General features: G+C 29.6%; 44 protein-coding genes, 3 tRNA genes, 1 pseudogene and 2 other annotated features. Of the genes and pseudogenes, 34 read left to right on the top strand and 14 right to left on the bottom strand.

The window, feature by feature from the left end; all coding sequences use genetic code 11:
• The 7 genes from BN350_RS19225 to BN350_RS13210 form a co-directional block, all read left to right on the top strand.
• On the top strand, positions 1 to 2,990 hold a 2,990-nt coding region (locus tag BN350_RS19225), incomplete at its 5' end, for a CDP-glycerol glycerophosphotransferase family protein (RefSeq protein ID WP_081652918.1).
• Positions 2,991 to 3,010: 20 nt separating this feature from the next.
• A complete protein-coding gene (locus tag BN350_RS13235; RefSeq protein ID WP_028044038.1) occupies positions 3,011 to 4,213 on the top strand; it encodes a CDP-glycerol glycerophosphotransferase family protein in 1,203 nt (400 codons plus the stop codon).
• A 143-nt stretch (positions 4,214 to 4,356) separates the two neighbouring features.
• Positions 4,357 to 5,382 carry an acyltransferase family protein gene (locus tag BN350_RS21870; RefSeq protein ID WP_028044037.1) on the top strand — a complete coding sequence of 342 codons (1,026 nt, stop codon included), beginning with the start codon at positions 4,357 to 4,359 and terminating at the stop codon, positions 5,380 to 5,382.
• Positions 5,383 to 5,549: 167 nt separating this feature from the next.
• Complete coding sequence (locus tag BN350_RS13225) at positions 5,550 to 6,656, top strand: CDP-glycerol glycerophosphotransferase family protein (protein WP_028044036.1); 1,107 nt, start codon at positions 5,550 to 5,552, stop codon at positions 6,654 to 6,656.
• Positions 6,657 to 6,777: 121 nt separating this feature from the next.
• Positions 6,778 to 7,110 carry a type II toxin-antitoxin system PemK/MazF family toxin gene (locus tag BN350_RS13220; protein ID WP_028044035.1) on the top strand — a complete coding sequence of 111 codons (333 nt, stop codon included), beginning with the start codon at positions 6,778 to 6,780 and terminating at the stop codon, positions 7,108 to 7,110.
• 38 nt (positions 7,111 to 7,148) lie between these two features.
• Complete coding sequence (locus tag BN350_RS13215) at positions 7,149 to 8,030, top strand: DUF975 family protein (protein ID WP_028044034.1); 882 nt, start codon at positions 7,149 to 7,151, stop codon at positions 8,028 to 8,030.
• Positions 8,023 to 8,748: a CPBP family intramembrane glutamic endopeptidase gene (locus BN350_RS13210; protein ID WP_028044033.1), complete on the top strand. Its 726-nt coding sequence runs from the start codon at positions 8,023 to 8,025 to the stop codon at positions 8,746 to 8,748. The genes BN350_RS13215 and BN350_RS13210 overlap by 8 nt, the downstream gene beginning before the upstream one ends.
• A 21-nt stretch (positions 8,749 to 8,769) precedes the next feature.
• On the opposite strand, the gene BN350_RS13205 is transcribed toward BN350_RS13210, so the two are convergent.
• Together BN350_RS13205 and BN350_RS13200 are read right to left on the bottom strand one after the other, a co-directional pair.
• The gene (locus BN350_RS13205) at positions 8,770 to 9,291 is read right to left on the bottom strand and encodes a phosphatase PAP2 family protein (RefSeq protein ID WP_028044032.1); all 522 of its coding nucleotides are present in this window, start codon (positions 9,289 to 9,291) and stop codon (positions 8,770 to 8,772) included.
• Positions 9,272 to 10,843, bottom strand: a complete 1,572-nt coding sequence (locus BN350_RS13200; protein WP_028044031.1) for an HAD family hydrolase — start codon at positions 10,841 to 10,843, stop codon at positions 9,272 to 9,274. Before BN350_RS13200 ends, BN350_RS13205 begins: the two co-directional genes overlap by 20 nt.
• Positions 10,844 to 10,949: 106 nt before the next feature.
• Here BN350_RS13200 and BN350_RS13195 point away from each other — a divergent pair.
• Positions 10,950 to 11,025: transfer RNA gene (locus BN350_RS13195), tRNA-Lys, on the top strand.
• A 45-nt stretch (positions 11,026 to 11,070) separates the two neighbouring features.
• Here the strand turns inward: BN350_RS13195 and BN350_RS13190 are convergent.
• Positions 11,071 to 12,432: an aminotransferase-like domain-containing protein gene (locus BN350_RS13190; protein WP_028044030.1), complete on the bottom strand. Its 1,362-nt coding sequence runs from the start codon at positions 12,430 to 12,432 to the stop codon at positions 11,071 to 11,073.
• A gap of 139 nt (positions 12,433 to 12,571) precedes the next feature.
• On the opposite strand from BN350_RS13190, the gene BN350_RS13185 reads away from it, so the two are divergent.
• From BN350_RS13185 to BN350_RS13175, 3 genes are all read left to right on the top strand, one after another.
• A complete protein-coding gene (locus BN350_RS13185; RefSeq protein WP_028044029.1) occupies positions 12,572 to 13,897 on the top strand; it encodes a 6-phospho-beta-glucosidase in 1,326 nt (441 codons plus the stop codon).
• Positions 13,898 to 13,996: 99 nt separating this feature from the next.
• Positions 13,997 to 14,087 (top strand) — tRNA-Ser (locus tag BN350_RS13180).
• Between the two features lie 29 nt (positions 14,088 to 14,116).
• Positions 14,117 to 14,193, top strand: a tRNA-Asp gene (locus BN350_RS13175).
• Between the two features lie 62 nt (positions 14,194 to 14,255).
• On the opposite strand, the gene BN350_RS13170 is transcribed toward BN350_RS13175, so the two are convergent.
• Complete coding sequence (locus BN350_RS13170) at positions 14,256 to 14,783, bottom strand: NUDIX hydrolase (RefSeq protein ID WP_028044028.1); 528 nt, start codon at positions 14,781 to 14,783, stop codon at positions 14,256 to 14,258.
• A 234-nt stretch (positions 14,784 to 15,017) separates the two neighbouring features.
• On the opposite strand from BN350_RS13170, the gene BN350_RS13165 reads away from it, so the two are divergent.
• The 12 genes from BN350_RS13165 (at position 15,018) to BN350_RS13105 (ending at position 28,303) form a co-directional block, all read left to right on the top strand.
• Positions 15,018 to 15,986, top strand: a complete 969-nt coding sequence (locus BN350_RS13165) for an RluA family pseudouridine synthase (RefSeq protein ID WP_028044027.1) — start codon at positions 15,018 to 15,020, stop codon at positions 15,984 to 15,986.
• 66 nt (positions 15,987 to 16,052) lie between these two features.
• A complete protein-coding gene (locus BN350_RS13160) occupies positions 16,053 to 16,973 on the top strand; it encodes an ROK family protein (protein ID WP_028044026.1) in 921 nt (306 codons plus the stop codon).
• A gap of 101 nt (positions 16,974 to 17,074) precedes the next feature.
• Entirely contained in the window at positions 17,075 to 18,208 is a 1,134-nt protein-coding gene (gene mnmA, locus BN350_RS13155; protein WP_028044025.1) for a tRNA 2-thiouridine(34) synthase MnmA, read from the top strand.
• Positions 18,208 to 20,403: an SF1B family DNA helicase RecD2 gene (gene recD2 / locus BN350_RS13150; protein WP_028044024.1), complete on the top strand. Its 2,196-nt coding sequence runs from the start codon at positions 18,208 to 18,210 to the stop codon at positions 20,401 to 20,403. The genes mnmA and recD2 overlap by 1 nt, the downstream gene beginning before the upstream one ends.
• Positions 20,404 to 20,442: 39 nt before the next feature.
• On the top strand, positions 20,443 to 20,580 hold the full coding sequence (locus BN350_RS20680; protein WP_155849107.1) for a hypothetical protein: 138 nt from the start codon (positions 20,443 to 20,445) through the stop codon (positions 20,578 to 20,580).
• A 49-nt stretch (positions 20,581 to 20,629) separates the two neighbouring features.
• Positions 20,630 to 21,661: an AI-2E family transporter gene (locus BN350_RS13140; protein ID WP_028044023.1), complete on the top strand. Its 1,032-nt coding sequence runs from the start codon at positions 20,630 to 20,632 to the stop codon at positions 21,659 to 21,661.
• A 96-nt stretch (positions 21,662 to 21,757) separates the two neighbouring features.
• Positions 21,758 to 22,714 carry a Na/Pi cotransporter family protein gene (locus BN350_RS19220; protein WP_044600339.1) on the top strand — a complete coding sequence of 319 codons (957 nt, stop codon included), beginning with the start codon at positions 21,758 to 21,760 and terminating at the stop codon, positions 22,712 to 22,714.
• A gap of 447 nt (positions 22,715 to 23,161) precedes the next feature.
• Positions 23,162 to 23,360, top strand: a binding site (T-box leader).
• Positions 23,361 to 23,397: 37 nt separating this feature from the next.
• Entirely contained in the window at positions 23,398 to 26,007 is a 2,610-nt protein-coding gene (gene alaS, locus BN350_RS13125; RefSeq protein WP_028044022.1) for an alanine--tRNA ligase, read from the top strand.
• 66 nt (positions 26,008 to 26,073) lie between these two features.
• Positions 26,074 to 26,331: an IreB family regulatory phosphoprotein gene (locus BN350_RS13120; RefSeq protein ID WP_028044021.1), complete on the top strand. Its 258-nt coding sequence runs from the start codon at positions 26,074 to 26,076 to the stop codon at positions 26,329 to 26,331.
• Entirely contained in the window at positions 26,331 to 26,753 is a 423-nt protein-coding gene (gene ruvX / locus BN350_RS13115) for a Holliday junction resolvase RuvX (RefSeq protein WP_028044020.1), read from the top strand. Before BN350_RS13120 ends, ruvX begins: the two co-directional genes overlap by 1 nt.
• 1 nt (position 26,754) lies before the next feature.
• A complete protein-coding gene (locus BN350_RS13110) occupies positions 26,755 to 27,138 on the top strand; it encodes a DUF1292 domain-containing protein (protein ID WP_028044019.1) in 384 nt (127 codons plus the stop codon).
• A 79-nt stretch (positions 27,139 to 27,217) separates the two neighbouring features.
• Entirely contained in the window at positions 27,218 to 28,303 is a 1,086-nt protein-coding gene (locus tag BN350_RS13105) for a lactonase family protein (RefSeq protein WP_028044018.1), read from the top strand.
• Positions 28,304 to 28,322: 19 nt separating this feature from the next.
• Here the strand turns inward: BN350_RS13105 and BN350_RS13100 are convergent, their stop codons facing one another.
• Entirely contained in the window at positions 28,323 to 29,504 is a 1,182-nt protein-coding gene (locus BN350_RS13100; RefSeq protein WP_028044017.1) for a glycoside hydrolase family 3 protein, read from the bottom strand.
• A gap of 112 nt (positions 29,505 to 29,616) precedes the next feature.
• Between BN350_RS13100 and mltG the strand changes: the two genes are divergently transcribed.
• The 7 genes from mltG to BN350_RS13065 all read left to right on the top strand — a co-directional run bounded on the left by mltG (position 29,617) and on the right by BN350_RS13065 (position 35,324).
• Positions 29,617 to 30,696, top strand: coding sequence for an endolytic transglycosylase MltG (mltG, locus tag BN350_RS13095; protein ID WP_028044016.1), 1,080 nt, complete (start codon positions 29,617 to 29,619; stop codon positions 30,694 to 30,696).
• Positions 30,684 to 31,292 carry an O-methyltransferase gene (locus tag BN350_RS13090; protein ID WP_028044015.1) on the top strand — a complete coding sequence of 203 codons (609 nt, stop codon included), beginning with the start codon at positions 30,684 to 30,686 and terminating at the stop codon, positions 31,290 to 31,292. Before mltG ends, BN350_RS13090 begins: the two co-directional genes overlap by 13 nt.
• The gene (locus BN350_RS13085) at positions 31,289 to 32,221 is read left to right on the top strand and encodes a peptidase U32 family protein (RefSeq protein ID WP_028044014.1); all 933 of its coding nucleotides are present in this window, start codon (positions 31,289 to 31,291) and stop codon (positions 32,219 to 32,221) included. The genes BN350_RS13090 and BN350_RS13085 overlap by 4 nt, the downstream gene beginning before the upstream one ends.
• The gene (locus BN350_RS13080; protein WP_028044013.1) at positions 32,196 to 33,443 is read left to right on the top strand and encodes a peptidase U32 family protein; all 1,248 of its coding nucleotides are present in this window, start codon (positions 32,196 to 32,198) and stop codon (positions 33,441 to 33,443) included. The genes BN350_RS13085 and BN350_RS13080 overlap by 26 nt, the downstream gene beginning before the upstream one ends.
• The gene (gene udk / locus BN350_RS13075; RefSeq protein WP_028044012.1) at positions 33,443 to 34,063 is read left to right on the top strand and encodes a uridine kinase; all 621 of its coding nucleotides are present in this window, start codon (positions 33,443 to 33,445) and stop codon (positions 34,061 to 34,063) included. The genes BN350_RS13080 and udk overlap by 1 nt, the downstream gene beginning before the upstream one ends.
• 71 nt (positions 34,064 to 34,134) lie before the next feature.
• Complete coding sequence (gene greA / locus BN350_RS13070; protein WP_028044011.1) at positions 34,135 to 34,620, top strand: transcription elongation factor GreA; 486 nt, start codon at positions 34,135 to 34,137, stop codon at positions 34,618 to 34,620.
• 41 nt (positions 34,621 to 34,661) lie between these two features.
• The gene (locus tag BN350_RS13065; RefSeq protein ID WP_028044010.1) at positions 34,662 to 35,324 is read left to right on the top strand and encodes a YoaK family protein; all 663 of its coding nucleotides are present in this window, start codon (positions 34,662 to 34,664) and stop codon (positions 35,322 to 35,324) included.
• Positions 35,325 to 35,335: 11 nt separating this feature from the next.
• Here BN350_RS13065 and BN350_RS13060 read toward each other — a convergent pair whose 3' ends face one another.
• Positions 35,336 to 35,689 carry a DUF3792 family protein gene (locus BN350_RS13060; RefSeq protein ID WP_028044009.1) on the bottom strand — a complete coding sequence of 118 codons (354 nt, stop codon included), beginning with the start codon at positions 35,687 to 35,689 and terminating at the stop codon, positions 35,336 to 35,338.
• Positions 35,690 to 35,729: 40 nt separating this feature from the next.
• Between BN350_RS13060 and BN350_RS13055 the strand changes: the two genes are divergently transcribed.
• Complete coding sequence (locus tag BN350_RS13055; RefSeq protein WP_028044008.1) at positions 35,730 to 36,362, top strand: DUF421 domain-containing protein; 633 nt, start codon at positions 35,730 to 35,732, stop codon at positions 36,360 to 36,362.
• A 13-nt stretch (positions 36,363 to 36,375) separates the two neighbouring features.
• On the opposite strand, the gene BN350_RS13050 is transcribed toward BN350_RS13055, so the two are convergent.
• From BN350_RS13050 to BN350_RS13025, 6 genes are all read right to left on the bottom strand, one after another.
• Positions 36,376 to 37,170: an ABC transporter ATP-binding protein gene (locus BN350_RS13050; protein ID WP_028044007.1), complete on the bottom strand. Its 795-nt coding sequence runs from the start codon at positions 37,168 to 37,170 to the stop codon at positions 36,376 to 36,378.
• The gene (locus BN350_RS13045; protein ID WP_028044006.1) at positions 37,163 to 38,089 is read right to left on the bottom strand and encodes an ABC transporter permease; all 927 of its coding nucleotides are present in this window, start codon (positions 38,087 to 38,089) and stop codon (positions 37,163 to 37,165) included. Before BN350_RS13045 ends, BN350_RS13050 begins: the two co-directional genes overlap by 8 nt.
• 10 nt (positions 38,090 to 38,099) lie before the next feature.
• Positions 38,100 to 39,083: an ABC transporter substrate-binding protein gene (locus tag BN350_RS13040; protein ID WP_028044005.1), complete on the bottom strand. Its 984-nt coding sequence runs from the start codon at positions 39,081 to 39,083 to the stop codon at positions 38,100 to 38,102.
• 42 nt (positions 39,084 to 39,125) lie between these two features.
• Positions 39,126 to 39,347: a binding site (T-box leader), on the bottom strand.
• A 145-nt stretch (positions 39,348 to 39,492) separates the two neighbouring features.
• The gene (locus BN350_RS13035; protein ID WP_028044004.1) at positions 39,493 to 40,281 is read right to left on the bottom strand and encodes a ZIP family metal transporter; all 789 of its coding nucleotides are present in this window, start codon (positions 40,279 to 40,281) and stop codon (positions 39,493 to 39,495) included.
• A 75-nt stretch (positions 40,282 to 40,356) separates the two neighbouring features.
• Complete coding sequence (locus BN350_RS13030; protein ID WP_028044003.1) at positions 40,357 to 41,604, bottom strand: hypothetical protein; 1,248 nt, start codon at positions 41,602 to 41,604, stop codon at positions 40,357 to 40,359.
• Positions 41,605 to 41,708: 104 nt separating this feature from the next.
• Complete coding sequence (locus BN350_RS13025; RefSeq protein WP_028044002.1) at positions 41,709 to 42,692, bottom strand: AraC family transcriptional regulator; 984 nt, start codon at positions 42,690 to 42,692, stop codon at positions 41,709 to 41,711.
• 174 nt (positions 42,693 to 42,866) lie between these two features.
• On the opposite strand from BN350_RS13025, the gene BN350_RS13020 reads away from it, so the two are divergent.
• The 3 genes from BN350_RS13020 (at position 42,867) to BN350_RS13010 (ending at position 47,556) form a co-directional block, all read left to right on the top strand.
• Complete coding sequence (locus BN350_RS13020; protein WP_028044001.1) at positions 42,867 to 44,210, top strand: PTS sugar transporter subunit IIC; 1,344 nt, start codon at positions 42,867 to 42,869, stop codon at positions 44,208 to 44,210.
• 42 nt (positions 44,211 to 44,252) lie between these two features.
• Positions 44,253 to 46,499, top strand: a complete 2,247-nt coding sequence (locus BN350_RS13015) for a family 78 glycoside hydrolase catalytic domain (protein ID WP_028044000.1) — start codon at positions 44,253 to 44,255, stop codon at positions 46,497 to 46,499.
• Between the two features lie 82 nt (positions 46,500 to 46,581).
• A complete protein-coding gene (locus BN350_RS13010) occupies positions 46,582 to 47,556 on the top strand; it encodes an AraC family transcriptional regulator (RefSeq protein WP_028043999.1) in 975 nt (324 codons plus the stop codon).
• Between the two features lie 362 nt (positions 47,557 to 47,918).
• On the opposite strand, the gene BN350_RS20025 is transcribed toward BN350_RS13010, so the two are convergent.
• A complete protein-coding gene (locus BN350_RS20025; protein ID WP_049945572.1) occupies positions 47,919 to 48,098 on the bottom strand; it encodes a hypothetical protein in 180 nt (59 codons plus the stop codon).
• Between the two features lie 12 nt (positions 48,099 to 48,110).
• Positions 48,111 to 48,520: pseudogene (locus tag BN350_RS19215) on the bottom strand (PD-(D/E)XK nuclease family transposase); the annotation flags it as partial.

The raw sequence follows: 48,520 nt of genomic DNA, 5'->3' as shown, positions 1-48,520 counted from the left end.
ATATTTGGTTAATTCATGGAATAATGACAAGAAATGAATCTACTTGGACGAATAAATATGTATTAAATGCTAAACTTTTTGCTACATGTAGCATTAGAGAGTATCAGTCTGTATTGAATGAGGATAATGGATATGGATATAGTGATTCTGAAGTATCTCTAACAGGATTGCCACGACATGATGCATTAGATGCTCACAAGCAAAAAAAGATTCTTTTTTTGCCAACATGGAGAAAACATCTAGCAGGAGATCTTATCCCTGGGACAAGTGATCGTAGTTATGTTGATGATTTTAAGTCAAATGATTATTATAAATTCTATAATACGCTTATTAATGATGAGAGATTACTTAAAGTCATGCGTGAAAATGGTTATTCTGGAGATTTTTATCTCCATCCATCTTTTATGAAACAATGCCATGATTTTGTTGAGAATGATGTGATAAGAGTTGGAAAAGAACCTGCTGATACGAATCAGCTTATTGGAGAATGTTCGTTATTGTTGACAGATTATTCAAGTGCTCAGTTTGAAGGGGCATATCTTGATACACCAGTTATTTATACACAATATGATGCAGATACATTTAGTGATAACCATACAGGCAATGAAGGATATTTTGTATATGAAAAAGATGGATTTGGACCTGTATGTTATGATTTGGATGAAACTGTTGAAGCAATTATTCAATATATTCTTGATGATTGTCATAATGTCGAACCTTACCAAACAAGAGCTAGAGAATTTTTTAAATATCATGATAAATGTAATAGCCAACGTGTTTTTGAAAGAATACTGGAAATAGATGGCTCAGGATCAAAAGATGATAATTATAGCGTAATTGAAGATCAAAATAATGTTTATTTATATCAGAATGACAATATAAAGATGATTGAGACTATTCAGGATAAACAGAAAATTTATAATGGTGTGATTGATATTATTAGTTATATTCATCATATTTATATGAAAGAAAATGGATTTGTTATTAAGGCATGTTTTAAGATTGATCAGAGTAAATTTAAATTGAGTCATTTTCATTTTGAAATTGGTGCTGGCAATTTTTTCACTACCATTCAATTTTCTGAACATTATTTTAGAAAAGGATATGATTTTTGTGAATTTACTGTTGAAATTCCATATAAAGAAATCCTATTATGTAAAAAAAGTACACCTATTATGATAAGGTGGCTAGATGAGAAAGGCTATGGTTACTATAATAATCTTAAATGTCAATATTTAGCACATGCTGATACATGGGCTAGTAAAAAAAATAGAAAATTGCATTATTCTAAAGTTAAAATCTTAGAAGATATAAAAACATCTATTTTTATTAGAGAAACAATTGGGAATAATGCTTATTTATGTATTAGAGATATTAATAAAACTGATTATCCTGAAGAACAAAAGAAATTAAGAAAAGCATATTTATTATCTCGTTTTCTAATTTTTAGCAAAGCAAGAAAGAGTGTTCTATGTTTTGAAAAATTTGCTAGTAAATATGAGGAAAGTGCTAGTGTGTTATTTGAAAAAATTGTTGATAGAGGTGAAAGAAATACTTATTTTGTCATCGATCAATCAAGTTTACATTATCAAAACATACCTGATAAATATAAGAAATATATTATTCCTAAATATTCATTTAAACATTATTTTTATTTTTTCTGTGCCAAAGGATTTATAGCAACAGAAAGTATGAATCATATTATTGAATTAAATATAAGTGATCCTAATGTGACTATGAGAATAACTAAAGGAGCATATGATTATATTTTCTTGCAACATGGTGTTATGTATATGTATTGTCTTGAGAATAGAAGCGATTTTATAAAAGGACAAGGGTTCACAAATTATTCAAAGGTTGTTGTATCTTCACAAACTGAAGCAGATCACTTTATTGAATATGGTCAATTTGATCAGGATGATTTGATTATAAGTGGATTACCAAAATTTGATAAAAGTTATCAAAATCCAAATGCTGATAAAATTCTAATTATGCCAACAAGCCGTGATTTTGAGTATAACGTTATTCGGTTAACACCAACAGATTCAAGCTATTACAAATTTACAAAAAATATTATAGATGCTGTTCCAGATGAATTAAAAGATAAAATTGTTGTTGTTGGACACCCTTTGTTAAAACAACAACTTCATGCTACAGATTTACGTAAATATATACCAAACGAATATATTTATGACGAGTTATTAAGAGATACAAAATTATTAATAACTGATTATTCTTCTATTAGTTATGATGCTTTTTATCGTGGCTGTAATGTTATTTTTTGTTGGGAAGATAAAGAGATGTGTTTAAACGCAATGAATTATAAATTAATGCTTAATGATTCAAATGTCTTTGCTGATGTAAGTAAAAGTTTTGATGATTTGCCAGCACTTATTAAAAAAAATTATTATCATGCACAAACAGATGAACAAATAGAAAAGTATAGAAAAATTGTAACATATCATGATGGTAATAATACAGAACGTTGTTATGAATATTTATTAAAACATGGATATTATGGTAAAAACAGTTTAAGAAACATTGCAAAATGCAAGGCAAAGAAAGTTACAAAAAAAGTTTATACTGGATATAAACGAACTCAAACAAAAGTTGAATTATTCGATGGAAATAAAATTCTTGTTAAAGGTAGAGATTATAAAATATTCTATATAAATAATAAACGGAAAACAAAGTTAGCTTTAGTTATATTTGTTGGGCGTAGACACTATTTTGGAATTAAAATAAGACGTTTTAAAATATGTGAGAGTATTTCTTCATTTGATACTATAGGAATACATTTTGAGAATAATCAATTGAATCTTGAAAATTTAGCTGTATTTAATCCGAAAAAAGGCAAGTATTTGAAAAGAGATAAACAATTTACAGTAGAAATTCTAGATGGTCCAGTAAAAAATAGTATTTCTTTAGTTATTACTGGTAAGAAACAGTATGCAGGCAAGATTATACGCTTGTATATGATGGAAGATTAATAACATTTGAGGTGAACAAGATGATTATTTTAAGATTAATGAAGAAGATAGTAGCTAAGATAATTAGAATTTCTTATCGTCTAGCATATAGATTTATTCCGATAGATGAAAAGTTAGTTATTTTTATTTCTTTCCACGGAAGAGGATACTCTGATAATCCAAGAGCCATCTATGAACAAATGAAAAAAGATCCAAGATTTAGTGATTATCGTTTTATCTGGTTTATTAAAAATTATAAGAAAAAGAATATAGTCATACCTGGAGCAGAAGTGAAAGAATATTTTAGTTTTCCATACTTTTACTATATGTCAAAAGCAAAGTATTGGATTATTAATTGTAAAATGCCTACATATATTTGTAAAAAAACACAACAAGTTTATTTACAGACCTGGCATGGAACACCATTAAAACGTTTAGCCCATGACATCATTGCACCAGAAGATGCAACATTTTATAGATCAGGTGTATCATTTGATAAAATGTGTGAATCATATGATATAGATGTTGCACGTTATAATTATATGATTTCACCAAATAAATTTTGTACTGAAGTTTTTCAAACATCGTTTCAAATTAATAGAGAAAGACTTATTGAGACAGGATATCCAAGAAATGATTTTATAACAAATGCGACTGCTGAAGATGTTATAGAACTAAAGAAAAAATTTCATTTACCATTAGATAAAAAGGTTGTTTTATATGCGCCTACTTGGAGAGATAATTCTTATGTGGCTGCAGGATATACTTTTGATCTAAAGGCTGATTTTAAAAAATGGAAAGATATTCTAGGCGAAGAATATATTATTGTGTTTAAACCTCATTATTTAATTATTAATAAATATGAAAATGATCATTCATTAGATGGTTTTCTTTATTCCATTCCTGCTGATGCAGAAATTAATGAATTATACGTACTGAGTGATATTCTCATTACAGATTACTCTAGTGTATTTTTTGATTATGCTGTATTAAATAGACCAATTTATTTCTATATGTATGATATTGATGAATATAAAGGTGAATTAAGGGGATTCTATTTAGATATCTATAAGGAGTTACCAGGAAAAATATATGAAGATGAAAAAGAAATGCTAGAAGATGTCAGAACTAATGTATATGATTATTCTTATTTAAATGTATTTAATGATCGATTTAATTCTGAACAAACTGGTAATTGTGCTCAGAAAGTAATAGATATAGTTTTTAAAGATGTTATGAGTTAGAAGCATGGGTATTTTCCTATGCTTTTATAATATATCTTATGTTATGGAAGTTCTTCTCAATTAAAGTTAAAAGTGTTAGAATTAATATAAGTAGTGAACAGAATAAAATGAATTAATATGATTTAATGTAGAAGGAGAAAATTATGATTATTATTTTTATTCTAATATGTGTATGTTTATTAAATTCAATGAATATTTCTTGGAAGGGGATAAATGAACAATATCTATCAAAAGAAAATACTTCAGTTATTAAAGGGGTTTTTATTCTCTTTGTTTTTATGAGTCATATCAGAGGGTATGCTGATTTCACTAATAAAATTGATAATAATGTTCTTTTGATTTTAGATTATTTTGGACAGCTTATGGTTGCATTATTTTTGTTTTATTCGGGTTACGGAGTTTTTGAATCGATTAAAAGAAAACCATATCAATATATAAATTCTTTTCCTACTCATCGAATTGTAAAAACATTTCTTGATTTTTCATTTGCAATAATGTTATTTTGGCTTTTATCAGTATGTATAGGCGTTCGTTATTCAATTTATGATGTGATATTATCATTGACTGGTTGGAGAAGTGTAGGAAATAGTAATTGGTATATGTTTGCAATATTTACTCTTTATATAATGACATATTTCGTTTTTCGATTAATGCATCATAATAATTTTAAATCTTTATGTATGATTAGTATAGGATCAATCATTTATGTTTTAATACTATCAGAAATTCAACCAACAAGATTTAGTAATACATATCTATGCTATATAGTTGGTATGTGGTATTCATATTTCAAGGAAAATATAGATATAATCCTAAAAAAGAACAATATAAATTATTATATAATAACATGTTTAATTTTGATTCTGTATTTATCTTTTTATTCCAATAGAGGTATCAATATATTTGTTTATAATATAACTGCTATATTATTTTCATTACTTATTGTATCCATAACATTAAAATTTAATTTTTCAAGTCAAGTATTATCATGGTTTGGAAAACATTTATTTTGGATTTATATTATTCAAAGAATTCCAATGATTTTTTTCAATTATTTAGGACTTAGTTCATATCCATATGTATTTCTTTTACTTTCCTTTATCTTTACGGTCTTATTTGCAAACTATCTACAAATATTTACTTCTTATCTTAAAAATAGGATTTTGTAATAATTACTAAAATTTATTTTCTATGGTTTCCTTATATAAGGAAACTCTTTTTATTACAGTATTACTATAATAAATTTACAAAAATATACTATATAAATATAAAATATTTGGTGTTTTATTTAATCAAAAAAAGTGTTAGAATAATAACAGTTGTCAAGGAGAAGATTATGGGAGTTCAAAAGATTATATTAAATTTTATATTAACAATTGAATCGTTTATTGTTTCATTATTTCCAATCAAATCAAATAAAGTCACATTTGTTTCTCTAGAGTCAGATCACTTAACATCAGATTTAAAATTGATTTATGATCAGTTGAATTCAAATGAATTTGATATTCATTTATGTTTAATTAAATATCATAAAGATTTGTGGGGACAATTTTTGTATTTCATCAATTGTATGAAGCAACTTTATTTCATTAATACTTCTAAGATTGTTTTACTACATGATAATAATTATGTGGTTTCTCATTTTAAAAGAAAAGGAGTGACTGTCATACAAGTATGGCATGCTTGTGGAGCCATTAAAAAATTTGGTAATGTTATTAAAAGAGAGTATCCAATTGCCAATTATGATTATGCGCTTGCAACTTCATCTTTTTGGCAAAATGCCTATAGTCAAGCCTTTAGTATTCCTGCAGCACATGTTCTTCCAATAGGATTACCAAGAACTGATGAGTTATTTGCTAATGATTGGCTTGAGGACAGAAAAAATGAGTTATACCACAAGTATCCGATTTTAAAAGATAAACAAATTATATTATATGCTCCAACATTTAGAGGAAATATTTATAAAGGTTTTTCTGCTATTCCATTTGATGTATTGAAGATTATGAAGAGATTACCTGAAAATTATGTATTATTATATAAATTTCACCCTTTAATGGGTAATTATCAACTTGCTGAACATGAGCGTGTATTCAATATGAACCATGAAGATACTCATGCTTTGTTTAGTATAAGTGATTACTTGATTTCTGATTATTCATCAATTGTATTTGATTATATGATATTAGAAAAGAATTTACTTTTCTTTGTACCTGATTTGGCTGAGTACAGTCGCACTTTAGGCGTGTTTGTAGATCTTAACGATTTAAAGTGTCCAATATGTCAAAATGAAGATGAGTTGCTTAATCATATCTTAAGTAATGCATATGATAATAATCATCATATGCATGAGTTAAAAAATATATTCTTTAATCAACAGGATGGAAAGAGTACAGAAAGAGTTGTAGAATTTATGAAAGAGATTGTAAATGATAAAGGTAATTAGGTACATTTTATATATAAGAAAAAAAGAAAACTATTCAAGAATAGTCAGTCAAAAGACTGACTATTTATCATATTTATCGTTTTTTTGCATATGCTTTATTAAAAAGTATAGGAGGAAAACTATGAATAGGGGAGAAATATATTATGCAGACCTATCTCCTGTTGTAGGGAGCGAGCAAGGAGGATATAGACCTGTATTGATATTGCAAAACAATAAGGGAAATAAATATTCAACAACAGTGATAGTAGCACCTATCTCATCACGTATGACAAAGAATGATTTACCAACACATGTGATTATTGAACCGGATTTTTTAGAAAAAAAGTCAGTTATATTATTAGAACAAATTAGAACAATTGATAAAAAAAGAATTGATGAAAGGCTAGGAAGTCTATCATATTGTATTATGGAGAAGGTTGATCAAGCGATTAAAACAAGTTTAGACATCAGGTAAGAGATATGCTATAATAAAAAGTATTAAGGAGTGATATAATGAATATTTCAAGTATAAAAAATAGGGCAAGTGAGGTTTTAATGACAAATAAACCTCAATATATAAGGAATTTAACAATTCTTATGTTAGTTGGATTAATTCCATCATTATTTAATGGTAGTGGTACATTTGTACGTTTTATTTCATTAGCAGTAACAATTCTTTTTTTAACATTTCAGCATGGATATATAGTGAGTTCTTTAAAAATGGTTAGAAATAATGCACAGTCATTAAATGATGATGATTCTTTTGTTGGATTTAGAAGATTTTCAGAACTATTTCCTACATATTTACTGATATCTATTACAATATGGGCAATCATGATTGCATTAGTGTTTATTTTTACAATGATTTTCACAATTGTTTTTGGTTCAGCTTTAACGAATATTGGAAGAATGATTTCTAGTGTGGCTGTTGGAGGGCTTACTGGATATGATCTTTTAGCATACATTTTATCAAATGCTCCATATATTATTTTTTCATTTTTAATTATCTTTATTTTATTAATAGTTGCAGCTATTGTTGTCTCAGCATTTTTATTTGCTGTCCCATATTTATTAGAACAATATAAAATGACAACAACAGTTGCTATTAAAGAATCGTTTCAGTTAATGAAAAATCATATTTGGGATTTTATCAAATTACAACTATCATTTATTGGTTGGATAATTATGGTTGTTGTTATTCAGTCATTACTTACAGAATTATTATCTTTTATTCCAATTATTGGATCATTAATTGCAGCAATAGCAGGCGGATTTATAGGTATTTACACATACTTACCTCAGCTTTACTTATCACAGGCAGTATTCTTTGAAGAATTGGCTTATCATCGATATGAAAAGATAAATCAAACTTATGGAGAAAATACACATGTTTAATAAGAACTTTACAAGGAGAATTTCAACTCAGACAAAATGGATGTTTGTATTGATTATTTTGCCCCTTTATATGTTTTGTGCTTCTCTAATAGGAAGTGCAATATTAAAATTTTTTATTGTTACTTTTTCATGGAATATCGATTATAATTCTATGAATACGTATTTGAATTTCGGTGTTGATTTGTGTAGTGCTATTCTTGTTGGATATATATTAAAGGATACAATGATTCAACAGTGGAAAGATTTTAGAAAGAATGTTAAAGATCATTTATTATATGGCTTGTTTGTTGGAACATGTTTGATTTATATTGTTGGTATCATAGGAGGATTGATTACACTTGCTTTAGGTGGCAGTGCTTCAAGTGAGAATCAAACTATGATACAAACTTTAACAATTGCACATCCTATTATGATGTTTGTAACGACAGTAATTTTTGCTCCAATTCTAGAAGAAATGATTTTTAGGGGTATTGTTTTTAGTTGGGCATATGAATTGAATCCAATATTTGCTCATTTCTTGTCAGCTTTTATTTTTGGTTTTGTTCATATTATGATATCAGTTTTATCTGGTAATTTGTTTGAATGGGTTCAAATATTTTCTTATTTCTTTATGGGATTTGTATTAAGTTATCTCTTTGAGAAAAAGAATAATATTTATGTACCAATATTAACACATGCAACAAATAATCTTATATCAATGATTATGATTCTATTTTAAAAGGTCCTTTTTGGGGACCTTTTAAAATAGACAAACAACAATTCCAATAATTATTCCTAAAAATATTCCAAAAAGAACATCACTGAGATAATGGACAAATAAATATAATCTAGAAATAGCTGTTAAAAAAGCATATATATATCCAATAATTCCTAACCATGGATTAAAAAATAACATAACAGTACTACAAGCAAAAGAAGATGATGTATGACCAGAAGGAAAAGAAAGATCGCTTGGAATAGGTATGAGGATATCTACATCTTGATAAGTATGACAAGGACGTTTTCTTTTGACAATAGATTTGATTGTTACTTGTCCTATAATGGTTGCAGCAATTAAAGCAATAAGCATGTGAATAGACATAGCGCGTGTACTGTCTATCATATTGCTTATTAAGATAATAATTAACCAGCTCATGCCAAAGTCACCACATGAACTAATGAATTTCATTATTTCATTAAGCACATGATAATCATAAAATTGTGTCATATAAAAAGCAAAACGAACATCAATAGTTTTGATTTTATTTATCAATGTTCTCATCAGCATAACCTCTCTTTACATAATACATTATTATTTTAAATATTCCAATTATTACACTTTGAAATAGAAAAAGATTAAATAAGACAATACCATCATTAGAAAATAGATTGTTTTGATGGATATATACTTCATATGATGGGATAAAAGATAAAAATGAATGTAAACCATCAAAGATGAAACGATAAATCATTTCAATAAAAGAATAATAATACTCAAAACAAGTATTTAAAATCAAAAATGGTCCTTGATTATTTTCAAATTGATGAATAAATGCAATATAAATAATTAAACCTAAAAATAATACTAGAAAAGAAATAGCAAGAGTATAAATGAAATTAAAACAGAAATTTAATATGAAAGATGAATCTGAATCATCTTCAATATCATCATCATTTAACTCTTCTTGAGCACTTTCTACAATATCCTTAATTTCATTAAAATCTGTTACTTTTTTTATAGGAATATCATTTTCTTTTTTTCGATTAATTTGTTGTAATAATGTTGTTAATTCTTCCTCTTCATGTTTGTCTAATGGATTTATATGAAGTGATTCAGAAATTTTTTCTTCCTCATGTATAATCTCTTTTTCCTCTTCAATAATTTCCTTAGCAGGTTCAGTTGTGTCTTGAAATGCTTGAGAGTCAGAAGATTCATCATCAAAATGAAACCTTTTCTGAGAATTTGTTTTTTTAATTAAAATACTACCATCTTTAATCGTTTGTTCCTGTAATTGAGATAAATGATAAGCATATGTCTTATCAATTAAACTCATAATCTGTTCATCATCCTGATATGTATTTTCTAGTTTTTGTTTTACATGATTTAATTCATCTTTACTCATGCCTTTTTTCATGCCAAGTATAGGAGAATACATTTCTATTTCTTCATAACGATCAAATAATAGAGTATTTAAAACTTCATATAGATTATGAACAGTTTTATAAGAAGATTCTTTTTCAGGGCTACCTGCTTGAATTAAATCTTCACAATATATGACATTTAATTTTAATTGATTAGCTGCTTTGTTTAGTGCCATAAATGAAGAAATAACAAGCGTTTCATAATTCTGTACATGAAAGTGTTGCATAATTGTTTCTAACATTTGTGTTGAAGGAAGTGGCATACTAGAAGTATCACTACCTATAATAAAATGAACTTTATGATAAAGATTAGCCATTTTTAAATATTGAACAGCATCTTTTGTACGATGTGTAGACATAACAGCAACTTGAATATTTTTTTGATGTAAATATTCAAGTAATTCCAAAAATCCTTCTTTAGGTTCTATTCCTTTATAAGTTAAATATTGAAGCATTTCTCTTTCAATGCGTGAATTTAATGGACCTACATCTAATTTTAGGCTTAATGGAAGTTCTTTATACATATCATACATATTGGATAACTGAAGATAAAACGTATGAATTGATATTGGTTTCTTGTGTTTTTCACACATATGATGATAATAATTATATCTATATCTATTTAAATCAAAAATTGTACCATCTAATGGAATAATAACAACTTTTGTATGATTAATAGATTGTTTGTACATGCTCCCACCACCTGTCTTTCCTATTATAGCAAATTTTCTTATAATATTCCATTTAAAATATCTTGATTTTTGATAAGCTTTAGTGTATTATATATTCGTTGACAATCTCTCCTTAGCTCAGTTGGTAGAGCATCTGACTCTTAATCAGAGGGTCCACGGTTCGAGCCCGTGAGGGGAGACCATAAACAATTTACTGTAAATCCTTATACGTGAGGGTTTACAGTTTTTTATATAATATGAATCTTGTTTTGATCTATATAATCTAGAATTGTTTGATAGAAGAGATTAAGTGCAATACTTAAGTCATCAGATTGAATTCTAGCAAGACTTAAACGAATTGTATGATTGAAATGCTGTGGATGATAGAAACATCTTTCATTTCTAGCAATTTTCATATGATGGGCAAGGAGATTTGTCTGTAAAATATCAAGTTGAATAGATTTATGGATTTTTACACTGATATAATATCCCGATTGTCCATAAATAGGTTTGGCTATAAGAGAATTCCAATCTTTTGTTATTTGTGTGATGATTTGATAATCTGTGTTTAATTGCTCTTGTAAAACTTGAACTTGTTTTTGATAAAGTGAACTGCGAAGATATGATTCCAATGTTGCTTGAGAGATAAGTGATGGTAACTGATAAGAATAATAATAAGATTGATGTATGAGTTTTTCAAAAGTATCTTTAAAATTGGGATGAATGACACATATTCCAATACGTATATAGGGAATTGTTTTACTAAAACTTGTTAAGTAAATACAATTTCGACCTTCCATATAATAAAATATAGGCATATAACGAGGTGAATGTGAACAATGACCAAAATAATCATCTTCAATAATATAAATATCATATTTTAATGCAAGTTCAGCAATCCTCTGACGAGTATATGTGTTTAAAGTCGTTCCTAAAGGATTATGGTTTCTAGGAATAGTATAGAAAAATTTAATATCGTATTCATTAAATAATCTTTGTAGTTCTTTTAAATCAATCCCGTTTTCATTCCTTTGGATTGTCAGTACAGGAAAGTGCATGGATTGTAAAAATTGAACGTAATAGCTATATGTTGGTTCTTCTATGAGTATATATTGTTTATGATTTTGAAACTCTAATGAAGATAAAAATGATAGCATTTGTGTAACACCCTGAATTAAATAAATAGAATCTTGTTTTGCATATATACCTATGTGTGATAAAAAAGATGGTAGAATTTCACGTAATGATAAAACACCTTGTAATGAGATGTTTAAAGATGATTCAGAATACTGTTCAATGGCAATCGACAAACAATGTTTTGCATCAATAAGTGAAGTAGCAGAAACAATAGGATTTCCAGTATTTAATGCAAAACGATTATGAGTAGCTGACATTTTTAATAGTCCATCAGCAACATAATAACCACTTTGGGGCTTAACATAAATAAGATGCTTATCAAGTAATGTTTCATAACATTTAATAATTGTTGATTTACTACAATGATATTGTTTTGCTAAAAACTGAATAGAAGGGAGTCTTTCTCCCTGTTTATAGTGATGTTCTAAAATCATATTCTCAATTTGTTGAGCTATTTTTTGATATTTTTTCATTTATAAAATCTCCTAACTTATTTATTATAGCATAATTGCAATAGCAATTGTACCGGTACAATTGCTATTTAATGAAGTTGATTTTAGATAAGAATATTTTATAATAATCTTGTCAATATAAAAGAAAGAGGTGGCTTATATGGAAAAGAAAGCAGTTAAAATTGTAACAATTGGTGGAGGTAGCAGTTATACTCCAGAACTTGTAGAGGGATTTATCAAGAGATATAATCAATTACCAGTTAAAGAATTATGGCTTGTAGACATTGAAGAAGGTAGAGAAAAACTTGAAACAGTTGGTGCTTTAGCAAAGAGAATGGTTAAAAAAGCCGGATTACCAATGAAAGTTATTTTAAGTTATGATCGTAGAATAGCATTAAAAGATGCTGACTTTGTTACAACACAAATGAGAATTGGGCGTTTACCTGCACGTGTCGCTGATGAAAGAATACCACTTAGTCATGGAATGATTGGTCAAGAAACAAATGGAGCAGGTGGTATGTTTAAAGCATTTCGTACTATTCCTGTTATTTTAGACATTGTTAAAGATATGGAAGAATTATGCCCAAAAGCATGGTTAATCAATTTTACCAATCCAGCTGGAATTGTTACAGAAGCAGTCGTAAGACATACGAGTTTTAAGAAAGTTATTGGATTGTGTAATGTTCCAGTCAATATGGTTGCAGGAATTGCTAAAATTTTAGGTGTAGATGAGAGTCGTATCACATTAGAACTACAAGGAGTTAATCACTTTATTTTTGCTACTGATGTCTTTTTAGATGGAAAATCTGTTATGGATGAAGTAGTAGAAAAATATGCAAATATTTCTGCTGAAGATACAATTGCCATGAAGAACTTTGTTTCATTACCATATTCTCCTGCTTTTATAAGGGGATTACATGCAATTCCATGTCCATATCATAATTACTATTTCTTTACAAAAGAACAATTAAAAGATGAATTAGAAGAATTTGCTGAAGGACGTGTACGTGGAGAAGTTGTTAGCAAAGTAGAAAAAGAATTATTTGAACTTTATGCAGATGAAGATCTAGAAATCAAACCAAAACAATTAGAACAACGTGGTGGAGCCAAATATTCTGATGCAGCATGTAATTTAATTGAATCTATTTATACAAATAAAGGAGATATCCAATACGTTGATGTAAGAAATAATGGTGCGATTTCTAATTTACCATTGGATAGCGCTGTTGAAGTGGCTTGTCGTATTACAAGTGATGGTCCTATTCCCTTAGCAACAGGAGATTGTCGTATTCAAATTAATGGATATATTCAAATGATGAAATCATTTGAACGTATGGTTGTAGAAGCAGCAATTACCGGAAATCGTGATTTGGCAATTACAGCAATGAACTTTAATCCATTATGTCCAAGTGATACTGATAATAATGAAGTTTTTGATGAATTATTGGAAGCACATAAAGAATATCTACCACAATTTAATAAATAAAGAACGAAACCCTAAGCACAAAACTTAGGGTTTAGATATTTTTTTAATAAAAGTGTTGAAATCCAAAAAAAGATATGCTATTATATTTAGGCAACTGATGGAGACATACTCAAGAGGCTGAAGAGGCGCCCCTGCTAAGGGTGTAGGTCGGGAAACTGGCGCGAGGGTTCAAATCCCTCTGTCTCCGCCATAGTATTGCCCTTGGCAGTTTTATATATTGGTCTGGTAGTTCAGTTGGTTAGAATGCCGCCCTGTCACGGCGGAGGTCGCGGGTTCGAGTCCCGTCCAGACCGCCAATATATCAAGTAAAGTTATCTAAACAGATAACTTTTTTTGTTTTGAAAAGGTCTATAGGTAATTATAGACCTTTTGAGTATGCATATAAAATGGCAATGACAGTTTTTGCATCTACAATTTCACCATTTAACACTTTTTGATAAGCATCATTAATATCTAATTGAATAACATCAATAAACTCGTCAGCATCACAATCTAAAGAATCATCAACTTCTTCAAAGTCAATAGCTTCATATAGGTATAACCATTCACTTGTATAACCAGGAGATGGTAAGACTTTCATGATGAATTTCATATCTTGAGCACGATTATTTGTTTCTTCCTCTAATTCACGAAATGCACATTCCTTAGTATCTTCATCTTTTTCTAATTTACCTGCTGGAATTTCTAACGTGTTGATACGATTAGGGTATCTAAATTGTTTGACTAATAAGATCTGATGATCTTTGATTGCTAAAATGCAAACACCTCCATGATGATATACAACTTCCCTAAAGGCATGTTGTCCATCTATAAGTTCAACTTCTTCTTTAGTAACTTGCATTATTTTTCCATCAAAAATAACTGTTCTATTTACTTCTTTTTCCATTTTCATCACTCCTTGTACCTTATTATACCATAAAAAAAGAAAAGAAAGTACGCGGGGGAGCATACTTTCTTATTCTCTCTATTATTTACACGTTAGGGTGATAATAGGGGGGTATGATTAAGTGAACATCACTTAACAACATTATTATACCAAATATTTATAAGTTGTAAAGGCTTTCAAAGAATTTTTGTATATTTTTATGTGAAATTTCTGTATAATGAGACTGGTGATAAAATGAAAAAAATAGAAATAGATGAAAATCATGCTAATCAAAGAATTGATAAATATTTAAAGAAATTATTATGTCAGGCACCAGCACAACTCATTTATAAAATGTTAAGAAAAAAAGATGTTAAGGTGAATGGTGTAAGAATTAAAGAAAATTATATTTTGCAGCCTGGTGATATTGTAGAATTGTTTTTATATGATGATAAATTTAAAGAATATACGAAACCAGAGACAATTTATGATTTAAAGATTGAATTTTCAGTATTATATGAAGATGAAAATATATTAATAGTAGGGAAACCAGCAGGATTACTTGTTCATGAAGATATTAATGAAGATATCAATACTTTATCTCATCAGGTTTTGACATATCTTGTTCAAAATGATGAATATGATCCTCATGAATCATTAGGTTTTACTCCTGGTCCAGTTCATCGTCTTGATCGTAATACAAGTGGGATTGTTATTTTTGGTAAAACGATGAGAGCTTTGCAGGATTTAAATGAAATGATGAAAAAACGTCATTGTATTGATAAGACATATTTAACAATCTGTAAAGGAAACATGCCTTCTCAAGATTTAATTGGATATATGAAAAAGGAAAGTGATCGCTCTTTGTCAAAAGTTGTTTCACAGAGTACACCAGGTGCTTTAATGATGCATACAATAGTAGAAAATATAAAAATGCAAAATCACTATTCATTATTAAAGGTAAAATTGGTGACTGGACGGACTCACCAAATTCGTATTCACTTAGCAAGTGTAGGACATCCTATTATTGGTGATAGTAAATATGGTGATTTTGAATTGAATAAAATCATAAAAAAGACATATCACTTAAATCATCAATTCTTACATGCCTATCAAATTCAATTTGTAAAACCTATAGGTTGTTTGAAATATTTACAAGATTATGTTGTGACGTGTCCATTACCAGAAAATTTATTAAAAATAAAAAATGAAATCTTTGATTAAAAATGACCTATGAAAATATTCATATTTATTGTATAATGTATATAAATAATGGGAAGGAGAACAGAGATGAAATACTATATTGGAATTGATTTAGGTGGGACAAATGTACGTACTCTATTGGTTGATGAAACTGGAAAATCATATAGTGAAGTCAAAGATGCAACAGAGAGAGACAATGGCCCTGATTTTGTATGTTCAAAGATTATACGACAAATTGAAAGTCTAGATTGCTCAGTTTGTAATGGATTAGAAAATGTAGAGGGAATTGGAATTGGTGTGCCAGGACCAGTAGATACAGAACATGGCGTTATGATTATGGCAACAAATTTACCAGGTTTTGAAAATTATCCTATTTGTGAGAAGTTATCTAGTCGTTTTAATTTACCAGTTTTCATTGATAATGATGCCAATGTTGCAGGACTTGCTGAAGCATTATTAGGAGCAGGTAAAGGAAAACCGACTTGTTATTATGTGACAATTTCTACAGGAATTGGTGGAGCATTTATTGTCAATGGTCAGCTTGTTTCTGGTGGAAGAGGTCATGCTGGTGAAATTGGAAATATTATTGTCAAGAACAATGGTTATAAATTTGGAAATTTGAATCCAGGGGCTGTTGAAGGTGAAGCAAGTGGAACGGCTATTACACGTAAAGGAAAAGAAATCTTAGGTGAAGATAAAGTTGCTCATGCGGGAGATGTCTTTAGATTAGCTGATGAAGGTGATATAAAAGCACAAGGAATCGTTGATGAATGTGTAAGTGAATTAGCAACAATGTTTGCGAATATTGCTCATACAGTAGACCCACATTGTTTTGTTGTAGGTGGAGGCGTTATGAAATCTAAACGTTACTTCTATGATAAATTGGTTGAACAATTCAATGCTAAGATTCATGTGGGTATGAGAGGATATATTCCTTTGTTAGAGACAGAAATAGAAGATTGTGGAGCAATCGGAGCAGCAATGCTACCAATGTCTAGATTAAAATAATGAAAGTGAACTGTTCTTTTGAACAGTTCTTTTTGTTATTCTATGCTTTATAAATTTGATATAAAGTGTTAAAATAGAGAGGCGAATAAAGGAGGGTATTTATGAAAGAAAGAGTTGTATTAGGTTTGAGTGGTGGTGTTGATAGTGCGGTTGCAGCATATTTATTAAAAGAACAGGGATATGAAGTCATTGGTGTATTTATGCGTAATTGGGATTCAACACTCAATAATGATATTTTAGGAAATCCTACAAATGATAATGACATCTGCCCTCAGGAAGAAGATTATAATGATGCAAAGAAAGTTGCTGAGCATTTAGGTATTGAACTTCGACGTGTTGATTTTATTAAAGAATACTGGGATCATGTTTTTACATACTTTTTAGAAGAATATGCTAAAGGACGGACTCCAAATCCTGATATTTTATGTAATAAGCATATTAAATTTAAAGCATTTTTGGATTATGCGAAATCTATTGATGCTGATTATATAGCTACAGGACATTATGCACGTGTAGAACATCATAATCAAGGTGATTCAGTGATGTTAAGAGGTGTTGACAATAATAAAGATCAGACATATTTTTTATGTCAATTAAATCAATCACAATTACAGGCATCATTATTTCCGGTTGGAGAACTGACAAAACCAGAGGTAAGAAAAATTGCTGAAGATTTAAATTTACCAGTTGCTCACAAAAAAGATAGTACTGGAATATGTTTTATAGGAGAAAGAGATTTTAGAGAATTTTTAAAAAATTATATTCCTGCGAAATCTGGAAAAATGGTTGATATTGAAACGAATCATGTGGTAGGTGAACATCAAGGAATTATGTATTATACGATTGGACAAAGAAAAGGACTCAATATTGGGGGACCTGGAGATGCTTGGTTTGTTGTTGGCAAAGAGTACGAAGAGAATATTCTGTATGTTTGTCAAGGAGATCAAAACAAGTGGTTGATGAGCGAAGGGGCATTGATTACTGATGTCAATTGGATTCCAAGTATAAAACCAGAAGGTGAAATAAAATGTACTGCTAAATTTAGATATCGTCAAAAAGATAATGATGTATCTATTCATTTTGTTGATGAAACAACGATTTATGTTCAATTTATTAATCAAATTAAAGCAGTAACACCTGGACAAGCGGCTGTTTTCTATGATGGAGACATTTGTTTAGGCGGTGGTACAATTGAAAAGGTTTATAAGGATGAAAAGGAGATTGCATATTTATAATGTTAGAATATACAGGGATTATTAAACAAGTTCGTTTTTATAGTGAAGAAACGAAATTTATTGTATGTGTGATAGATAGTGAACAGGAAGATAAGCCTATTCTAGCAACAGGTTATATGAGTTATGTCAATCCTCAAGATAAATATCATTTTCAGGGAGATTATATTATTCATCCAAAATATGGAAAACAGTTTCAAATTCAATCTTATGAAATTATCTTAGCAGATGATGAAAGTGAAGTTATTCGTTATTTGTCTAGTCCTTTATTTAAAGGTATTGGGGAAAAACAGGCATCAGCTATTGTTGAAACTTTAGGAAAAGATGCCTTAAATATGATTAAGGAAAATAAACATGTTTTAGATCGCGTAAGGGGAATGAATGAAAAGAAGCGAGAAACAATAGCAGAAGTTCTTTCTTCACAGGATTTTGATCAGGAAGTTCTCTCATTCTTTATGGGACATGGGATTAGTACTAAGAATCTTGCATTAATTCAAGCAGTCTATCAAGAACATACTTTGGATATCCTGCAAAATAATCCTTATCAATTAATAGATGATATTGATGGTATAGGATTCAAGACAGCTGATGATTTAGCAATCAAAATAGGAATTGATCCATTAGATGATCATCGCATCAAAGCAGCCATTCACTATGCTTTAAAAGAAGCCTGTTTTCAAGACGGAAGTACATATCATGAATATGATGTCATTTATAGACGTTTTCATCGTTTGATTCCTGGAATATCATGTGAACAGTTTGATCAGTATTTAGATGAACTTTTAGAGGAAAAGAAAATCATACAAGATGTTGATAAATATTATCCATACGATTTATATGAAAGTGAAATAATTATTTCAGAAACTTTTCAAAAATGGCTGAATACACCACTAAATGAATATGATGAAGAAGAAATAAATCAGTCTTTATCAGAATTAGAAAAAAAATTATCAATTACTTATGATGATTTACAAAAAGAAGCTATTTATTTATTTTTACAACAATCAGCTATGATATTGACTGGAGGACCTGGAACAGGAAAAACAACTATTGTAGAAGCAATTATGAAATTGTATGCACAGTTAAATCCAGATCAAAAAATAGCATTAGTTGCACCAACAGGCAGAGCATCAAAACGTTTAAGTGAAGTGACAGGATTAGAAGCATGTACAATTCATCGCCTTTTAAAATGGGATTTACATACGAATACATTTGCAGTCAATGCGCAAAATCCATTAGATGTTGATTTATTGGTTATTGATGAATTTTCAATGGTTGACTCATTATTGTTTTCAAATCTTTTATCAGCTTCTCGAAAAGTAACAAAGATATTACTAATAGGAGATGATCAGCAATTACCATCAGTTGCACCAGGTCATGTTTTAAAAGACTTACTAGAATGTCATATGATACCAACTGTTCGACTAGATCGTATTTATCGTCAATCTCAAGAAAGTGGAATTATTCAATTGGCTCATAGCATTCGTAATGATCAATATGATGAAAACCTCTTTTTTCAATATAATGATATCCATTTTCAAACATGTGCTTCTTATGATGTTGTGAATTATGTTAAGATTTTAGTTTCAAAAGCTATCGATGATGGTTATGATGCAAATGATATTCAGGTCCTTGCTCCTATGTATAATGGAGTAGCAGGAATTGATGCATTAAATGATTGCTTACAGGATTTGTTAAATCCTTATGATGGTATGAAAAATGAATTAAGAGTAGGAAAACGTATATATCGAGAAGGTGATAAAATACTACAATTAAAAAATAGAATTGAAGATAATGTTTTTAATGGTGATATTGGGATTCTCGTTGAAATTTGTTATAAAGATAATTTTGAGTATATGGCAGATACACTTATTGTGGATTTTGATGGAACTTATGTTGAGTATACTGCTAATGACTTTTATACAATTACTCATGCTTACTGTATGAGTATTCATAAATCACAAGGGAATGAGTTTAAGATTGTCATTATGCCAATTTTAAAAGATTACTATATTATGTTAAAAAAGAATTTAATCTATACTGGGTTAACACGTGCTAAACAATCATTGTTTATTTTGGGAGATCATCATTTTTTCCAATATGGCATTGCTAACAATCATGATGAAAAAAGACGAACAACACTTGCTCAAAAAATGAATCATAGGGAAACAATTTCTCCGTATGATTTCATGGATTAAGGACATACTAAGAATGTACTTTTGAAGGAGTGAGACACTATGTCTAAATTAGCAGTTGCTTTTTTCTCAGCAGGAATTGTTGCCGCAGCAATGATTATGATGAGTGATATGCCTTGTGCTGACGATATTGAACATACAGTTCATAAAGCAAAAAAGGCTATTAAAGAACAACTTTAAGAAGTACAAAGGACTGATTCAGTCCTTTTCTTATATGGGAGGCTGTCATATGAATAAAGTTGTACTTGCTAAAAATCTAATAATCTTTAGTATATCTGCTATTCTTTTGTATTATGTTTTTACTTTGTTTCAAATAGCTAATATTTTGAGTTATATTTTTAATTTATTTTTTCCTCTTGTTATAGCATTATTTTTTCATTTTTTATTAGACCCAATGATTAATTATTTTAGTAGTGATAGATTAAGTCGTAAAATAGTTGTCATACATATTTATCTTTCATTGTCTCTTTTCTTTATTATTGGCTGTTATTTTATAGCTCCTTATATTTTGAATCAATGTTTACGTTTCTATAATCAATTTTGTAATGGCAGTATGAAATTGAATCCCATATTTTCAACAATTATTCAATTTTTAGAACAATATCAAGTGATAGATTATCTTGTTGAAATTTTAAATGGATGGACTCAATCTTTATTATATTGGGTAACAAATATCTTATTAGCAATGGGAATATCATTTTATTTATCTTATGATAATCTTCATCTTATAGAAAAAGGTATCATATATCTACCTTTTACAAAACAAGGACCATGTATGCAAACATTAAAAAGATTAAAGATTATGACTTATCAGTTTTTAAAATCAATGATATTGGATTTCGGTTTCTTTTTTATCATGTGTTTGATTCCTTTCTTTTTCATTGATGAAAAGATTGCTGTATGGATTGCTCTGTTTCTTTCAATTACAAACCTTATTCCTTATATAGGACCTTATATAGGAGGAATCCCTGTTGTTATTTATGAATATTTTATAAATCCACAATTAGGGTATGCTGCTTTTATTGCTGTTGTTGTTTTGCAATATATAGAATCATCTTATTTACAGCCTTATCTGTTTTCTAAATGTATAAAATTACATCCAATATCATTATTCATTGCTTTAACGTTTTTTGGTGATCTTTTTGGTATTGTTGGGATGATTTTATCTCCACTTCTTTTATCATATAGTGTTCTTTTATTAGAACTGCTAAATAATCTTAATATATTTTCAAAAATGAAACAAATCGTGTATAAAGAATAAAGTTAGACAAGCAAACAGGATAGAAATCCTGTTTTTTTATTTTAGATAACCATTTATTGTATGGGTTATTATTATAATGATAAAAAGAGGTGACATATGAAAGCACAAGATATTTTAGGTCTATTAGGTGGATTGGCTTTATTTCTTTATGGGATGAATATGATGTCAGGAGGATTAGAAGATGTTGCTGGTAAAAATTTAGAGTTCATTTTAGAGCGTTTGACAAATCGTAAAATCAAAGCTATTATTGTTGGAATATTATTAACATGTATTATGCAAAGTTCTTCTGCCATGACTGTTATGCTAATTGGATTTGTTAATGCTGGGTTAATGAACTTAACAAGAACTGTTTGGGTTGTGATGGGGGCAAATATTGGAACGACAATAACAGGACAGATGATTGCTTTTGATATAGGCGTATTTGCTCCCTTACTAGCAATCATTGGTGTCGTATTAATTGTATTTTTTTCACATCATAAATTAAATACCTTTGGTGAAATCATAGCTGGAATAGGCATATTGTTTATGGGTTTAGATATTATGTCTCAATCAATGCTACCACTTCAGTCATCAAATCTATTTTTAAATTTTATGTCTTCTGTCTCTCATCCATTATTAGCTCTTGCCATAGGCGCTATGTTTACAGGTATTATTCAAAGTTCATCTGCTTCTATTGGTATATTACAAAAACTTGCTATGCAAGGACTTGTTGCGTTTCCACAGGCAGTATACTTTTTACTTGGATTTGATATAGGAACATGCATGACTGCTTTCATAGCTTCATCATCGGGTTGTCGTAATTCTAAAAGACTTGCTCTGTTTCATCTTTTTTTCAATCTCATAGGAGCAGGATTATTTATTGTTGTTTGCCAATTCACACCAATCATATCAATTGTTGCAGAATGGTCACCAAACGAGCCAATGCGACAAATTGCTAATATGCATACACTTTTTAATACTGTATCTGTATTTGTTTTTATGATCATTGATCATTATGTTGTTCAATTTATTTATTTCCTATTGCCTCTTCAATCACAAGAAACTATAAAATAACTATAGAAAAATCTGTTTATCTTTACATACTCATGTAAAGATAATATAATTGGTTATATATTTCCCAACAAATAAATGATAATAAGCAATAAAAAGCATGATTATATCAATATAATTTCATGTTTCTATAAATTTTTATTGTTTCTTATTTTTTGTTGGTAAAAAATTGAAAAAGCATTGATTTAATCAATGCAATTTAAAAATATACATTTTGTAAGTGTATGTTTTATCTGGGTTAAATAGTAATATATGATGTTTTTATTCTTGTTTCTTTTAGAAAATTATATATGCACTAACTATTTAAGATAAACATTTGATGTATAAACTATCTATCAACTATAGGCATATTAAATTATATAATAAATTTAACTTAATATAAGAACATGAGAATTATTTCAATTTATCTTTTATATTGATTTTTTCAGATAAATTGGTTATAATACATGAGTCAAATCGTTGAAAAAGAGAAGTATTTATATGATTCATGATAGAGAGGAAATGGTTGGTGAAAATTTCTATGAATATATAAAGAAAGCTACTTTGAAGAGTGATGTAAACATCAACGCATAGTCAGCGTTATCGACTTAGAGAGCATAATCTTTAGATTATGAATAAGGATGGTACCGCGATATAAGTCGTTCCTTGTAAGGAATGACTTTTTTATTTTGTAAAGGAGGATATTTATGAAACAATTAACAGGAAATCAAGTCAGACAAATGTTTTTAGATTATTTTAAGTCTAAAGGACATATGATTGAACCAGGGGCATCTTTGATTCCCCATAATGATCCAACACTTTTATGGATTAACGCAGGTGTGGCTGCTTTAAAGAAATATTTTGATGGAAGTGAGACACCTGCTTGTAACAGAATTGCTAATGCTCAAAAATCTATTCGTACAAATGATATTGAAAATGTTGGCAAAACTGCAAGACACCATACATTCTTTGAAATGCTTGGTAATTTCTCTATTGGAGATTATTTTAAAGAAGATGCAATTCCTTTTGCATGGGAGTTTTTAACAAGTGAAGAATGGATTGGTTTTGATAAGGAAAAATTATATATCACTGTTTATACAGATGATGATGAAGCTTATCGTATTTGGACAGAAGTGTGTCATGTTGATCCTAGTCATATTTTAAAAACAGATGGAAATTTCTGGGAAATAGGAGAAGGACCTGGTGGACCTGATTCAGAAATTTTCTATGATCGTGGTGAAACATATGATCCAGATGGTTTAGGGGAAAAATTATTCTTTGAAGAGTTGGAAAATGATCGTTATATTGAAGTATGGAATGTTGTATTTTCACAATATGATTGTAATCCTGCAATTGATAGAAAAGATTATAAAGAATTACCACAGAAGAATATTGATACAGGTATGGGACTTGAACGACTTGTGAGCATTATTCAAGGTGGAGAAACAAATTTTGATACAGATTTCTTTTTACCTATTATTCATACAACAGAAAAAATGGCAAATGTCAAATATGAGGATAATAAAATGGCTTATCGTGTCATAGCTGATCATATTCGTACTGTGACTTTTGCATTAAGTGATGGGGCACTGTTTGATAATGCAGGTCGTGGATACGTATTGAGACGTATTTTAAGACGTGCTGTACGTTTTGGTAAGAAAATTGGTATTGATCATTCATTTATGTATGAATTGGTTTATGTGGTTACTGATATCATGAAAGATTTCTATGATTATTTACCTGCAAAAGCTGAATATGTAAGTGGATTAGTCAAAAAAGAAGAGGAAGCATTCCATAAAACTCTGTCTAATGGTGAAAAATTATTAAATCAAATGTTACAAAAAACAAAAGATCATCAATTAAATGGTAAAGATGCTTTTAAATTATATGATACATATGGTTTCCCATTAGAGTTAACTGTTGAGATTGCTGAAGAATCTGGATTTAGTGTTGATGAAGATGGATTTAAGGAAGAAATGAAAGCACAACAGGAACGTGCAAGAAATGCACGTGGTGATGTTGAATCAATGTCATCACAAAAACCTGATTTAATGGCTTTTGAAGAACCAAGTTCATTTATTTATGATCCAACACCAATCACTGCAAAAGTAATTGCAACTTTTGAAAACGGAGTCAAATGCGGTGAAATCACAACGAAAGGTGAAATCATTTTAAATCAAACAACTTTCTATGCTGAAATGGGTGGACAATGTGCTGATACAGGAACAATGTCTAACAATACGACAGATATATGTGTAACACATGTTAATAAAGCACCTCATCAGCAGCATTTACATGTTATTGAAGTCAACCAGGGTTGTGTTAAAGTCGGTGATGAATTGACATTAACTGTTGATACACACAAACGTGCGTTAATTCAAAATAATCATACTGCAACACATTTGTTACAAAAAGCATTAAAGAATATATTAGGTGAGCATGTATCTCAAGCAGGATCTTATGTAGATAACGAAAGGTTACGTTTTGACTTTACTCATCCACAAAAGATGACAGATGAAGAAATTCGCCAAGTTGAAGATCAAGTGAATGAACAAATCTTTAATGGATTAAATGTTACAATTCAGTTAATGAGTAAGGATGAAGCTTTAAATTCAGGAGCAATGGCACTTTTTGATGAAAAATATGGGGATGAAGTAAGAGTTGTTAGTGTTGGGGATTACTCAAAGGAATTATGTGGTGGATGCCATGTTTCTAATAGTGCCCAAATTGGTTTGTTCAAGATTGAAAGCGAAGAAAGTATTGGTTCAGGAGTAAGACGTATTGAAGCAGTTACTGCGCAAAATGCTTATCTTGCTTTAAAGAAAAATGAAGAAACAATTCATATGATGAGTGAATTATTAAAGATAAAGAATAAAAATGAAATTGTTGATAAACTTTCTCATTTTATTGATGAAGCTGCTACTGTTAAAAAAGAGCGTGATCAATATTTAGATAAATTAAATAGTATTGAAGCAAAAGAAAAAACGAAGAATATTGAAGACATTCATGGTGTACAATTCTTATATGTCAGTGAAAATAAAGATGCTGCAACAGCAAAACAAATGACATTTGAATTACGTGATCAATTACAAAATGGATGTGTTGTATTAGTCAGTGAATGTGAAGGAAAAGTGTCTTATTTTGTTGGATTGACAGCTTCTATGGTTCAAAGTGGACATAAAGCAGGAAATATTGTTAAAATGATTAATGAAGTAACAGGTGGAAGAGGTGGCGGAAAGCCAGACTTCGCACAAGGTGGTTGTGCTGATAATAGCCATATAAGTGAGGCAATTGAGCAAATAAAACAATGTTTCTAAGCACTTTTACTAGCAATTTTTAGCAATATGGTGTAATATTGATTATATAGACAGGAGGTATGTGCTATGGCAAAGGATTTTACTCAAACACGTCTATTTAATTCAGAAGAGATTAAAAGAGAAGTTATTCATGCAAATTTAATGACAGTTTCACAAGCCTTAGACGAGAGAGGATATAATGCAGTGCATCAAATCGCTGGATATTTGATTTCTAATGATCCTGCTTATATTTCAAGTCATAAAGGTGCACGTTCTATTATTCAGCAGATTGATCGTGATGAAATTATTGAGGAACTCGTTAAATTTTATTTGGAGTCTAAATAGTGGAGAAAATATTAGGTTTAGATTTAGGATCAAGAACATGTGGAATAGCAATGAGTGATGCTTTAGGTATGATTGCTCATGGGGTCGAGACATATCACTTTAAAGATAATCATTATAAGAGTGCTGCTTATCATATTAAAGAAATTGTTCAACAAAATAACATTCATACTATTGTTCTTGGATTACCTAAGCATATGAATGGAGATTTGGGCGAAAGAGCACAAATCTCTATTGATTTTAAAGAAAGACTTGAAAAAATGATGGATGTTGAAGTCATTTTAGTTGATGAAAGACTCACAACTGTTATTGCTGAGAATCAATTAATTTTTGCTGATGTATCAAGAAAGAAAAGAAAGCAAGTCATTGATAAGATGGCTGCTATACAGATTTTACAAGGTTATTTAGATAGTCAAAGGAGATAGTATGGACGCAAATAAAATACAAGTTATTGATGATAATGGTGATGAATTAGAATTTGATGTTTTATTTACTTTTGAAAGTGATGAAACTCAAAAGAAATATGTTTTATATTATGATGCAAGTGTTGAAGCACCACAAGTTTATTCATCAATTTATGATGATGAAGGACATTTATATCCAGTAGAGACACCAGAAGAATGGGAAATGATTGAAGAAGTCTTTAATAGTTTCCTGGCTGAAGATGCTGAAGACGAAGAAGAACATGTATGTTGCCATGAAGGTGATGAAGATCATGTTTGTTGTCATGATAATGATGAAGAACATGTTTGTTGTCATGGTGAAGATCATGATGATGATCATGAATGCTGTTGTCATAATAAAGGGTAACGAAAGTTACCTTTCTTTGTTTATAAAGAATTCATATAAATATGAAATAATATAAAAAGTATTAAGGAGGATTTTAAAGATGGGATTATTTTTTCCAACAAGACATGTGAAACCAATATTTGTAGGAAGTTATGGAAATCATTTAACAAGAGGAATGTATGTTTTTCATTTAGATGTTGATAATGGTGAATTAATTAAAAAGAAATTTTATAAGTCACTCACAAATCCAACAGCAATATTTAGACGTGAACGTTTTATTTATGTATGTTATAAAAATAATAGTGGCACAAATACCGATGGAGGAATATGGCAATATGCAAGCATGGATCTCCAATTTGGATTAGCAGGTAAAGTTTATTATAAGGGAAAGACATATATGAATTCTTATGTCACAGAAGATAGAAGTTTTGTTTATGCTGCTGATTATTATAATGGAGAAGTCGTGACAATTCCAATATTAAAACAGAAGATTGTAAAAGTAACGCAATGTATTAAACATGTTGGACATAGTGTGGATCCAAAACGTCAGGGTGAACCACATCCTCATTTTGTTTATGAAACACCAGATCATCAAAGAATTGTTGTGTGTGATTTGGGAACTGATGAGATTGTTTTATATTGTGTTGGGGAAAAAGGAAAACTTGAAAGAGATGAAGAGAATACTTTTAAAGTTAAACCTGGTTCAGGACCTAAGAAAATTGTTTTCTCAAATGATGGAAAGTTTGCTTATATTCTTAATGAACTTTCAAATACAGTGGCTGTATATCAATACAATGATTGTCAGTTTACTTTTGTTCAGGAAATTGATACATATCCAAAAGATGAGTTTGCTAAAGAAAGTTTAGCAGGAGATCTTGTTTTATCTCAATCTGGTGATTATTTGTTTGCTTCTAATCGTGGTCATGACTCTGTGAGCGTCTTTGGCGTTAATCAGGAAAATGGTCAATTGGAATATATTGAATACGTTGATACTGATGAAAATCCAAGATCAATGATTATGGTTAATGATCGATGGTTAGTTGTTGCATCACAAAAAGGTGGAACTTTGGAATCATATGAGTTAAAACGTGAAGAATCTAAAGGTGTTTTATTTGAAACACATTTCAATTATCCAGTTGGTGAACCTGTTTGTATGGTTGAGGGAAGAGTATATGAAAAAAAATAAGGATGACGAGTTCATCCTTTTAAAATAGATATTTTTCCTTTAATTGTAGTATTTTTAAAACACTTTGATCGATTTGTTGTTCATCAATAATTCCATTCTTTACAGCATTCATGAGACCATCAAAAGCTTCCTTATAATTGTCAGGCATTAAAAGAATATCAGAGCCAGCTTGAATAGTCTTAATAGCAGTTTCTTTTGAATTATATTGTTTTGTAATAGCTTGCATAGCTAAAGAATCAGTAATAACAATTCCATCATAATTTAACTCATGACGCAACTTTTCAGTAATCATTTCATAAGAAAGAGAGGCAGGTAATTGATCTGAAGATACATTGACTGCTGTGATATGTGAAACCATAACCATATCAGTTTTGGCTTCTATTCCCATTTGAAATGGAATCATTTCACATTTTAACATTTCCTGCCAGTTTTTGTTTGTTGAAGCATATCCTAAATGTGTATCAGTCTGAGTATCGCCATGACCCGGAAAATGTTTAATACATGTCATAATATCTGAACTATGGAAACCTTCAATCGTAGCACTTACCATTTTTCCAACCAATTGAGGATCACTACCAAAAGAACGTGTGCCAATAATTGGATTGTGTGGATTTGTATTGATATCAGCATCTGGAGCAAAATCAAGATTAAACCCATATTCGTGAAGATATTTTCCTATCTCTATACCTGCATTTTTTGCATTATCAGGATTATTTGTATCTCCTATTTCTGTCATGCTTTTATATTTTTTAACTTGAAATCCATTTGTACTTGCAATTCTAGATACTTGACCACCTTCTTCATCTACTCCCATAAATAAAGGAATATCACTATTTTTTTGAAAATTATGAATAAATGACTGAATTTGAGAAGGTGATGTTATATTTTTTGAAAACATCACAATACCACCAACAGGATAATCTTTAAGTGCAGATAACATGTTTTCATTACAGTTTGTTAGCCCGTATTGATGAGGATCATGAACTTGTTTTGAGTTCAATGAAAAATCTAAAGATTCTGGTCTAACTATAAATAATTGACCAATCTTTTCTTTTAATGACATAGAATCTAATGTATCCTGAGCAGAAAAACTTAATTCATTTTGCGGTTTTGATGTTGTAACAGTATTTTCCTTATTTGGCTGACAACTACTCATTAATGTAATAATCAATGATAAAATAGTTAATTTTTTTAAATTCATTAAATCACTCCTTAGATTTATTATAGTTTATTTTGTAAAACAATGCAAAAAAAGATGTTTTATTGATAATTGTTGTAAAATCACTTATAATAATAAAGATGGAGGATGTTTTATGAAAAATAAAAAGTTCATTTTAATAGGTATTGGAGCTATTATTGCTGTTGCAATTTTAGGAAGTCTTTTATTTTATAATAATGGTATTTCAGCAGTATCATCAAAGAATGAAGAAGTTGTTGTTAAAATTGAATCTGGTACATCTGCAACACAAATGTTAGATGTATTAGATGAAGCAGGACTTGTTCAGAATAAGTTATGTGGAAAAATATTTTTAAAGCTGAATCATTTTGATAATCTACAAGCCAATACATATCTTTTTAATAAGAATATGTCATTATCCCAAATCTTTTCAATTATTGAAGACCCTGACTTTGAATATATTTTGAAGTCAAAGTTAACAATTAAAGAAGGAAATACAATTCCTGAGGTTGCTAGTTCTGTCGCAAAAGTTTTAGATATATCTAAAGATGAAGTTATCAAACAATGGGAAAAACAAGATTATTTAAAATCTTTAATAAAGGAATATTGGTTTATTGATGAGAGTATCTTAAATAAAAATATTATGTATCCACTTGAAGGATATCTTTATCCAGAAACATACTTTATTACTGAAGAAAAGCCAACACTTGAATCAGTAACACAATTGGCTTTAAATATGATGGATAAAAAATTATCTGCCTATAAAGATGATATTCAAAAATTAGGATGGACACCACATCAATTTCTTACTTTTGCTTCTGTTGTTGAAAGAGAATCAGGAAGCGATGAAACAGATCGTCCAATGATAGCTGGTGTCTTTAAAAATCGTTTAGATAAAGGGATGTTGCTACAAAGTGATATTACAGTGAATTATGCTTGGCAGAGAACTGGTGTGAATGTTTCAACAGCACATTTACAGATTGATTCTCAGTATAATACATACAAATATACAGGGTTACCTATTGGACCTATTAGTACTGTTCCAGATACCACAATGAAGGCATGTATTGACTATAAACATCATGACTATCTATACTTTTTTGCCATGAAAGATCCAGAGGATACCAATAAGAGTAAAGTGGTTTATACTAAATCATATGAAGAACATACAAAAGAAGTCCAAAAGGCAAAGGATGCAAAATTATGGTTAGAGTAATAGAATTAGAAGATTTAGAACAAGATGCATTAAAGAGAAATATACCAGTTATGCAAAAAGAGGGGATCCTCTTTTTGATTTCTCAACTTCAAGAAATTCAAGCTACATCATGTTTAGAAATTGGCTCAGCTATTGGATATTCTGCAATAATGATGGCTACACATGTCGATCGTTTAAAAGTTGAAACAATTGAACTTGATAATGAACGTTATCAAGAAGCTGTGAAACATATTGATGATTTTGGTTTAACACAGCAAATTACAATTCATCATAATGATGCTTTATCTTTTGATGAACATTTCCTTCATAATACTCCATATGATTGCTTGTTTATTGATGCAGCAAAGGCTCAATATCAGAAATTTTTTGAGAAGTATGTTCCTTATGTTAAAGAAAAAGGAATCATCATTGTTGATAATTTAGATTTTCATGGTATGATTTTTGATATTGATCATATTAAAAATAGAAATACGAAACAATTGGTCAAGAAAATCAAGAGATTTAAAGATTGGATTTTTAATCATGAAGACTATGATGTCAATTATTATCCTATTGGAGATGGGATATGTGTGATTAAAAGAAAGGAAAAAGAATGAAAATAGTTTTATCACTTAATCAAAAAGAAAGAATGTATGATTATATAGATATGGGAATTGATACATTTGTGTTAGGGGGTCAGTATTCATTTCATGCACCTTATTGTTTTTCATATGCGGAAATAGAATTACTTACTAATCAATATGCAGATTGTTATTTTTATGTCGCTGTGAATGCATTATATGATCAGTATGTGATTGCTGATTTAGAAAAGTATATTGATCAGTTGTCAAAATTGAATATTAAAGGGATTCTTTTTCAGGATTTTGGTGTTTTACAGATTGTTAAAGAAAAACATTATCATTTTGATATGATGTATGATCCAGAAACTTTAAATACAAATGCAAACACATTAAATGTATTAAAAGAGGAAGGTGTCACAAGTGCTTTTTTATCAAAGGTTATTCCTTTAGAAGAACAATTAATGATTTTAAAGGAAGTTCATATGCCTTTAATGTTGCATGGTCATGGCGTTGAATATATAGCGGCTAGTAAAAGAACTTTACTATCTAATTATAAAGAAGCATCTTTATTGGAATTTGATCTTTATGGTCAAACTCATTTAAAATTAAAAGCAAAAAATTCTGATTATTTATTGAGAATTTTTGAGGATGAAAAAGGAACACATATTTTCTCTGATACAAGATTATATACTTTGGATTTATTTAACCAAATACAAGAATTTGATTATTTGTATATTGAAACATTGATGATGAGTGAAGGAGAGGCGATAGAGGTTGCTTCTTTATATAGTGATGCATTAAAAAGTTTTAAAAATGGTACATATAATAAGGATGTTAAAGAATATATGAATTTATTGTATCGTTTAAAGACACCGTTGGATAGAGGATTTTTATTTGATCAGACTGTTTATAAATTAGAAGATATGAGGAAAATGGATAATGAGAAACGTGAGTCAAATCATTAATGGAAAAAGAAAGATTATAAAAAAACCAGAGTTATTAGCACCAGCAGGGAATTTAGAAAAGTTAAAGGTTGCAATTATGTATGGTGCTGATGCTGTATTTGTTGGTGGAAAAGAGTTTTCTTTACGTTCACAAGCATCAAATTTTACACTTGATGATATTAAAGAAGCAGTTATATTTGCTAAACAATACCATGCACATATTCATGTGACATGTAATATTATATTACATCAGGATAATTTAGAGGGGATTAAGGAGTATTTACAGTGTTTAGATGATATTGGTGTAACTGCAATTATTGTTGCTGATCCGTATATTATGAAGATTGCAAAAGAAATGAATCTTCATTTAGAAGTTCATGTTTCGACACAATTATCAACCCTTAATTTAAAAGCCATTGAGTTTTATAAAGAGATGGGAATGGATCGTGTTGTTTTGGGACGTGAAGTGACATATGAAGATTTGAAAACAATTATGCATTATGCACCTGTTGATGTAGAATACTTTATTCATGGTGCTATGTGTATTCATTATTCTGGAAGGTGTATGTTATCTAACTACTTGAGTCGTAGAGATGCAAATCGTGGTGGCTGTTCACAGTCATGTCGCTGGTATTATGACTTATATGAGAATGATATGCTTGTGAATAGAGAAGATGATATGCCTTTTAGTATGTCTAGTAAAGATATGTCTTTGATTGATCACATTGGTGAGTTAATAGAATTAGGTGTTGATTCTTTTAAGATTGAAGGAAGAATGAAGTCATTGCATTATATTGCTACTGTTGTATCAACTTATCGAAAATTAATTGATGCTTACTGCGATGATCCTGATTATTTTCAACCGGATGAGAGTTATCGAGATGAGTTATTGAAGGCAGCTAATCGTGCTTTATGTCATGGTTTTTTCTATGATCATCCAACCAAGGATGAGCAATTATTCTTTTTAAGAGATGAACATCCAACTCAAGAATTTGTTATGCGTATTTTAGATTATGATACACAAAATCATTTAGCAAAAATAGAACAGCGCAATTATTTTAAAGTAGGTGATAAAATAGAAATTTTCTCACCACATCATCCAAACCTTTTCTTTACAGTAAAAAAACTCTATAATGAAGATAGAGAAATCATTGAGGTTGCTAATCATCCAATGGAAGTTTTATATGTTCAAATTGATGAAGAAGTATTACCAAATGATATGGGAAGGAAGGTTATCAGATGATGGATTATGCTATTATAATAGGTATTGCTGGAGGAAGTGCTTCTGGTAAAACATCAATTGCTGAGCAATTATATGAGGCTTTTCAAGGAAATCATAAAGTTAAAATTTTGAAACAGGATGATTATTATAAAGATCAAAGTCATTTAACATATGAAGAGAGAACAAAGACAAATTACGATCATCCTTTTGCTTTTGATACTAATTTACTAGTAAAACATTTAAAACAGTTAAAGAACAAACAAACAATAGAAAAACCTACATATGATTATACACAACATAATCGTAGTCCAGTAACGGAGACAATAGAAGGAAGAGATGTTATTATTTTAGAAGGTATATTTGTTTTAGCAGAAGAACGTATTCGAGAGTTATGTGATATATTGGTTTATGTTGACACAGATAGTGATATTCGTTTTATTAGACGTTTAAAACGTGATACACAGGAACGTGGAAGAAGTGTTGATTCGGTTTGTAATCAGTATCTTAATACTGTAAGACCTATGCATGAGCAGTTTATTGAGCCTTCTAAAAAATATGCTCATATTATTATTCCCGAGGGTGGTAGCAATCGTGTGGCGGTTGATTTATTAATTACAAAAATAAAAAGTATTGTTGATTAGTTATAAAAATAGATTAGTGCTAGCAATTTTATTATTTTTATGATATAGTATAGTTCGCGAGGTGAATATTTATGGATCATGATGCAGTATTATTAACCCAAAGTGGGGTAGAAACATTAAAACAGGAAAGAGAACATTTAATTAATGTTGAAAGACCTAAGGTTATTGAAGAATTACAATTAGCACGTTCACAAGGTGACTTGTCTGAAAATGCTGACTATGATTCTGCTAGAGATAAACAAGCACATATTGAATCAAGAATTAAAGAAATTGATCAAATGTTATTGCATGTGCAAATCATTGATGAATCACAATTAGATATTAATGTTGCTAAACCAGGAGCAACAGTAACTATCTTAGATTTATCTGAAGAAAATCCTGAACCAGAATCTTATACTATTGTCGGAACATTTGAAACTGATCCTTTAAATGGAAAAATATCAAATGAATCACCATTAGCAAAAGCAATTTTGGATCATGGTGTCAATGAAATAGTATCTGTTGGGGTTGCTGAACCTTATGAGGTTAAGATTTTAAAGATAGAATATATTTCTTAAGATGATGGCAACATCATCTTTTTCTTTTTTGGGGGTAAAAAATGAATGAGAAAAGACAGATGTCAGATACTATTCAAATTGGTATTGTTTTAGCAATAGTAGGAGGATTTTTAGATGCTTATACTTATTTATGCCGAGGACATGTTTTTGCTAATGCACAAACAGGAAATATAGTACTCTTTGGTATACAGTTAATGAACCAGAATTTTTTACAGGCATTATACTATCTGTTACCAATTATTGCTTTTTTAGTAGGGATATTGATTTCTGAAATGATTAAACATCATTTTAGAAATCATCCTAAAATCCATTGGCGTCAAATTATCTTATGTATTGAATTGCTTGTTTTATGTATAATTATCTTTATACCACAAAATTATAATATGATATGTAATATTATGATTTCTTTTGTTTGTTCGTTACAAGTAGAGAGTTTTAGAAAGTTTCATGGTGTTCCTTATGCTTCAACAATGTGTACAGGTAATTTAAGAAGTGCGACAGAAAATCTTTATCTCTATTTTCATACAAAAGATAAAAAGACTCTGATTAGGAGTCTTGAGTACTACATGATTATTCTATTTTTTATACTTGGTGCATGCTTAGGGGTCTTTTTTACAAATCAATTTGTAATAAAAGCGCTCTTTATTCCCGTCCTTTTATTAATTGTTGTTACTGTTTTTATGTTTATTGAACAAGTTGGTTAAAACTTGTTTTTTTATGCCGTTTTTTGACTTCTTATTTCTTTAAAGAAACCAATAACAATAAACAATAGTGATTTGACAAATAAATGAATATAATGAATATTTCCTAAATGAATCAATAAACTTAATAAAAAGTAAATTAATGTAAAACATAAGCAATGAGATATTCTTTTTTTCGTGATTTGTGAAGTAAAATATAGTGCTGCAACAATTAATAATAAATATGAAATCACCTGAATCATAATATTCATAATAAAAGAGTTTGTTTGCATGAAATAAGATAAAATGGCAAGAATAAATGAAATCACTACAAAGGGAATGAGAAATAATAATAGAGTATTGATATAAGTACGTATTGTTTTTTTCATAATTTCCTCCTTGTATAGTATATGAAAAGGAGTTTGGTTTATGAAATATGTAGAAATATTTATTGAATGTATTGCCACATATTTTTATCTTGTCTTTTTATTAAGATATCTTGGCAAAAAGGAAATGGGTAAATTAAGTGTTTCAGATCTCATTGTTTTTTTATTGATCAGTGAATTAATGACAATTTCTATTGGTGATGATAATGTTAATTTTATGCATGGTGCATTAGCAGCACTTGTTATTATTGTGTTAGATAAATTATGTTCTTTTGTATCTATGAAGTATAAACCTGTAAAAAAAGTATTAGAGGGACATCCCACTTTTATTGTTTATAAAGGTAAATTAAATCAGGAGAAAATGAGGGCTTTAAATTATTCGGTTGATGATTTGTGCCATCATTTAAGAGAACAAGGTATTGGTTCATTATCAGAAGTCGAATTTGCTGTATTAGAAACAGATGGACAATTATCAGTAATTGAATCTCAAAAGAGTCAGGTAGATATGCCGGAATCATTAATTAATGATGGTGAAATTAATTATGAAATCTTAAAAACAATGAATAGAGATGAAGCATGGCTAAAAAAACAACTTCATCAGCATGGGGTAAGTGATTATAGAGATATTTTTTATTGTGTATTAGAAAAAGAAAGACTCTTTTTTATAAAAAAATAAAAGGCTAGAAGTTCTAGCCTAATAACATTCTATCGTTAACAAATTCTTCACCAATAGCTTCTTCAAATTTCTTGAGTAAGTCATTAACTGTTAATTTTTTCTTTTCTTCTCCTCTGACATCATAGATAATATGACCTTCATACATCATGATGAGACGATTGCCAATATCAATAGCATCTTTCATATTGTGAGTGACCATTAAAGCTGTTAAATTCTGCTCGGTCACTATTTTATTTGTTAAATTTAAAACTTTTGCACTTGTTGCAGGATCAAGAGCAGCAGTATGTTCATCTAACAAAAGAAGTTTTGGTTTATGCAAAGTTGCCATTAAAAGTGTTAAAGCTTGGCGCTGCCCACCAGAAAGTAAACCAACTTTACTTGTTAATCTTTCTTCTAGACCTAAGCCTAATGTCTTAACAACTTCATAATATTCTTTCTTTTCTTCTTTTGTAACACCCCAGCGAAGTGTCCTATTTTTACCACGGCGAGCTGCCATTGCTAAATTTTCAATAATTTGCATATCACCAGCAGTACCCATCATTGGATCTTGAAAAACGCGACCAATCATCTTTGCACGTTCATATTCAGCAGCAAGAGAAATGTTTTTTCCATCAAGTGTAATAATTCCACAATCAATTGGATAAACTCCAGCAATCATATTGAGCATAGTACTTTTACCAGCACCATTACCACCAATAACAGTGACAAAATCACCTTCATTAAGTTCTAAATTCAATTTTTTTAGAACTTGCTTTTCGTTAGGTGTTCCAACATTAAAAGATTTTGATACTTTTTCTAATTTAAGCATTATCTTGGAACTCCTTTCCAGTAAGTTTCTTGTACATAGCAACACGTTTTTTCTTTTCAAGAAGCACAGGAACAGTTAAAGCAATCGCAACAATTAATGCTGTTAATAACTTTAAATCATCTGTATTTAATCCCATCTGTAAAACAAGAGCAACAATAATACGATAAATAATAGAACCAATAATAATAGAAACCAATCTTAATTTAAATCCTGCTTTTTTACCAAAAACAACTTCTCCAATGACTATTGAAGCAAGTCCAATAACAATTGCTCCAACACCCATTTTAACATCAGCAACACTTTGTTGTTGTGTAACAAGAGCACCACTCATAGCAACCAATCCATTACTTAACATTAAGCCAAATAATTTTGTTGTATCAGTATTGACTCCATTTGCACGAACCATATTTTCATTGTTACCTGTTGCTCGTAAACATGATCCAAATTCTGTTCCTAAGAACCAATAGATACCAATAATCACAAGAAGACTGCAAATGAGTCCAATAATAATGGTAATCCAATTTGGTGTCATATTTACAAAATTTGCAAAATCTTTAAATAATGTAGAAGATTGAAGAAGAGGAATATTACTCTTTCCCATAATTCTTAAATTGATTGAATATAAAGCTAATTGTGTTAAAATTCCTGCTAAGATGGCTGGCATTCTACATTTTGTATGCAAGAAACCAGTGATAAATCCAGCAGCAAAACCTGATAAAGTTGCCAATATAACAGCAATAACTGGATGAATCCCATTAATAATGGAAACAGCACAAACAGCACCACCGGTTGCAAAACTTCCATCAACAGATAAATCAGCAATATCTAAAACACGAAATGTTAAATATATACCAAGGGCCATGATTCCCCAAAGAATCCCTTGGCCCACAGCACCTTGTAATGATAATAATAATCCCATTTATATACACCTATTCTTCAATGAGTGTTGCATTCAAATCAGTTGGAATAGTTATTCCTAATTGATCAGCAACTTTTTTATTGACAAAATATTTACAATCCTTTGCATCAATAAAAGTCACAGGAGTTTCTTCTGGTTTTGCTTCACCTTTTAAGATTGCTAATGCTGATTTGGCTGCATTAGCACCAACAGTATAATAATCTAAACTTAATGTTGCAATACCACCGTTTTTACACATACTTTCTTCACCAACTATACAAGGTATTTTATTAGCATTTGTAATTTGAGCAACTGTAGCCATATTTGAAGCTAATAAGTTATCTGTAGGAATATAAACTGCATCATACTTACCAATCAAAGATTCAGTAACTTGAGAGATTGCACTTGAATCATTTGGGACAGTCACAATTGTAGGTTCTAAACCAATTTTTGTAGCAGCTTCTTTGGCAATATTTCCTTGGTAGACTGAATTTGCTTCATCGCTACAATAGAAAATGGCGATTTTTTTAGCACTTGGTACTAATTTCTTTAATAAATCCATTTGTTCCTTCACTGGATTCATATCACTTGCTCCAGTCACATTTGTTTCTGGTTTCTCATTTGATTTCACAACACCAGCTTCTTCAAAGTTTGTTACAGCAGCACCAATAACAGGAATTGTTGTTGTTTTGTTAGCAGCAGCTTGAAGGGCATCAGTTGCAATCGCATAGATTAAATCAACACCATCATTTGTAAACTTCTCTGCAATTGTTTGACAGTTAGAAGCATCACCGCTTGCATTCTGATAATCAATTTGATCTTTACTAATCCCAGCTTCTGCTAATGTTTTTTGAAATCCTTCATATGCTTTATCTAATGCAGGATGTTGTGCTAATTGAATAGCACCGATCTTCACTTTTGATAAATCTTTAGTTTCACTAGGTTCTGAATTGTTTGAACCACAACCAGTAAGCATTAATCCTAATGCTAACATACATACAGCTAATTTTTTCATATTTTTCCTCCCCATTCCTATAAAAACAAAAAACACTCGCTCATAGAGGGCGAGTGATCGCGGTACCACCTCAGTTTGTTATACTTTCACAAGTATAACCTTCGTAAGTTGAAAACTTTTCATAAATAACGTTATGACTCCGGTTATTCCTTATCAGAATAACAACTCCGTGGTGAATTCAAAACTCCTTAACGTATGATTTGCACCAACCATCATATCTCTTATGTCTCAGGAATTTTTACTTTGTCACATCAATGTTTTTGTTTTTATAAATGTATATCTCTTATCTTAAAGGAATGGAATTTGTTTGTCAATACAAACATTTTAATTTTACATAAAGAAAAGTGAAAAATAGAAATTTAAGTATAATATTTATAAATATCATAAAAGAGGAATAGAATAACTATTCCTAAGATAACATAATATCTAAAACCATCATAATCAAGAAGCCTATCATACAGGAGATAGCTCCAATATCTATCTGATTTTTACATGATGCTTCTGGAATCATATCTTCAACACAGACAAATAACATTGCACCAGCTGCAAAACTTAATGCAAAGGGAAGAACATTATTGATTGCTGTGGCAAAGATATAGCCAATAATAGCTGCTGGTATTTCAACAATACCAGAGAACTGTCCATACATCATAGCAACAAACTTACTTTTTCCATATTGATGCATCGGTAATGAAATAGCGGTTCCTTCTGGAAAGTTTTGAATGCCAATACCAATAGATAAAATTAATGCAGGGATAATATCCTGATGTGCACAGGCAAAGGCTACACCAACAGCTAAACCTTCAGGAATGTTATGCAAAGTCATTGCTAACATAAGTAATTGATTTTGTGAAAGCTTTGAATCAATTCCCTCAATCTCTCCAGATACCATATGTTCATGTGGCAGGAAATGGTCGCATAATGTTAAAAAGAGAACACCACAGAAGAACCCAAAAGGAATAATCAGTAGATACCATTTACTTAAGCCCTCTAATAAATCCATGGCTGGTAGAATTAATGAGAAAAAAGATGCTGCAATCATAATACCAGCACTACTTCCCAAAGCAATAGAAATTAAATGTTGATTTTCTTTTTTTGTAAAATAGACAAGAGAAGCCCCTAAAAAAGTAGAAAGCCAATTAAAGATAATTGCTCCAATGAAAATCAAAATAGGCATCTCTTGAAGTATTGATAACATAATTTCACCTCTTTATAAATTATGCATTAATGTATAATAAGTGACAAAAGAAAAAAGCTATGAAAATTTCATAGCTTAGTAACTAATATCCTCATAAAGGGTCTTTAACAAAATAGCCTTTGTAGTTGGACGTTGTTTTTTAACATCAAATGTTTTCATAACACTATATTCCACAACATCTCTTTTCTCAACAATCTCATCATAGATATAATCAGATTGTCTAAAGAATAAATTATCATCATCTTCCTGATAAATACTTCCAAATTGTTTATCATTATTATAATAAACAACTTTTCCTTCATAACGTTCAATATAAGAATCTAGATGTTCCATTAATTGATTATATAAACGATCATATAATGTACTACTATCTAAATCTTTATACTCATCAGTAATTTCATAATCAGAAGTATTTTGTTGCAATTCTTCATTTAACTTATAAACAAATGCATTTGCAATAGCAATAACTTCAGGATTTTTTCCTTTTTTGACCATCTCTAATACTTTTTCATATAATGATAATTGTTTTGGATCATAACCAGATGTAAAGAACTTATAAATTAAATTTGTATAAGCATCTTTTTCTTTACCAGTATTCATATACAAATCATATAAAACATCAAATGAATCAACATTAGGAATTCTATTACCTAAAGATAAGAATTCATTTTCTGCTTCTTCATATCTTTCCAATTTTACTAAAGAAGAAGCACGATAATATTTTACCCAATTTGAATTGTTGTAATGCCATTTGATTGGTTGTGCGAAAGCCATATTGGCATATTCAACACATTGTTTATAATCTCCAAGTTCGAAAGAGCATCTTACTTTTAAACGATACCATTTTTCTTTTTTTGATTCATATTCTTTTCCAGCATTATTAACAAAAGGCTCAACACTTAATGTTTGTACATCTAGTTGATCAAGCAATTCTGATAATTTTTTATAATTGACTGGAGTTTTACTCATGACATATTTTGTTGCTTTATTGATTGCTGCTTCTAAAGGAGAATACTTCTCCTGTTTACATAAAGACGCAATTTCATCAACAATACCAAAAAACAAATCTTCTTTTTCTGCTATTTGGCTTTCATCAATATTAATGAATTTATTATAAAGAGCATAACAATACTGATTAATATACCCAGTTAATCCTTCACCAACTTGCAAGAATGTTTTTCCGACTTCAATTGCCTCGTCAGTACGTCCTTGATTTTTTAATTCTCTTACATAGTCCATAGCTTGAAAATCATTAAACGAGCTAGGATCTTCTTCAAAACGTCGTTCATAATTTGTTAAATCTTTTGGTTCACGTTTTTCCACGATTCATCACCTCGTGTATTATTATAACAAGTCTTGAACTTATTGTGAAGAAAAAATGCAAGTTTTGAAAATGCAGATGATAAAATTGAACTGTTTTGATGAATTTATAATTGGTTTCGATAATTTTGAGGTGTTTCTCCTGTATATTCTTGAAAACGTTTATAAAAGGATGTGAGATTTTGTATGCCAATTTCTTGTGCAATTTCATATATAGGAAGTTCCTTGTTTTGTAAGAGAATCATAGCATTTTTCATTCGCTCTTCATTAACGATTTCTTTAAATGTTTTACCAGCAAATTTCTTAATAAGTTTACTTGTATAAGAAGGATCATAACCAAAATGTCGACACATTTTATTTAAATTTCCTTCTTGATAATGATGTTGGATATATTCAATAATCTTATTCAATAGTTCTTGGTTTTTAAAAGTATTAACAGATAAATTTGTATTATATTGGCCTTTTCTTGCAAGATGAGTGATAAGAATCATAATATAGTTATCGATAATATCATCTGAAGAAAGTTGTGAATCGAAATATTCACATAAAATATTTTGAATACAGTTATGAATCAGGTGATCCTGATGTGTATAAAATAGTAGATAATGATTGTGTGTATGCTGATGATTCATAAGTTCTATCATAAATTGTGACATTAACTGATCATTAGGTAATTTATTGATAAAACGTTTTGAAAAATAATTTTCATGAAGAATAATATTCACACCTAAATCATTTTCACTCGTTTTAGCAACGCTATGAGGAACATGTTTATCAAAAACAATAATGTCACCAGCGTTCAATGTGACTGTTTCATTTTCAACTGTAATTTCAAATGTTCCAGAATAAACATATGTCATAACAATATAGTGAAAGATATGCATAGGAACACGACCACTCGCTCTTTGATGGAGATTGATAATATGATTGCGATTTTGAAATTCACGTTCATGATGGAAAATAAACATAATATCCTTGTGATAGGAAACGATTGTAAATTTTTCTTTAAAGTGGCTAAGGAGTTCTTCGTCTGAAGTATAGCTATAAGCCATTGGAGAACAAAGTCTTTCTTCTAATTCTTGGTAGTTCATCATTTTCACTTCCTTTTATCTATTGTACCTTATTGAGTCGAATTTTGATAGTCATAAAATCGTATTCTGACATTGTAGAGATATGAAGAACATTTTATAATGTATGTGTAATAACGATATGGCCTATTCAATTACAACATGATATAAAAGTCAATCGAAAGGGGAAATACTTTTATGGAAAGTAAAAATTCGTTTTTTGATACTCTTTCAAATGTTCTTGGAAAAGTATCTATCAAATTAAGTGGAAATATTTATATTAATGCGATTAAAGATGGCATGCTTGCATATATGCCTTTTGCATTTATTGCATCTATCTTCTTGATTATTGCGTTCTTCCCAGTCCCAGCATTTACTGATTTTATTACCAATATCACTGGTTTAAAAACTGCTGTGTGGCAAGGAAAACTTGCTTTGGTTAATGATGCCAGTTTAGGTATAGGTGGTTTATTAGTATTGCTTGCAATTTCTAGATCTTTAGCTGATAAGTTGAAAATCAATGGTATGCAAGTGACATTAACAGCTGTTGTATCTTTTGTTTTATTGGTTCCATTTGGAACTCAGACTATTGATGCCAATACAAATATAAAATTTATTGATGTAACTTTTTTAGGTGCACAAACAATTTTCTTATCAATCTTGATTTCTATTATGACTGCCAAAGTTTATCAGTTTATTGATAAAAAAGGTTTTAAAATTAAAATGCCTGCGGCTGTACCACCAGCAGTATCTGCACCGTTTGAATCTATTATTCCTTCATTTGTCGTGATTACAATTTTCTGGATTATTAGATTAGTTATTGATGCTTTTAGTGGTGGTAGTGCTTTAGCTATTTTCAATACTGTCTTAGGTATGCCACTTCAAGCGGTAGGAGGGTCTTTACCAGGTGTTATTGTTGTAAAGATGTTCTCACAATTATTATGGTTCTTTGGTATTCATGGTGATTCTATTGTCAATGGTGTCATGACACCTATCTTCCAAGTGTTACAGGATGCTAATAAAACTGTTTCTATGGCAGGAGGCGTTCCTGCAAATATTATCTGTCAAAGTTTCTGGGATAGTTTTGCTGGAATTGGAATCGTTGGATCAATTCTTGCAATTATCTTAATCGCAAAAAGTAAACGTTATAAAGAAATGAAGAAAATTGCTGGTGTACCATACATCTTCAATGTTGGAGAACCAACATTGTTTGGTATTCCATTAATGATGAATGTTGTTTACTTCATTCCATTTATTTTAAGTAATGTTGCATCTATTGTGATTTCTTATATGGCTTTTGCTTTAAAATTGGTTCCTGTTTGTACAGGGTTAGCACAAGTTCCCTGGACAACACCTCTTATTATCAGTGGATATCTTACAACGGGAAGTATTGCTGGTTCTATTTTACAGATTGTTTGTTTAGTTGCAGTTGTATTGATTTGGTTGCCATTTGTTAAAGTTGCTGATAATCAGATATTGAAAGAAGAAGCAGAATTAGAATTACAAAATCAAGAGGGAGAAACAGTCAAAGAAGTTGAATAAACTTCTTTGATATGTATTTCTTTTATGAAAGAGATGAAATTTATGACAGATGATTATCAATTTAAGGGATGCTGGATAAAGGGTTATGATAGGGATTATGGTCAAGATGATTCTTTATATTATCAAGATCATAGAAATACAATTGTTTTTAAACAATTTTATATGAAAAGTATAAAAGCGTCATATTTATATATTGCGACATTGGGATATTCAGTTATTTCTATTAATGGAAAAAGAATAACACAAGATGAGTTAAATCTTGTATGGACGCAATTTCAAAAATGTGTGTATTATGATATTTATGATGTAACATCATTTTTACAGATTGGTCAAAATGAAATTCAAATAGAATTGGGAAATGGGATGTATAATCCTTCTCCTTTACGCTTATTTGGAAAATATAATTTAAGAGAACGTTTAAAAGAGATTGGAGAACCAAGAGTTATTTGTGATTTGATTCAAGATGAAAATGTCATTTTATCAAGTGATGAATCATGGCTGATGAAAGAAGGTCAATTCTTATTCGATAATCTTTATTTAGGCGAAAGAGTTGATTTACATGACTATGAATCATCTTTTCAATCAGTATGCACTGATCAAGTGAAAAGACATATGCAATTGAATAAAATTCCTCCTATTAGAAGAAAAGATACAGTTCTTCCCAAAAAGTATATCAAAACAAATGATGGACTTGTTGTTGATTTTGGAGAGATGATTTCAGGTTTTATAAATATTGAATTTCAGGCTCAAGATTATCAGCATATTATTCTTCAATATAGTGAAAACTTTAAAGATGGAGTCATGGATTATCATACATGTTTAGCAGGAAGTGTTGGAGAACAGATTCAAGATTTTACTGTGAATGGCGGTTTAGGTGCACCAACTATGGGCATTCAAAAAGATGAATTGATTGCATGTAATGGATATAATGATTATACAAATACTTTTACTTATCACTCATTTCGATATGTATTGATTCAAGGTCTACACCAAGAAGATATAAAGAGTTTATCAGCAACTTATGTTCATACTGATTTAAAACAAATAGGAACAGTCAGAACTGATAATGCGATTCTTACTCAACTATATGATGCAGCAATGCGTACAAAATTAAATAATGTTCATGGTACATTTGAAGATTGTGCACGTGAAAGATTAGGATATGGTGGTGATATGGTTGCTTTAGCAATTTCAAATCTCTATCTGTTTGATTTAGAAGAGTTCTATAAAAAAATAATCAGAGATTTTCGTTATGAACAGACTGAAAATGGTGGAATTCCAGAAACTGCTCCATATGTTGGTATTCAATCCAATGGAACAGGACAAGGTGAAGGACCATTATTATGGCAACTTGTTTACCCATATTTAACTTATAAACATTATCAGTATTATGGAGATAAGAGTCTATTAGAGGAAGAATATCCATATCTTTTAAAACAGATAAAATATTTGTTAGATTATGATTTAGAAAAGTTAGTTCATTGTTGTTTGGGTGATCATGGAAGTTTGTTAATCGCAGGTCAATTCAGAAAACCAACACCAGATAAGTTGTTTTTAGGGTATTGTACAGTTTTACTATTTTTAAAATACAATATTCTCATTGGACAAATTATCAATCAAGATATATCACTCTATCAGAAACGATATGATGAATTAAAATTAATGATAATTCATAAATTCCAAAATGATGATGGAACTTTTGGTGAAGGAACTCAAACAAGCTTTGCCTTTGCGATCGCTTTACAATTGACTTCATCAGAATTACTATGTCAAAAATTTGTTCAAAAAATAGAAGCTGATCAAGGAATTTTCAATTCTGGTATTTATGGAATGGTTCTCACATATGAAGTTTTAAATCGCTACGGTTATAATGATGTCATTGAGAAATGGTTACTACAAGAGAGTGATATTGGTTATCGTGCTATGTTAAAAGGTGGTAATAAAGCTTTAGCAGAATTATTTGTTGGTGAACAACTTTCATTAAATCATGCAATGTTTGCAAGTTATCAACAATGGTATTATCAGGCATTAGCTGGTATACAAATTTGTGAAGATGCTGTTGGATTTAATAAAGTTAAACTCTCACCTTATTTTTCTAAAATAGTGAATCATGTTGAATGTTCAATTGAGACAAAACAAGGAACAATTCGTTCGTTATGGCAAAGAGAGGGTTATCGTATAATTTGGAAGCTTAGCATTCCAGAAAGTATTCATTATGAGATTGATCTCAATCAAGATTATCAAAAGGAAATCTCTGATGATGAAATGATCATATATACGCAAGGATAGAATACACTATCCTTTTTAGTCATTTGAAAATGAAATGAATATGACTTATAATGAAAAGAGAGTTAGTAGGAGGGGAAACATCGTGATACCTACATACATATTAGAACAGCTTGTTTGTTTTACTGAAGAAGAAATCAACTCATTGAATGGGATACAAACAATAGATAAAAGTATCTTTTATAATGAAAATTCCAATATTATAGACTATCATCATCTTTTAAATGATAATCAAATGTTCTCTGTAAGAAAACATGCAAGATTCACTCAGTATCCCTCACATCGTCATAACTATGTTGAATTAATGTATGTCTATAGTGGAACAATGACACATCATATCAATAGTCAAGATATCACAATTGAAACAGGTCAACTTCTTTTGTTAAATCAGAATATTGAACACTCTATTGATTATTGTCATGAAAATGATATTATCTTTAATTTTATTATAAGACCAGAATTTCTGCGATTTTTATCAACTATGATAGAAGATGAGAATGTTCTTTCAAAATTTATTTTTGATACTTTATATTCATATGATAATGATGGTGAATTTCTGGTGTTTAAAGTACAAGAAAATCAAAAAGTAACTTCTTATATTGAATCTATCATTATTAATATTTATGAACCACAGCTTTACAATCATATTGAATTAAAACTGTTAGTTGGTCTTTTATTAACAGAGTTAATGAATCATCCAGAACATATAGAGAGTTATACGGGTAATACTTATGAAAAAGTGTTGAGCAGTACAATATTAAAATACATTGCTATACATTATCATGATGGCACATTAATAGATTTATCAAAAAATATTCATCAACCAGATTATAAAATATGTAAGATTATTAAGAAACAAACTGGAAAAACATTTACTCAACTTATGCAAGAAAAGAAACTAAAAACTGCTACAGAACTTTTAGTGACAACAAGATTGCCTTTATCTGAGATTATTCAGGAAGTTGGTTATGAAAATATATCTTATTTTTACCGTATTTTTAAAAAGTATTTTCATATGACTCCTCAAGAATATAGATTACATTATGAAAGGAATGATTAAATATGTTAATTGTCTTTATTTTAATTTTTATGATTTATATGTGTTCAATGATGAATATATATCAAATAGTAAAGAAGAAGCACTTAAAAATATTTAATAGAACTATCTGGAGTTTCATAATTATATTGTTGTGTATTGTTTGCGTTATCAATGATCAGGAGTTTCTTACATGGTTAAATATAAATTATGCCTTTAGATTTGTGATTATTTTAGGCAGTGCTTTGTTAATCATTAGCACTGCTATATTAGATAAATATAAATTTTAATAATTATTAAAAAAGTAAAAGGAAAAGTCTTGTTCATTTTGGTGGTGAAATTGACTCTTCCTTTTATTATAAATCTCATTCTAATTGTCAGTATAACTATGAATAAATTTTTTCTTTGTAAAGTTGCTGTTTGGCTTCTGGAATATTTAATAAGTCCATAGCTTCCTCAAGTGTATAATTCATTTTTAACATGATTTGCTTAATATTATGAACTGTTGTTCTTGTTTCACCTATTTCAATACCCTGATTCTTAATTTGCTCCATGATTTTACACATTTGAACTTTTCCTCATCCTTCTTTGTAATACTTTACTTTCTCTCTTAATACTTCATAGTACATGTCATCAGCATTCTGACATTGAAAGTCATGCATAAGTCTGCCCGGTGGTGTATCATCCCAAATGGCACCATTGACATAGATGATGACTGACTCATCATTGAATTTCTCATTGTTTTCGTTAATCCTTCTGCTAATATGATAAATTGGTAGTCCGTAGCCTAACACATCATGTTCAGCAATGAAGATAACATATACACGCGGAATCTGATTCCACTTTTCCTTTGGAAAACTGATGTGAGCATTGATTAAGCTTTCATGATATCTTGCTCGTTTTGGATGTGCTCCCATATTTTCTCTTTGAACATCGACATTAAAGTAGTCACCATCAGCGGTCGCAAAAGCATCAATCTCAATGGATC

Origin of the sequence: Candidatus Stoquefichus massiliensis AP9, from assembly GCF_000455285.1 — a bacterium.
Lineage (GTDB): Bacteria > Bacillota_I > Bacilli_A > Erysipelotrichales > Coprobacillaceae > Stoquefichus > Stoquefichus massiliensis.
The sequence above is the reverse complement of the archived record's forward strand: the minus strand, read 5'-3'. Positions and strand labels throughout refer to the sequence as shown.

What these genes read in the sequence shown, in the direction of transcription:
- greA (WP_028044011.1), top strand. Translation starts at nt 34,135, where the DNA reads ATGGATCATGATGCAGTATTATTAACCCAAAGTGGGGTAGAAACATTA.
- BN350_RS13170 (WP_028044028.1), bottom strand. Translation starts at nt 14,783, where the DNA reads ATGGAAAAAGAAGTAAATAGAACAGTTATTTTTGATGGAAAAATAATG.
- BN350_RS13215 (WP_028044034.1), top strand. Translation starts at nt 7,149, where the DNA reads ATGAATATTTCAAGTATAAAAAATAGGGCAAGTGAGGTTTTAATGACA.
- BN350_RS13220 (WP_028044035.1), top strand. Translation starts at nt 6,778, where the DNA reads ATGAATAGGGGAGAAATATATTATGCAGACCTATCTCCTGTTGTAGGG.
- BN350_RS13035 (WP_028044004.1), bottom strand. Translation starts at nt 40,281, where the DNA reads ATGTTATCAATACTTCAAGAGATGCCTATTTTGATTTTCATTGGAGCA.
- BN350_RS13085 (WP_028044014.1), top strand. Translation starts at nt 31,289, where the DNA reads ATGAAAATAGTTTTATCACTTAATCAAAAAGAAAGAATGTATGATTAT.
- BN350_RS20025 (WP_049945572.1), bottom strand. Translation starts at nt 48,098, where the DNA reads ATGTGTAAAATCATGGAGCAAATTAAGAATCAGGGTATTGAAATAGGT.
- BN350_RS13205 (WP_028044032.1), bottom strand. Translation starts at nt 9,291, where the DNA reads ATGAGAACATTGATAAATAAAATCAAAACTATTGATGTTCGTTTTGCT.
- BN350_RS13235 (WP_028044038.1), top strand. Translation starts at nt 3,011, where the DNA reads ATGATTATTTTAAGATTAATGAAGAAGATAGTAGCTAAGATAATTAGA.
- BN350_RS13140 (WP_028044023.1), top strand. Translation starts at nt 20,630, where the DNA reads ATGAATAAAGTTGTACTTGCTAAAAATCTAATAATCTTTAGTATATCT.
- BN350_RS13090 (WP_028044015.1), top strand. Translation starts at nt 30,684, where the DNA reads ATGGTTAGAGTAATAGAATTAGAAGATTTAGAACAAGATGCATTAAAG.
- BN350_RS13050 (WP_028044007.1), bottom strand. Translation starts at nt 37,170, where the DNA reads ATGCTTAAATTAGAAAAAGTATCAAAATCTTTTAATGTTGGAACACCT.
- recD2 (WP_028044024.1), top strand. Translation starts at nt 18,208, where the DNA reads ATGTTAGAATATACAGGGATTATTAAACAAGTTCGTTTTTATAGTGAA.
- udk (WP_028044012.1), top strand. Translation starts at nt 33,443, where the DNA reads ATGGATTATGCTATTATAATAGGTATTGCTGGAGGAAGTGCTTCTGGT.
- BN350_RS13080 (WP_028044013.1), top strand. Translation starts at nt 32,196, where the DNA reads ATGAGAAACGTGAGTCAAATCATTAATGGAAAAAGAAAGATTATAAAA.
- BN350_RS13165 (WP_028044027.1), top strand. Translation starts at nt 15,018, where the DNA reads ATGAAAAAAATAGAAATAGATGAAAATCATGCTAATCAAAGAATTGAT.
- BN350_RS13060 (WP_028044009.1), bottom strand. Translation starts at nt 35,689, where the DNA reads ATGAAAAAAACAATACGTACTTATATCAATACTCTATTATTATTTCTC.
- BN350_RS13110 (WP_028044019.1), top strand. Translation starts at nt 26,755, where the DNA reads ATGGACGCAAATAAAATACAAGTTATTGATGATAATGGTGATGAATTA.
- BN350_RS13200 (WP_028044031.1), bottom strand. Translation starts at nt 10,843, where the DNA reads ATGTACAAACAATCTATTAATCATACAAAAGTTGTTATTATTCCATTA.
- BN350_RS13015 (WP_028044000.1), top strand. Translation starts at nt 44,253, where the DNA reads ATGACAGATGATTATCAATTTAAGGGATGCTGGATAAAGGGTTATGAT.
- BN350_RS13040 (WP_028044005.1), bottom strand. Translation starts at nt 39,083, where the DNA reads ATGAAAAAATTAGCTGTATGTATGTTAGCATTAGGATTAATGCTTACT.
- BN350_RS13120 (WP_028044021.1), top strand. Translation starts at nt 26,074, where the DNA reads ATGGCAAAGGATTTTACTCAAACACGTCTATTTAATTCAGAAGAGATT.
- BN350_RS13020 (WP_028044001.1), top strand. Translation starts at nt 42,867, where the DNA reads ATGGAAAGTAAAAATTCGTTTTTTGATACTCTTTCAAATGTTCTTGGA.
- mnmA (WP_028044025.1), top strand. Translation starts at nt 17,075, where the DNA reads ATGAAAGAAAGAGTTGTATTAGGTTTGAGTGGTGGTGTTGATAGTGCG.
- BN350_RS13225 (WP_028044036.1), top strand. Translation starts at nt 5,550, where the DNA reads ATGGGAGTTCAAAAGATTATATTAAATTTTATATTAACAATTGAATCG.
- BN350_RS13160 (WP_028044026.1), top strand. Translation starts at nt 16,053, where the DNA reads ATGAAATACTATATTGGAATTGATTTAGGTGGGACAAATGTACGTACT.
- mltG (WP_028044016.1), top strand. Translation starts at nt 29,617, where the DNA reads ATGAAAAATAAAAAGTTCATTTTAATAGGTATTGGAGCTATTATTGCT.
- BN350_RS13185 (WP_028044029.1), top strand. Translation starts at nt 12,572, where the DNA reads ATGGAAAAGAAAGCAGTTAAAATTGTAACAATTGGTGGAGGTAGCAGT.
- BN350_RS13055 (WP_028044008.1), top strand. Translation starts at nt 35,730, where the DNA reads ATGAAATATGTAGAAATATTTATTGAATGTATTGCCACATATTTTTAT.
- BN350_RS13105 (WP_028044018.1), top strand. Translation starts at nt 27,218, where the DNA reads ATGGGATTATTTTTTCCAACAAGACATGTGAAACCAATATTTGTAGGA.
- BN350_RS13065 (WP_028044010.1), top strand. Translation starts at nt 34,662, where the DNA reads ATGAATGAGAAAAGACAGATGTCAGATACTATTCAAATTGGTATTGTT.
- BN350_RS21870 (WP_028044037.1), top strand. Translation starts at nt 4,357, where the DNA reads ATGATTATTATTTTTATTCTAATATGTGTATGTTTATTAAATTCAATG.
- BN350_RS13100 (WP_028044017.1), bottom strand. Translation starts at nt 29,504, where the DNA reads ATGAATTTAAAAAAATTAACTATTTTATCATTGATTATTACATTAATG.
- BN350_RS13025 (WP_028044002.1), bottom strand. Translation starts at nt 42,692, where the DNA reads ATGAACTACCAAGAATTAGAAGAAAGACTTTGTTCTCCAATGGCTTAT.
- BN350_RS19220 (WP_044600339.1), top strand. Translation starts at nt 21,758, where the DNA reads ATGAAAGCACAAGATATTTTAGGTCTATTAGGTGGATTGGCTTTATTT.
- alaS (WP_028044022.1), top strand. Translation starts at nt 23,398, where the DNA reads ATGAAACAATTAACAGGAAATCAAGTCAGACAAATGTTTTTAGATTAT.
- BN350_RS13190 (WP_028044030.1), bottom strand. Translation starts at nt 12,432, where the DNA reads ATGAAAAAATATCAAAAAATAGCTCAACAAATTGAGAATATGATTTTA.
- BN350_RS13210 (WP_028044033.1), top strand. Translation starts at nt 8,023, where the DNA reads ATGTTTAATAAGAACTTTACAAGGAGAATTTCAACTCAGACAAAATGG.
- BN350_RS13045 (WP_028044006.1), bottom strand. Translation starts at nt 38,089, where the DNA reads ATGGGATTATTATTATCATTACAAGGTGCTGTGGGCCAAGGGATTCTT.
- BN350_RS20680 (WP_155849107.1), top strand. Translation starts at nt 20,443, where the DNA reads ATGTCTAAATTAGCAGTTGCTTTTTTCTCAGCAGGAATTGTTGCCGCA.